Annotated in this window: 49 protein-coding genes, 3 pseudogenes and 1 riboswitch (2 of these 53 only partly in view); of the genes and pseudogenes, 29 read left to right on the top strand and 23 right to left on the bottom strand. The window is 63.0% G+C overall.

From position 1 onward, the window contains the following. The 4 genes from CKW22_RS16725 to CKW22_RS16710 all read left to right on the top strand — a co-directional run. Positions 1 to 1112, top strand: partial view of a curlin gene (locus CKW22_RS16725; RefSeq protein ID WP_033697987.1) — the 3' portion only. It extends 334 nt beyond the left edge of the window; the window shows 1112 of its 1446 coding nt (coding positions 335-1446); its start codon lies beyond the left edge, outside the window; it ends in the stop codon at positions 1110 to 1112. A 134-nt stretch (positions 1113 to 1246) separates the two neighbouring features. Continuing rightward, positions 1247 to 1891 carry a DNA oxidative demethylase AlkB gene (gene alkB, locus CKW22_RS16720; protein WP_095064485.1) on the top strand — a complete coding sequence of 215 codons (645 nt, stop codon included), beginning with the start codon at positions 1247 to 1249 and terminating at the stop codon, positions 1889 to 1891. Positions 1892 to 2002: 111 nt separating this feature from the next. Continuing rightward, positions 2003 to 2290, top strand: coding sequence for a hypothetical protein (locus tag CKW22_RS16715; protein ID WP_033697988.1), 288 nt, complete (start codon positions 2003 to 2005; stop codon positions 2288 to 2290). An 86-nt stretch (positions 2291 to 2376) separates the two neighbouring features. Further along, on the top strand, positions 2377 to 2991 hold the full coding sequence (locus CKW22_RS16710) for a Yip1 family protein (protein WP_095064440.1): 615 nt from the start codon (positions 2377 to 2379) through the stop codon (positions 2989 to 2991). Between the two features lie 19 nt (positions 2992 to 3010). On the opposite strand, the gene CKW22_RS16705 is transcribed toward CKW22_RS16710, so the two are convergent. From CKW22_RS16705 to CKW22_RS16690, 4 genes are all read right to left on the bottom strand, one after another. Further along, entirely contained in the window at positions 3011 to 3271 is a 261-nt protein-coding gene (locus CKW22_RS16705; RefSeq protein WP_095064439.1) for a DUF1652 domain-containing protein, read from the bottom strand. A gap of 186 nt (positions 3272 to 3457) precedes the next feature. Then, complete coding sequence (locus CKW22_RS16700) at positions 3458 to 4339, bottom strand: pirin family protein (protein ID WP_047583216.1); 882 nt, start codon at positions 4337 to 4339, stop codon at positions 3458 to 3460. A gap of 99 nt (positions 4340 to 4438) precedes the next feature. Continuing rightward, entirely contained in the window at positions 4439 to 5308 is an 870-nt protein-coding gene (locus CKW22_RS16695; RefSeq protein WP_033697992.1) for an alpha/beta fold hydrolase, read from the bottom strand. 21 nt (positions 5309 to 5329) lie between these two features. Next, positions 5330 to 5959, bottom strand: coding sequence for a LysE family translocator (locus tag CKW22_RS16690; protein WP_177447950.1), 630 nt, complete (start codon positions 5957 to 5959; stop codon positions 5330 to 5332). Between the two features lie 125 nt (positions 5960 to 6084). On the opposite strand from CKW22_RS16690, the gene CKW22_RS16685 reads away from it, so the two are divergent. Beyond that, positions 6085 to 6564 carry a GNAT family N-acetyltransferase gene (locus CKW22_RS16685; RefSeq protein ID WP_033697993.1) on the top strand — a complete coding sequence of 160 codons (480 nt, stop codon included), beginning with the start codon at positions 6085 to 6087 and terminating at the stop codon, positions 6562 to 6564. Between the two features lie 77 nt (positions 6565 to 6641). Here CKW22_RS16685 and CKW22_RS16680 read toward each other — a convergent pair whose 3' ends face one another. The 4 genes from CKW22_RS16680 to CKW22_RS16665 all read right to left on the bottom strand — a co-directional run bounded on the left by CKW22_RS16680 (position 6642) and on the right by CKW22_RS16665 (position 12296). Continuing rightward, positions 6642 to 7616, bottom strand: a complete 975-nt coding sequence (locus CKW22_RS16680) for an aliphatic sulfonate ABC transporter substrate-binding protein (RefSeq protein WP_050506060.1) — start codon at positions 7614 to 7616, stop codon at positions 6642 to 6644. 3 nt (positions 7617 to 7619) lie between these two features. Next, on the bottom strand, positions 7620 to 8663 hold the full coding sequence (gene mgrA / locus CKW22_RS16675; RefSeq protein ID WP_033697994.1) for an L-glyceraldehyde 3-phosphate reductase: 1044 nt from the start codon (positions 8661 to 8663) through the stop codon (positions 7620 to 7622). Next, entirely contained in the window at positions 8660 to 9994 is a 1335-nt protein-coding gene (locus CKW22_RS16670) for an LLM class flavin-dependent oxidoreductase (protein WP_033697995.1), read from the bottom strand. The genes mgrA and CKW22_RS16670 overlap by 4 nt, the downstream gene beginning before the upstream one ends. A gap of 97 nt (positions 9995 to 10091) precedes the next feature. Beyond that, positions 10092 to 12296 (bottom strand): TonB-dependent receptor, encoded by a 2205-nt coding sequence (locus tag CKW22_RS16665; RefSeq protein WP_047583217.1) that lies wholly within the window; start codon positions 12294 to 12296, stop codon positions 10092 to 10094. A gap of 260 nt (positions 12297 to 12556) precedes the next feature. On the opposite strand from CKW22_RS16665, the gene CKW22_RS16660 reads away from it, so the two are divergent. From CKW22_RS16660 to CKW22_RS16620, 9 genes and pseudogenes are all read left to right on the top strand, one after another. After that, a complete protein-coding gene (locus CKW22_RS16660) occupies positions 12557 to 13603 on the top strand; it encodes a LacI family DNA-binding transcriptional regulator (protein WP_047583218.1) in 1047 nt (348 codons plus the stop codon). 6 nt (positions 13604 to 13609) lie between these two features. Next, positions 13610 to 14422, top strand: a pseudogene (locus CKW22_RS16655) (LysR family transcriptional regulator); the annotation flags it as partial. A gap of 265 nt (positions 14423 to 14687) precedes the next feature. After that, a riboswitch (cobalamin riboswitch) is annotated at positions 14688 to 14910 on the top strand. 97 nt (positions 14911 to 15007) lie between these two features. Then, the gene (locus CKW22_RS16650; RefSeq protein WP_027593390.1) at positions 15008 to 15193 is read left to right on the top strand and encodes a CbtB-domain containing protein; all 186 of its coding nucleotides are present in this window, start codon (positions 15008 to 15010) and stop codon (positions 15191 to 15193) included. A gap of 9 nt (positions 15194 to 15202) precedes the next feature. Then, positions 15203 to 15895, top strand: coding sequence for a CbtA family protein (locus CKW22_RS16645; protein WP_095064438.1), 693 nt, complete (start codon positions 15203 to 15205; stop codon positions 15893 to 15895). Positions 15896 to 15912: 17 nt separating this feature from the next. Next, a complete protein-coding gene (locus CKW22_RS16640) occupies positions 15913 to 16305 on the top strand; it encodes a cobalamin biosynthesis protein (protein WP_033700058.1) in 393 nt (130 codons plus the stop codon). A gap of 31 nt (positions 16306 to 16336) precedes the next feature. Then, positions 16337 to 17089, top strand: a complete 753-nt coding sequence (gene cobM, locus CKW22_RS16635; RefSeq protein WP_095064437.1) for a precorrin-4 C(11)-methyltransferase — start codon at positions 16337 to 16339, stop codon at positions 17087 to 17089. A 66-nt stretch (positions 17090 to 17155) separates the two neighbouring features. Beyond that, positions 17156 to 17398 carry a DUF1272 domain-containing protein gene (locus tag CKW22_RS16630; RefSeq protein WP_033698001.1) on the top strand — a complete coding sequence of 81 codons (243 nt, stop codon included), beginning with the start codon at positions 17156 to 17158 and terminating at the stop codon, positions 17396 to 17398. Positions 17399 to 17620: 222 nt separating this feature from the next. Next, the gene (locus CKW22_RS16625; protein ID WP_033698002.1) at positions 17621 to 18235 is read left to right on the top strand and encodes a response regulator transcription factor; all 615 of its coding nucleotides are present in this window, start codon (positions 17621 to 17623) and stop codon (positions 18233 to 18235) included. Between the two features lie 11 nt (positions 18236 to 18246). Next, a complete protein-coding gene (locus tag CKW22_RS16620; protein WP_095064436.1) occupies positions 18247 to 21519 on the top strand; it encodes a transporter substrate-binding domain-containing protein in 3273 nt (1090 codons plus the stop codon). Here CKW22_RS16620 and CKW22_RS28170 read toward each other — a convergent pair. From CKW22_RS28170 to CKW22_RS16610, 3 genes and pseudogenes are all read right to left on the bottom strand, one after another. Further along, positions 21494 to 21919, bottom strand: a pseudogene (locus CKW22_RS28170) (methyl-accepting chemotaxis protein); the annotation flags it as partial. The gene CKW22_RS16620 and the pseudogene CKW22_RS28170 overlap by 26 nt on opposite strands. Positions 21920 to 22030: 111 nt before the next feature. Then, positions 22031 to 22813, bottom strand: a pseudogene (locus CKW22_RS28165) (PAS domain-containing protein); the annotation flags it as partial. Positions 22814 to 22949: 136 nt separating this feature from the next. After that, positions 22950 to 23969, bottom strand: coding sequence for a LacI family DNA-binding transcriptional regulator (locus CKW22_RS16610; protein ID WP_095064435.1), 1020 nt, complete (start codon positions 23967 to 23969; stop codon positions 22950 to 22952). 207 nt (positions 23970 to 24176) lie between these two features. On the opposite strand from CKW22_RS16610, the gene CKW22_RS16605 reads away from it, so the two are divergent. The 3 genes from CKW22_RS16605 to CKW22_RS16595 all read left to right on the top strand — a co-directional run bounded on the left by CKW22_RS16605 (position 24177) and on the right by CKW22_RS16595 (position 26552). Then, positions 24177 to 24716: a gluconokinase gene (locus CKW22_RS16605; RefSeq protein ID WP_033698006.1), complete on the top strand. Its 540-nt coding sequence runs from the start codon at positions 24177 to 24179 to the stop codon at positions 24714 to 24716. Positions 24717 to 24827: 111 nt separating this feature from the next. Next, on the top strand, positions 24828 to 26180 hold the full coding sequence (locus CKW22_RS16600; RefSeq protein WP_033698007.1) for a GntP family permease: 1353 nt from the start codon (positions 24828 to 24830) through the stop codon (positions 26178 to 26180). Positions 26181 to 26267: 87 nt separating this feature from the next. Further along, complete coding sequence (locus CKW22_RS16595) at positions 26268 to 26552, top strand: hypothetical protein (protein ID WP_033698008.1); 285 nt, start codon at positions 26268 to 26270, stop codon at positions 26550 to 26552. A gap of 20 nt (positions 26553 to 26572) precedes the next feature. Here CKW22_RS16595 and CKW22_RS16590 read toward each other — a convergent pair whose 3' ends face one another. The 4 genes from CKW22_RS16590 to CKW22_RS16575 all read right to left on the bottom strand — a co-directional run bounded on the left by CKW22_RS16590 (position 26573) and on the right by CKW22_RS16575 (position 31897). Further along, positions 26573 to 28000: a sigma-54 dependent transcriptional regulator gene (locus tag CKW22_RS16590; protein ID WP_033698009.1), complete on the bottom strand. Its 1428-nt coding sequence runs from the start codon at positions 27998 to 28000 to the stop codon at positions 26573 to 26575. Further along, positions 27969 to 29462 (bottom strand): sensor histidine kinase, encoded by a 1494-nt coding sequence (locus CKW22_RS16585; protein WP_033698010.1) that lies wholly within the window; start codon positions 29460 to 29462, stop codon positions 27969 to 27971. Before CKW22_RS16585 ends, CKW22_RS16590 begins: the two co-directional genes overlap by 32 nt. A gap of 284 nt (positions 29463 to 29746) precedes the next feature. After that, a complete protein-coding gene (locus CKW22_RS16580; RefSeq protein ID WP_047583220.1) occupies positions 29747 to 31207 on the bottom strand; it encodes a HAMP domain-containing sensor histidine kinase in 1461 nt (486 codons plus the stop codon). Between the two features lie 96 nt (positions 31208 to 31303). Then, complete coding sequence (locus CKW22_RS16575) at positions 31304 to 31897, bottom strand: lytic transglycosylase domain-containing protein (RefSeq protein ID WP_033698014.1); 594 nt, start codon at positions 31895 to 31897, stop codon at positions 31304 to 31306. 185 nt (positions 31898 to 32082) lie between these two features. Between CKW22_RS16575 and gspG the strand changes: the two genes are divergently transcribed. Together gspG and CKW22_RS16565 are read left to right on the top strand one after the other, a co-directional pair. Next, positions 32083 to 32508 (top strand): type II secretion system major pseudopilin GspG, encoded by a 426-nt coding sequence (gene gspG / locus CKW22_RS16570; protein WP_033700061.1) that lies wholly within the window; start codon positions 32083 to 32085, stop codon positions 32506 to 32508. A gap of 11 nt (positions 32509 to 32519) precedes the next feature. Then, complete coding sequence (locus tag CKW22_RS16565) at positions 32520 to 33710, top strand: type II secretion system F family protein (protein ID WP_033698015.1); 1191 nt, start codon at positions 32520 to 32522, stop codon at positions 33708 to 33710. Positions 33711 to 33729: 19 nt separating this feature from the next. Here the strand turns inward: CKW22_RS16565 and CKW22_RS16560 are convergent, their stop codons facing one another. Then, a complete protein-coding gene (locus CKW22_RS16560) occupies positions 33730 to 34413 on the bottom strand; it encodes a tetratricopeptide repeat protein (protein WP_095064434.1) in 684 nt (227 codons plus the stop codon). Positions 34414 to 34652: 239 nt separating this feature from the next. Here CKW22_RS16560 and mexE point away from each other — a divergent pair, with 239 nt between their 5' ends. The 5 genes from mexE (at position 34653) to CKW22_RS16535 (ending at position 43456) form a co-directional block, all read left to right on the top strand. After that, positions 34653 to 35894 carry a multidrug efflux RND transporter periplasmic adaptor subunit MexE gene (gene mexE, locus CKW22_RS16555; RefSeq protein WP_033698016.1) on the top strand — a complete coding sequence of 414 codons (1242 nt, stop codon included), beginning with the start codon at positions 34653 to 34655 and terminating at the stop codon, positions 35892 to 35894. Between the two features lie 12 nt (positions 35895 to 35906). Continuing rightward, entirely contained in the window at positions 35907 to 39086 is a 3180-nt protein-coding gene (locus tag CKW22_RS16550; RefSeq protein WP_095064433.1) for an efflux RND transporter permease subunit, read from the top strand. After that, the gene (locus CKW22_RS16545; RefSeq protein WP_033698018.1) at positions 39083 to 40498 is read left to right on the top strand and encodes an efflux transporter outer membrane subunit; all 1416 of its coding nucleotides are present in this window, start codon (positions 39083 to 39085) and stop codon (positions 40496 to 40498) included. The genes CKW22_RS16550 and CKW22_RS16545 overlap by 4 nt, the downstream gene beginning before the upstream one ends. Positions 40499 to 40687: 189 nt before the next feature. After that, the gene (locus CKW22_RS16540) at positions 40688 to 41740 is read left to right on the top strand and encodes a tetratricopeptide repeat protein (protein ID WP_095064432.1); all 1053 of its coding nucleotides are present in this window, start codon (positions 40688 to 40690) and stop codon (positions 41738 to 41740) included. 111 nt (positions 41741 to 41851) lie between these two features. Then, positions 41852 to 43456 carry a response regulator gene (locus CKW22_RS16535; protein WP_095064431.1) on the top strand — a complete coding sequence of 535 codons (1605 nt, stop codon included), beginning with the start codon at positions 41852 to 41854 and terminating at the stop codon, positions 43454 to 43456. A gap of 6 nt (positions 43457 to 43462) precedes the next feature. On the opposite strand, the gene CKW22_RS16530 is transcribed toward CKW22_RS16535, so the two are convergent. After that, positions 43463 to 45544 carry an ATP-binding protein gene (locus CKW22_RS16530; RefSeq protein ID WP_095064430.1) on the bottom strand — a complete coding sequence of 694 codons (2082 nt, stop codon included), beginning with the start codon at positions 45542 to 45544 and terminating at the stop codon, positions 43463 to 43465. Positions 45545 to 45689: 145 nt separating this feature from the next. Here CKW22_RS16530 and CKW22_RS16525 point away from each other — a divergent pair, with 145 nt between their 5' ends. Both CKW22_RS16525 and CKW22_RS16520 read left to right on the top strand, forming a co-directional pair. Further along, on the top strand, positions 45690 to 46376 hold the full coding sequence (locus CKW22_RS16525) for a type 1 glutamine amidotransferase domain-containing protein (protein WP_033698022.1): 687 nt from the start codon (positions 45690 to 45692) through the stop codon (positions 46374 to 46376). A 132-nt stretch (positions 46377 to 46508) separates the two neighbouring features. After that, positions 46509 to 47315, top strand: coding sequence for a CSS-motif domain-containing protein (locus tag CKW22_RS16520; RefSeq protein ID WP_033698023.1), 807 nt, complete (start codon positions 46509 to 46511; stop codon positions 47313 to 47315). Between the two features lie 18 nt (positions 47316 to 47333). On the opposite strand, the gene hppD is transcribed toward CKW22_RS16520, so the two are convergent. After that, the gene (gene hppD, locus CKW22_RS16515) at positions 47334 to 48410 is read right to left on the bottom strand and encodes a 4-hydroxyphenylpyruvate dioxygenase (RefSeq protein WP_033698024.1); all 1077 of its coding nucleotides are present in this window, start codon (positions 48408 to 48410) and stop codon (positions 47334 to 47336) included. Positions 48411 to 48711: 301 nt separating this feature from the next. Here hppD and CKW22_RS16510 point away from each other — a divergent pair, with 301 nt between their 5' ends. Both CKW22_RS16510 and rarD read left to right on the top strand, forming a co-directional pair. Next, a complete protein-coding gene (locus tag CKW22_RS16510; RefSeq protein ID WP_095064429.1) occupies positions 48712 to 50298 on the top strand; it encodes a cyclic diguanylate phosphodiesterase in 1587 nt (528 codons plus the stop codon). 33 nt (positions 50299 to 50331) lie between these two features. After that, positions 50332 to 51219 carry an EamA family transporter RarD gene (gene rarD / locus CKW22_RS16505; RefSeq protein ID WP_033698026.1) on the top strand — a complete coding sequence of 296 codons (888 nt, stop codon included), beginning with the start codon at positions 50332 to 50334 and terminating at the stop codon, positions 51217 to 51219. On the opposite strand, the gene CKW22_RS16500 is transcribed toward rarD, so the two are convergent. Next, complete coding sequence (locus tag CKW22_RS16500; RefSeq protein WP_033698027.1) at positions 51182 to 52753, bottom strand: TerC family protein; 1572 nt, start codon at positions 52751 to 52753, stop codon at positions 51182 to 51184. The two genes, rarD and CKW22_RS16500, sit on opposite strands and share 38 nt — an antisense overlap. Positions 52754 to 53009: 256 nt before the next feature. Here CKW22_RS16500 and CKW22_RS16495 point away from each other — a divergent pair, with 256 nt between their 5' ends. Further along, complete coding sequence (locus CKW22_RS16495) at positions 53010 to 53591, top strand: LysE family translocator (protein ID WP_033698028.1); 582 nt, start codon at positions 53010 to 53012, stop codon at positions 53589 to 53591. Here CKW22_RS16495 and CKW22_RS16490 read toward each other — a convergent pair. The 4 genes from CKW22_RS16490 to CKW22_RS16475 form a co-directional block, all read right to left on the bottom strand. Then, complete coding sequence (locus CKW22_RS16490; protein WP_033698030.1) at positions 53584 to 54375, bottom strand: AraC family transcriptional regulator; 792 nt, start codon at positions 54373 to 54375, stop codon at positions 53584 to 53586. The genes CKW22_RS16495 and CKW22_RS16490 overlap by 8 nt on opposite strands. A 10-nt stretch (positions 54376 to 54385) precedes the next feature. Then, a complete protein-coding gene (locus tag CKW22_RS16485; protein ID WP_033698031.1) occupies positions 54386 to 54928 on the bottom strand; it encodes a helix-turn-helix domain-containing protein in 543 nt (180 codons plus the stop codon). A gap of 87 nt (positions 54929 to 55015) precedes the next feature. Then, the gene (locus CKW22_RS16480; protein ID WP_156310133.1) at positions 55016 to 56440 is read right to left on the bottom strand and encodes a short-chain fatty acid transporter; all 1425 of its coding nucleotides are present in this window, start codon (positions 56438 to 56440) and stop codon (positions 55016 to 55018) included. Positions 56441 to 56532: 92 nt separating this feature from the next. Continuing rightward, positions 56533 to 56739: the 3' end of a CoA transferase subunit B gene (locus CKW22_RS16475; protein WP_033698033.1), read on the bottom strand. 450 nt of this gene lie beyond the right edge of the window; 207 of the gene's 657 nt are visible here — the last part of the coding sequence; the start codon falls outside the window, past its right edge; its stop codon occupies positions 56533 to 56535.

Here is a 56739-nt window from a genome sequence, read left to right as displayed (position 1 = left end):
GCGAAAACAACCAGGTCCTGCAGACCCAGCAAGGCAGCGAGAACCACTCGACCGTGTGGCAGGACACCCAGCTAGGCAGCCAAGTCACCACCCTGCAATCGGGCCAGCGCAACGAAGCCTTCGCCGAGCAGATGTTCGGCGGCAGCAACAACCAGAGCCTGATCATGCAGGCCGGCGCCGACAACTATGCCGCTGCCGAGCACCTGACCCACAACGACGGCAACATCCAGATCTACCAGGACGGCAAGGAGAACTGGGCCTACGGTGACCAGCGCGACGGCCAAGGCGGCACCATCGGCCTCAACCAGACCGGCACTGGCAACTCGGTAGAGGTATGGCAGGACACCCAGGTGGGCAGCCAGGCCAACGTCACTCAGACCGGCCAGCTCAACGAAGGCTACATCGACCAAAGTTTCGGCGAAGCCAACAAGGCCAGCCTGACGCAAAATGGCAAGGCCAACGCCAGCTGGTCGGATCAGTTCGAGAGCAACAACTCGACCACTACCATTTCGCAGAAGGGTAGCAACAACCTGCACTACACCTACCAGAACGGTGAAAACCTCAACCTGACCGTGACCACCCAAGGCAACGGCAACAAAATCACCGCCAGCAACTGGAAAGGCGACAAGATGGGCGGCCAGTTTGGTACCAACCAGACCGCCGTTATCAACCAGTACGGCAACGGCAACGGCGTCAACCTGACGCAGAATGGTGACAACCAGCTGGCCACGCTGAACCAGACCGGCAACAACAACGCGATGCAGACCAAGCAGGCCGACAGCAACAACGAGCTGTTCTTCGAGCAGAACGGCAGCGACAACATCCTCATCGCCGACCAGCGTGGCACTGACAACTATGCCTTCGGCAGCAGCGAAGGTACCGGCAACTCCATCACCTTGGACCAGTCCGGCTACAGCAACCAGAGCCACACCAATCAGCTCTACGGTAGCGGCAACGAGGTCACCATCAAACAGACCGACAGCGTCAACGCCGCCTACGTGACCCAGGGCGGCCAGGGCAACAAGGCATTCGTCGACCAGAGCGGTATCGCGCAAACCGCCACCATCAGCCAGCTGGGCAGCGCGAACACGGCCACTGTGACTCAAAAGTAAGCCCTTCCCCCTTGGACCGCGGTGCTCACTCTCCCGAGTGCCGCGGTTCCTTTTTGTTGCAGCGGGCTTGGCGCGAATAGGCCATGCACGCCAACAGCATTACAATGGTCAGCACCCCATTCGGTGCGCCCGTCATGATCCAGTCCGACCTCGACCTGTTCGGCCCCCAGCCGCAACGCCTGGCCAGCCACACCGTGCTGCTGCCCGGTTTCGCCCTGGCCGAGCTCGAGGCCCTGCTCGACGCCCTGCGCCCAGTGCTGCGCGCCGCGCCGTTCCGGCACATGCAGACGCCAGGCGGCCTGCACATGGCCGTAGCGCTGACCAATTGCGGTGCGCTGGGTTGGGTCAGTGATGCGCACGGCTACCGCTACACCTCCACCGACCCGCAAAGCGGCATGCCCTGGCCTGCGCTACCGCCCGTTCTGCTCAGCCTGGCAGGTCGCGCAGCCGCCATCGCAGGCTTTGACGATTTTGTCGCCGACGCCTGCCTGGTCAACCACTACCTGCCTGGTACCCGCCTGAGCTTGCACCAAGACCGCAACGAACAGGACTACGACCAGCCGATCGTGTCGATTTCACTGGGCTTGCCTGCGGTGTTCCTGTTGGGCGGGTTACAACGCGCGGACAAGACCCAGCATGTACCGCTGAACCATGGCGATGTGCTGGTCTGGGGCGGTGAGGACCGCTTGCGCTTTCATGGGGTGTTGCCAATCAAACCCGGCGTGCATCCGCGCATGGGTGAACGGCGCATCAACCTGACCCTGCGCAAGGCGGGGTAATGGCGTAAAAACTTGAACATCTTCGCCGGTAAGGCTTCTAAAGATGAGCAGCGTCAGTCTTTTCGAGGAGCCCGACATGACCTACACGCCCTGCCATGGAGCTGCGCACCGATGAAAATGCCCGGCCGCTCTCCCAACGCCTCGCTGCAGCTCGATTACGTACGCGATACGTTATTCGGCCCTGTGGCACAGAGCGTTGAATGCCAATGCCAGCTCGCCGCCATCAACCTGCAGGGCCGCCCTGCGCTGCGTTTGCACATCTGCCCGCCACTGCCCGACAAAGTCGACCGTGCCCACAGCGTGGCGTTCGTCTGGGACGGCCGCAGTTACCGCGGCGTGGTGCGCGACCAAGGCAAGTGCGGCGACGGGGGGCTCAACCTGTTGCTGGAGTTGCAATAAGCCGATCAACGGCGGCCAAGTGGGCTGAACCTGCCGGCAACACCACGTCTCCATAGCACAAGAGCCCATGCCTTCTGGAGATCGCCATGAACAGTCCGTTGCTCAAGCTCTTCACCCACCCATCCGATGCCTGGATAGAGATCCGCCGGGCGGAAGAAGACCACCCGCAGCAATACCTGCCGCGCCTGCTGGCGTTGGCGTTGATCCCTGCCGTGTGCCTATTCGCCGGCACTACCACCTTTGGCTGGAGCCTTGCCGGCGAAGAACGCGTGCGCCTGAGCCTCGCCAGCGCGGCGCAGCTGGCGTGTCTGCTGTATGCCGTCACGGTGGTGGGGGTGATGATCATGGGGGTGATGATCCGCTGGATGTCACGCGGCTTTGATGTACAACCCAGCCTGCAGCAATGCATCGGCTTTGCCGCCTACTGCGCGACGCCGTGGTTTTTTGCCGGAGTGGTCGGGTTGCTGCCGATTCGCTGGCTGGCCCTGGTGGCGCTGTTGGCCGCCTCGGCGTATGCCAGCGTGCTGCTGTTCGGCGGTTTGCAGACGTTTTTACGCTTGCGCAAAGAACAGGCCATGCTGTTCGCCGCCTGTGTGTGGGGGGTGGGCCTATTGGTGCTGGTGACCATCCTGGTGTCGATGATCCTGTTCTGGTTCAACGGCCTGATGCCGGAGTATGTGCGCCCGGCCAGCCTGGGCTGACCGGGCTCTACGGGCAGGCTCAGGCAATCGCCCTGAGCGGCGTGGTGGGTTTGTCACGCAGCGCGTGCAATTGCGTAAGCAGGTTCACCACGTCGCGGCAACTGTTGAGGCCCTGCAGGTCTACCCCGGTCAGGGTCACCCCCTCTTCCAAGCTTTTCCCCTGGCCCAGGCGAATGGTCAGGTGAGCGCCATCCGCGCAACTGACTTCGCAGCGATCAGGCAGGCAGGCTTGCTCAATCATCTGCCGCATTTCCAGCATTGAAACGCCTATCAACGACATTGTACGACCCTCTCTGTACTGGATGGCCTATTGGTTAGGTACGCCTTTGCCAGGCAAGGTGCCAATTGATATTGCGCATCCTCCGGCGGCCGTCCATGCGCCGGAGCAATGATCGTGCGGGGAATCATCTAGCACCTTAGTGGAAGATCGCTGGTGGGCCTGTACTGTTCGATCGGCTGCTGGCAGTTAACGACGAGCGGTCTCGGCCGGCATCTGCCCGAACCGTCCGGCATGGAAATCATCGAACGATTCTGCGATTTCTGCCTCGCTGTTCATCACGAACGGCCCGTAGCCAACGATCGGCTCATCGATCGGTTCACCGCTGAGCAACAGCACGCTGGCGTCTTCCAGCGCCTCGATGGCAATGCCCTCACCGCTACGCTCGAACAGCACCAGGCTGGCCGGCCCGGCTTCGCGTTCACCGTTGACCCGCACGCTGCCGCGCAACACCACCAGGGCTGCATTACGCCCCGTCGCGACGGGCAGTTGCACGCTCGACTGGGCGTTCAAACGCATGTCCCAGACATCCATGGCGGTAAAGGTTCGCGCAGGGCCTGGCTGCCCTTGGTACTCACCCGCGATCACCCGCAGGCTGCCACCGTTGCCGTCCAGCGCCACCACAGGGATGTCCGTGGCCAGCAGCGTCTGGTACCCCGCCGCAGCGCGCTTGTCACGCGCAGGCAGGTTGACCCACAGCTGCACCATCTCCAGCGTACCGCCACTGCGGGCAAACGCCGGGGCGTGGAACTCTTCATGGAGGATGCCATTGGCAGCTGTCATCCATTGCACGTCGCCTGGGCCGATCAGGCCACCCGCCCCCGTCGAGTCACGGTGCTCCAGTTCGCCCTGGTAGACGAGGGTCACGGTCTCGAAACCACGGTGCGGATGTTGCCCGACGCCGCGCCGGGCGCTGGTCGGGGTAAAGGTGTGCGGGCCGGCATAGTCCAGCAACAGGAACGGGCTGATCTGGCTGGCCAGGTTGTCATAGGTGAACAGGCTGCGCACCGGGAAGCCATCGCCTACCCAGTGGGGGTGAGGGCTGCGGTGAATACCCAGAATCTTTTTCATGAGAAGTCTCCTCTCTTGGCTGGGATCACCTTACCAATGATACCAATCAGGCGGTAGACAGCTGAAATGGCATGCATCGTTCCATCAATAGGACAAACTTCAGTTTAGAAAGCTGAGCACGGACGCTGCTGTCATCGCTGGGTCCTCCTGCATGAAACAGTGCCCACCCGCGACCTGCTGGGCAGTCACGTTCGGGTTCAGCGCCACCAGGCGCTTCACCGAATGTGGCACGAAGGGGTAGGTCTGTTCGCCATACAGCACCCGCGTCGGTGTCTGGATCGCTGCCAGATTCGCCCACATGCGTTTGGGGAACGAACTGAAAATCTCCACCTCGCGGCTGGGCCGACACTTGAGTACCACCGCCTCGCCGCAATCGCCAATGGCATGCTCGACATAGGCTTGCAGCGCCGCATCACTCCAGCCTTTGAAGATACCGCGGCCCTGCAGCGAGGCCAGCGCCGTTTCACGATCGGGCCAATGGCTGCGGCGGCTGGCAGCCTTGCGCGCCAAAGCGTGGCGCTGGTGCAGGCCAACCAGCGCGGCGGCGCCCATCACGCCAATCATGCTGCGGCTGAACAACACCGGGTCGAGCAGCACGGCGCGCTCGAACAACTGCGGCTTACTGGCCAGGATCAGCCCCGAGAGCACGCCACCAAAACTGTGCCCGAGGGCAACACGCGGCACCTCGCCATATTCGCCACGCCCGCGCTCGAACGCCTCCACTGCCAATTCAGCCGTGCGGTTCCAGCCGCGAAACGCACCGCCATGGTCGCTGTCGCCATGGCCTTGCACATCGCACAGCCACAGGTCGAAGTGCTCGCCCAGGCGCATCAGCAACGGCTGGTAGGCCAGGCAGCAGAAGCCGTTGCCATGCAGAAAATGCAGCAAAGGCTTGCCACTGGCCGGCGTACGCCAGCCGCGCAGGGTAAAGCCTTCGGAGCAATGGTGGGACCACGGGATCAACTGCATGGGCTTGCTGTACTCATCGGTCTATGAAAACGCCGATTCTACAAACAGCAGCGGGTATAGCGAAATCACCAGTAGCACGGCCATCAGGACATTGAACAGCATCAGCCAACGCGGGTTCTGCAACAGGTTGCGCAAGGCGCTGCCGAACATGACCCAGACCCCGACGCTGGGCAGGTTGACCAGGGCGAACAGCGCGGCGATGACGACCACGTTCATCACGTACCCCTGGGCCGGTGTGTAGGTGGTGATTGCCCCCACTGCCATTACCCAGGCCTTGGGGTTGACCCACTGAAATGCCGCAGCGCCCCAGAAGCCCAACGGTTTGCGGGCGCTGCCCGAGGCTGTGCCGATCGGCCCCGAGGTGGCGATCTTCCAGGCCAGGTACAGCAGGTAGGCGGCGCCTGTGTAGCGCAGGATGGTGTACAGCGTCGGCCATGCCTTGAACACCTCACCCAGCCCTAAACCGACTGCCAGCACCATGACCATGAAACCGACACTGATGCCAATGGCATGCGGGATCGAACGGCGCACGCCGAAGTTCACGCCCGAGGCCAGCAGCATGGTGTTGTTCGGCCCCGGGGTGATGGAGGATACGAAGGCAAACAGCACAAAAGCTGTCAGCAGGTCGGCAGAGGCAAGCATGGCAGGCATTCCACAATCATTATTGGTGCTGTCACACTAACGGAGTCGCCCTACCTTGCGACCGGTACAATTTCGCTAAATTAAACAGATACAAATACTGTACCGATCTCGTTCAGTTCAAGGAAGCCTGCCCCATGAGCCTCACCATTCGCCCCGCCGTGCGTACCGATGCCGCGCAGATTCTGGCATTCATCACCGAGCTTGCCGACTACGAACGTGCCCGGCACGAGGTCGTTGCGTCTGTCGACGACATCCAGCGCAGCCTGTTTGACGAAGGCAGTACCGTGCACAGCCTGATTTGCGAGCGTGATGGCCTGGCGATTGGTTTTGCCGTGTACTTCTACAGCTACTCGACCTGGCTCGGGCGCAATGGCATCTACCTCGAAGACCTGTACGTGACGCCCGAGCAGCGCGGCGATGGCGCTGGGCGCAAACTGCTGCGCCATATTGCCAGCGAGGCCGTGCAGAACAATTGCGGGCGCCTGGAATGGAGCGTGCTGGACTGGAACGCGCCGGCAATCGGGTTTTACCAGTCGTTGGGCGCCGAGGCGCAGAGTGAGTGGCTTCGGTATCGGCTCGATGGCGAGAAGCTGCTGGCGTTTGCGCGGGGTTGACCCTGGAAACCGCCAGCAGCTCTTTAAAGTCACCTTAAGCAACTTATTAACATATAACTCTAGCTATCTGATTTAGATTAATTTTTTGTGGTGGGGCCAGCCTCCCCCACCACAGTACAGGTGCAATCCCGCTGCCACACCGCTCCGGCGATATCCACTTGCTTGGGCAGCACCTTGTTCTGGAAAAACAGCTCCGCCGTGCGCTGCTGCGCCGCGATGATCTCATTGCTCACCGGTATCACGGGCGAAGCTGGCCGATGGCTGAAGCTGCGCCGTACCACCTCCTCCGGCAACCCCATGAACTTTGCCAGCAACTGAATGCTGCCCGCTTCATCGCTGCGCGTGAGGGCCTCGGCCCGGCTGATCTCATCGAGCAGTTGGCCAACGAACGTTCCATTTGCCTCGACATAACCACGCGCCCCCAGCATGAACGGCCCGATCAACCCCAGCCCTTGGCCGTCGGCCAGCAGCCGCGCCTTGCCCTCCAGGTCGATCGCCGAATAGAACGGGTCCCAGATCGCCCAGGCATCCACGCTGCCGCGCTCGAACGCGGCGCGGGCATCGGCGGGCGCCAGGTACACCGGCTGCACATCGCGGATACTCAAGCCGGCCTTGGCCAGGCTGCGCAGCAACAGGTTATGCGCACTGGAACCTTTCTGCAGGGCAATCCGCTTGCCCTTAAGGTCAACGACGCTGGCGACCGCGCTGCCCTTGGGCACCAGGATCACCTCGGCTTGCGGCTTGGGTGGTTCCGCGCCGATGTACAGCAGGTCGGCACCAGCCGCCTGGGCGAAGATCGGCGGGATGTCGCCGGTGGAGCCGATGTCGAGGCTGCCAATATTCAGAGCCTCGAGCATCTGTGGGCCGGCCGGGAACTCGATCCATTGGACCCGGGTATTGGCAAAACGCTGCTCCAGAAAACCATGCTGCTTGGCCAGGACCAGGCTGATCGAACCCTTCTGATAGCCAATACGTAACGTCGCAGGGTCCGCCGCCTGGGCAGTTCCAACAAAGCTCAGCAGCAGCAAGACGGCAAGGCGTAGCACACGCATCGGTCACTCCTTCCAGTCGGTCGAGGGTTTTTCCCAGAGGTTGATCCCGCCTTCCACGGCGTACTGGTCGATGGCCGCCAGCTCCTCGGGGGTGAACGCCAGGTTGTCGAGCGCGGCAACGTTTTCGATGATCTGCTCGGGCCGGCTCGCGCCAATCAGCGCCGAACTCACGCGCGGGTCGCGCAGCGTCCAGGCCAGGGCCAGCTGGGCCAGGCTCTGGCCACGCTCACGGGCAATGTCGTTGAGCGCACGGGCACGGGCGATGTTGGCCTGCGACAGGTGCTGAGGCAACAACGAGCCACCGCCAGCGCGGTTGACCCGGGCATCGGCGGGAATGCCGTTCAGGTACTTGTCGCTGAGCAGGCCCTGCGCCAGCGCGGTGAACACGATCACCCCGGCGCCGAGCGCGTCGGTGGTGGCCAGCAGGTCGCGCTCGATCCAGCGGTTGAACAGGTTGTACGAAGGCTGGTGTATCAGCAATGGCACTTTCAGTTCAGCCAGCAGTGCGGCAATCTCGGCGGTCTTGCCGGCCGAGTAGGAAGAAATGCCCACATACAGCGCCTTGCCCTGGCGCACGATGTCGGCCAGGGCAATGGCGGTTTCCTCCAGCGGGGTGTCGGCATCGAAGCGGTGCGAATAGAAGATGTCGACGTAATCGAGGCCCAGGCGCTGCAGGCTCTGGTCCAGGCTGCTGATCAGGTATTTGCGCGAGCTGCCGCCCTGCCCGTACGGGCCAGGCCACATGTCCCAACCCGCCTTGCTCGAGATGATCAGCTCGTCGCGGTAGCTGCGCAGGTCCTCACGCAGCAACCGGCCGAAATTGCGCTCGGCGCTGCCATAGGGCGGGCCGTAATTGTTGGCCAGGTCGAAGTGGTTGATGCCGGCATCGAATGCCGTGCGCAGCAAGGCGCGCTGGGTGTCGATAGGCGTCGCGTCGCCAAAATTGTGCCACAGGCCCAGGGACAGGGCCGGTAACACCAGGCCACTGCGGCCGACACGGCGGTAAGGCATGCGCGCGTAGCGCTCGGGGTTGGCGGCGTAGCTCATGGTTGACCTCGTTCGGTAAAGAAGGGATTGGCAGGGCGTTGCAGGCCCAGGTGTTGACGCAAGGTTCGGCCCTGGTACTGTCGGCGGAACAGCCCGCGGCGCTGCAGTTCGGGCACGACCTGGTGGGCGAAATCCTCAAGCCCGAGGGGCAAGTGCGGCACCAGCACGTTGAAGCCATCAGCGCCGCGGCCCTCGAACCAGGCCTGCAGTTCATCGGCGATGTGCGTCGCAGTGCCGATCAGGCTGTAGTGCCCTCGCCCGCCTGCGATGCGCCGGCCCAGCTGCGCCAGTGTCAGTTGTTCGTTGCCGGCCAGTTCGGTAAGCAGTTGCTGGCGGCTGCGCTGGCCATCTTCGGTGGGCGGCAGTTCGGGCAGCGGGCCGTCAAGCGGGTAACCGGACAGGTCGAAGTTGCCGAGCATGCGCCCGAGCAAACCGACGCCTACACGCGGGTCGACCCGTTCCTGAAATTGCTGGAACTTCTCTTCGGCTTCAGCCTGGCTGTGCCCGACCACCACAAACACGCCGGGCATGATCTTCAGCGAATCCTCGTGCCGCCCGTAAGCGGCCAGGCGGTCCTTGAGGTCGGCATAGAAGGCTTGGGCGCGGACCAGGCTCGGTTGCGCGGTAAACACCACTTCGGCAGTTTGCGCGGCCAGCTCGCGACCGGCTTGCGAGGACCCGGCCTGAACCAGCACGGGCCGCCCCTGGGGCGAACGTGCAACGTTCAGCGGGCCTTTGACGCGAAAGTGCTCACCGGCATGGTTCAGTGCGCGCACGCCATCAGGGCGGTGGAACAACCCGCTGGCCTTGTCACGCACGAAGGCATTGTCCGCCCAGCTGTCCCACAGGCCCTGTACCACCTGCTGGAACTCACGGGCCCGGGCATAACGCTCGGCATGCGGGATATGCGCCTGGCGGCCAAAGTTGCCGGCTTCGGCGGCCGCATCGGAGGTGACCAGGTTCCAGCCGGCGCGCCCACCGGACAGATGGTCCAGCGAGGCGAACTTGCGGGCCACGTGGTACGGCTCGTTGTAACTGGTGGTGGCGGTGGCGATCAGGCCGATGTGCTCGGTGACTGCGCTCAGTGCCGAGAGCAAGGTCAGCGGCTCGAAGTAGGTGGAGCGGGCGCTGTGGCTGGCCAAGGCGTCAGTTGGCGCGGCGACGCTGTCAGCGACGAACAACGCGTCGAAGCAGGCAGCCTCGGCGATCTGCGCGGCGCGGCGGTAGCTGCTGAAGTCCATGGGGTCGGCCGGTACGTCCGGGTGGCGCCAGGCGGCCACGTGGTGCCCGGTGGCCATGAGGAAGGCGCCCAGGCTGAGTTGGCGACGCATGTCGATCTCCTTGTGAAGGATTAAGGTCGCAAGCAAGCTGCCTGCACGGTGGGTGCTTCTGCCACCCAACCGTGCGTGCCCGGCATGCTGCGGTTAGTCAGAAGTCCTTGCGCACCTGCACGCCGAAGTAGCGCCCGTCATCGCGCGGCACGGAGCGGTAGATGTAGTCACCGCCGCTGGCCAGCATCTGCGCATACGACTTGTCACCCAGGTTCTTGCCCAACAACGCCACGCGCCAGCCGTCGTTGTAGTCGGCCAAGGCGATGCTGGCGTTCCAGATGCCGTAGGCGCCTTGCATGGTGTCGGGGTTCTGGTCGAGGCTGAACTGCACCGCGTCCTGCCAGCTGTAGTCACTGGAAAGCTCGACATCCAGGCCGTTGTCCAGCGGGATCACGTAGTCCGCGCGCACGTAGGTCTTCCAGTCCGGGGTAAACGGCAAGTGGCCACCGTCGATGTTGCAGTTGGCGGCCGCCCCTGCCGGGCAGTTGAAGTGATCGACACGGGCCTTGGTGTAGGCCACCGCCGTGGTGAGCTTCAACTGCGACGTGGCCTGGAAGCTGGCGTCCAGCTCCACACCCTGGGTCTTGACCTTGCCGGCGTTGACCAGGCGGGTTACCACCTGGTTGGCCACCGTGTCGAAGAAGTTGGCCTGGTAGTTGTCGTAGTCGGTGTGGAATACCGCCAGGTTGGCCGTCAGGCGGTTGTCTAGCGCCGTGCTTTTCAGGCCGATTTCGTAGGCGTCGGAGGTTTCCGGTTTGAGGGCGTCAGTGTCGCGCGGCTGCATGTTGAAGAACACGTTGTAGGCCGGGCCTTTGTAGCCGCGCGAATAGGTGACGTAGCCAGTCAGGTTGTCGCTGAAGTCGTACTGCAGGCCGGTGCGCCCGCTCCAGCCGTCTTCATCCACCGAACCCGAGCTTGCCGTCGAGGGCTGGATGCCGGTGACCGCAGTGGCCGAGGTAGAGACGCGGCGGTGATCGTATTCCAGGTCGTCGTGGGTCCAGCGCAGGCCGAAGATGGCCCGCAAGTCGTCAGTGAAGTTGAAGGTGTTCTCACCGAACAGCGCGACGCTGTCGTTGCTTGTCGAGTATTCCGCCCGCCCGTTGTTGGCCACGCTGTCGTTGACCGACAGGCGCCGGTAGGTTTCGTTGGAGGTGCCGTGCATGTAGAAGGCGCCGAGCACGTACTCGTTGAACTGCCCTTTGGGCGAGGTCAGGCGAAACTCCTGGCTGTACTGGTCATAGTCCACAGTGCCCTTGTCATGGGAGGCGGTCACGGGCAGCAATGCACGGCGGTCGCCGTCCTGGTACTGGGTGTTGTCCCAGCCGCGCCAGGCGCTGATCGAGGTCAGCGTGTAGTCACCCAGCTGCCAGTCGAGCTGGGCCGACAGGCCCTGGTTCTGGTCTTCGACATGGGTCTTGAAGTCGCTGTTGATGTCGCGGTTGTGGGCACTTGGCGTGACGGGGCGCAGTGGGTCGGCAACCCCGGCACTCGCGCGGGTGATCACACCGCTGGGCAGCGTGTCTTCGCCTTTCATGTAGTCGGCGATCAAGGTCAGGCGCAGCTCTTCGCTGGGTTCGAACTCCAGCTTGCCACGGGCTCCCTTGCGTTGGTAACCGTTGACGTCTTGGCCGTTGGCGACGTTTTCGACATTGCCGTCGTAGTCGCCCCACAGGGTGCTCAGCGAACCCTTGAGCTGTTCGCTGAGGCGTCCACCGATGCCGAAGCGCAGGCGGTTCTCGTCGCCACCGCCAAAGTGCGAGTAGTCCACATAACCCTGGGTGTGCTCGGGGATGGCCTTGCTGACCACGTTCAGCACACCGGCCGAGGCGTTCTTGCCGAACAGCGTGCCTTGCGGGCCACGCAGTACCTCGATGCGCTCCAGGTCGAGCAGGTCGAGGGTAGACTGCCCGGGGCGGCCAAACACGACGCCGTCGACCACCGTGGCCACGGTAGGTTCGACGCCGGGGGATGTGGAAATGGTGCCGACACCACGGATGAACAGCGACGTGTCCTTGTTCGAAGCGCCTGCACGGTAATTGAGGGTTGGCACCTGCTGAACGATGCTGGCCACGTTGTTGCGGTTGTCACGCTCGAGCTGCTCACCGTCGATCACCGATACCGCCACGGGTACTTCCTGCAGGGTGGCCTCGCGGCGGGTGGCGGTGACGGTCACCGCGCCCAGCGCCGTGGCTTGCGCTGCTTGGGCAGGTTCAGCGGCTTGGGCGCCCTGGCCGAAGGCGGCCAACAGAATAGCCGCTACCAGCGGCCGGCGTTGCGTGGTTGGAAACGGAGTTGTCTGCATGCTGCTCACTGCCTTATGGGACCAGACCAGGCCCACATTCACGGGCCGACACGGAGGGTGCTGTGGTTGTCTGGTCTCGCTCGAGCGAGTGGCAGGCGCTTGCCAACAGCAGCGCTTGTTAGCGCTAACATGAACAAGTATCAGAGCCTGTTGCTTAGCACGTCAAATACTTAAAAGTCAGATTAATATGCAATAAAGCTATTTGTCAGCAGCCCTCACGTTAGCGCTAACATCGCGCCATTTCCCCAGGAGGCGAGCCCGTGAGCCAGGCCAAGGATCCACCCCGCAAGCGTCGTGGCGCAGGCCGTGCCACGCTGGCCGACGTGGCACGCGCCGCCGAGGTTTCGGCAATCAGCGTGTCGCGCTACTTCAACCAGCCCGAGCAAGTGTCGCCGCCCCTGCGCGAGCGCATTGAGGCTGCCGTGCAGGCGCTGGGCTATGTCCCTAACCTGGTTGCCGGTGGCCTCGCCTCGGCGCGGGGGCGCATTGTTGGCATGGTGATACCGAACATCTCGGGGCCCATTTTCGCCCAGACCATCCAGGCCTTCAGCGACACCCTCAGCCGCCACGGCTATCAGTTGCTGTTGGCGTCCAGCTACTTCAGCGAAGAACAGGAAGAGAGCGCAGTACGCGCCTTCCTCGGCTGGTCGCCCGCAGCGCTGGTGGTCACCAGCCATTTTCATAGCCCGGCGACTGAAAAGATGCTGGCCGAGGCAGACGTGCCGGTGGTGGAAATCTGGGATTACCGCCCCGAGCGGGCGCCCTTGCAGGTCGGCTTTCTGCATCACCAGGTGGGCGTGCAGGCATGCCGCTACCTGCTGGACAAAGGGTATCGACGCATTGCCTTCGTGCAGAACAGCGCGGCCGGTGACCTGAGTGCGCTGGAGCGGCGCGACGGGTACATCGAGGCCTTGCGCGATGCCGGGCTTGAGCCCTGGGTTTTCGTGCCCTCGGCTGATTGCGCGCCGTTCGAGGCGGGCAAGCAGGCGATGCAAGCGCTGATCCGCCGTGCGCCGCGGCCCGAAGCGATCCTCTTCGCCAACGACAACCTGGCCGCAGGCGCCGTGCTCGCCGGCCAACGTGCAGGGCTGCGGCTGCCGCAAGACATGGCGATCGTCGGCTTTGGCGACTACCCGTTCGCCGACATGCTGTTGCCCAGCCTGACCACACTCAGGCCGCCGTCGCGGGAGATTGGCGAGGTGGCGGCCTTGCGCGTGTTGCAGCACCTGGGCGTGGTCGCCCATGAAGGCGAAGTGCAGCGCCTGAACCTGCTGACGTGCGAGTTGGTGGCCCGCGAAAGCGCCTGACGGGCACTGACCCAGCCGGCCATCACCCGCCGGGTGCAGAACTTCGAGGAAGACCTCGGCGCCACCCTCCTCGACCGCAGCACCAAACCGCTCAAGCCCACGCCAATGGGCCTGCGGGTGTATGAGCAATGCAAGGCGATCCTGCGCGAGATCGACTCGCTGCGTGAATTGGTGGCCAATGACGGTGCCCCGTCGGGCACCTTGCGCCTAGGCGTGCCGCAGACCCTGGGCGATGTGGTGCTGCTCGACGCCCTGGCGCAGATACGTGATACCTACCCGGTGCTGCGCAACCAGGTCACCAGCGGCTGGGGCAGCAGCCTGATCGCGCGCATGGAAAACGGCGAACTCGATGCGGCCACCGCGCTGTTTCCGCCCGGCAAAATCTTCCCCGAAGGCATCACCAGCCGCTCGATAGGGCGCATGCCGTTACGGGTAGTGGCGGCCAAGGGCAGCGCCAGCAAGCGCAGTTACAAGTTGAAAGACTGCTACACCCGCGGCTGGGTGCTCAACCCTGACGGCTGCGGTTTTCGCGCGGGGCTGCAGCGTGCCTTGAGCGAACAGGGGCTGAGTTTGTCGATCAACCTGGAGACCATTGGCACCGACCTGCAACTGGGGCTCGTCGCCAGCGGCCAAGGGCTGGGGCTGGTGCCCGAGCCGCTGCTGCAGAGCAGCCGCCATCGGGATGCGTTGGATGTGGTCAACGTGACGGATTTCAAACCGCAGGTGGATGTGTGGCTGTTCCATCCGCGTTATCTGGGCAACCTGCAGGAGCCGGTGGAGCTGTTCGGCGAGATTGCCGGTAATCGCCTGCAGGCGTGACGCTGGCCGCTCCGGCAATGGCAATCACACCGCAATCGCGATGGCCAGCGAACCCGCCGCCTCGGCACTGGGCACGGTGATCGTCACCGGCAACTGCGCCGCTTCCGGCGCATAGGTCACCAACGGCATCTCACCGGCCGAGGCCAGCAGCGCCAGCCGCAACAGCTTACGGTGGCTACTACTTCGGCCGGGTCACCTACAACTTCTGAAATACTTTTCGCGCGCGAACCGCTGTGCAATTGACGCAAAACCTGCCTCGTGGTCTCCTAATGCCTCGCGTTCAGGTGCCCCTTCAGGGGTGAAACGGGAAACCGGTGCGTCACAGGCCCTCAATCAGGGCCGGACAAACCCGGTGCTGCCCCCGCAACGGTAAGCGAGCGAAGCGTCTAGACCACTGTGCCGCATCATCTGGCATGGGAAGGGGCGCTTTTCAGGAGCGCTGCTCCTCCTCGTTAGCCCGGAGACCGGCCTGGCGTTCATGAACAACACCCCCGCGGTGGGCGGGCGCTGTCGCATTCCCCTGGGCGGATCACGTTCGGGGCTGCCGCGCTTGCCCGTTGCCCACAAAAAGCAGAGGAACGCGTCATGCCCGTCACCAGCGCCAAACACAGCATTGCCACCCCCGTTACCCTCAGTCAGCGTGTCGTCATCGCCGTCGGCGCCAGCCTGCTCGGCCTGTGCCTGGTCTACTTTGCCGGCTTCTCGCACATCGAGGCCGTGCACAACGCGGCCCACGACACCCGTCACAGCGCTGCCTTCCCCTGCCACTGAGTACGCCCCATGATCACGCGCATCGCCCGTACCGCGGGCTTCAGCGGGCTGCTTGCAGCCTTGCTGCTGACCCTGCTGCAAAGCTTCTGGGTTGCTCCTTTGATCCTTGAGGCGGAAACCTACGAGTCTGCAGCCCCTGCTGCCGAGCATCACGCACACGGCGCCGAAGGGGCCGCGGCGCATGAACACAGCGACGAAGCCTGGTCGCCCGAAGATGGCTGGCAGCGCATCCTGTCCACCACCGGCGGCAACCTGGTGGTCGCGGTCGGCTTCGCCTTGATACTCGCCGCCTTGTACAGCCTGCGTGAACCCAAGCGCGCGGCGACAGGGGCGCTGTGGGGCCTGGCAGGCTTCGCGGTGTTCTGCCTGGCCCCTACCCTGGGCCTGCCACCGGAGCTGCCGGGCACCGCCGCCGCTGACCTGGGGCAACGTCAGGCCTGGTGGATCGCCACCGCAAGTGCCACCGCGTTGGGCCTGGCACTGCTGGTGTTCGCCCGCCACTGGCTGGTGAAGGCGCTGGGCGCGGTGTTGCTGGTGCTGCCGCATGTCATCGGCGCACCGCAACCTGAGGTTCATCAGAGCCTCGCACCCGAGGCCCTGGAAGCGCAGTTCAAGATCGCCTCCTGGCTAACCAACGCGGCCTTCTGGGTGGCCTTGGGGCTGCTCAGCGCGTGGCTGTTCCGCCGCTCCAGCCAGGCCTGATGGCGGTCGACACCTCGATGCCGGCACTGTACGCCGGCTTCGGCTGCCGCCGGGGCTGCCCGGCGGACACCCTCGAAACCCTGCTGCGCCAGGCCCTGGACCACCACGGCCTGGCACTGCCAGCGCTGCGCGGTATCGCCAGCATCGTCTTGAAGGCCGACGAACCCGGCTTGCAGCTACTCGCCACGCGCCTCGGCGTGCCGTTGCTGCTGTACGATGACAGGCAACTTGCCCCCTACGAACCGCTGCTCAGCCATCGCTCGGTCATTGCCCACGCACACAGCGGTTGCTGGGGTGTGGCAGAGAGCGCGGCGCTGGCCATGGCCAGCCAGCACCTCGGCGCTGCCAGGCTGCTGGTTACCCGCCAGGTGTACGGGCCGGCTACCCTCGCCCTGGCCTGCGGGCGATAATTGCGCCAACCATTCATTGCAAGGATTTTCCATGACGGTCTACTTCATCGGCGCCGGCCCCGGCGACCCGGAACTGATCACGGTCAAGGGCCAGCGCCTGATCCGCCAGTGCCCGGTGATCATCTATGCCGGCTCCCTGGTGCCCGCTGCCGTACTCGATGGCCACCAGGCCGAGACCGTGATCAACAGCGCCGAGCTGCACCTGGAGCAGATCATCAGCGCCATGCGCACGGCACACGCACGAGGCCAGGACGTGGCCCGGGTGCACAGCGGTGACCCGAGCCTGTATGGCGCGATCGGCGAGCAGATCCGCCACCTGCGTGAGCTGGGCATCGACTACCAGATCATTCCGGGTGTCACCGCCACCGCCGCCAGCGCGGCGTTGCTGGGCTGCGAGCTGACCTTGCCGCAGGTCTCGCAAACGGTGATTCTGACCCGCTTCGGCGACAGCTCGCCGATGCCCCCCGGCGAGCAACTGGCCGATCTGGCGCGCCATGCCAGCACCTTGGCCATCCACCTGGGCGTGAAACACCTGCCGCGGATCGTCAGCGAGCTGTTACCCCACTATGGCCAACAGTGCCCGGTTGCCGTGGTCCATCGCGCCACCTGGCCGGACCAGGACTGGGTGCGTGGCACCCTGGAAGACATCGTCGAACGCGTTGCTCTCAAGGATTTTCGCCGTACCGCGCTGATCCTCGTCGGCCATGTGCTGGGCGATACGCCGTTCGCCGAATCGGCCCTGTACCGGGCCGGGCACGCACACCTCTATCGCCCCGGCGACTGAGCATTGCCAGCCTTGGCACTGGCGTAGCAGACTCAAGGCTCCCGCCTGCAAACAGGAGCCATGCCAATGCTGGAACTTCGACCCAACTGCGAGTGTTGCAACGCCGACCTGCCGGGGGATAGCCCGGACGCGTTGATCTGCTCGTTCGAATGCACGTTCTGCCGTACCTGTGCCGACACTCGCCTGCACGGCCGCTGCCCCAACTGCGCCGGCCAGTTGCTGGCACGCCCGACACGGGTCGGCCAAGCGCTGGCCAACAACCCTGCCTCGACCCTGCGCGTAGTCAAACCCCACCCCGCTTGCGCCTGACAGCCCTGCGCAAATAGGCATCGTCACGCCACGCTGGCGGTGCTTATCCCCGTTTTTTGTAGGACTTTTCAACAATTCCTACTAGGTTAATCAACAGTCCTATACTCGGCATTACCAAACTTCGGGAATGGTCGTATCTTGCAGCGCTTCCGATAACCCCACTTGCAGACGTATTCCTGAGTGTTCCAGGAAGCGGACCACACCCCTACAGGAGTTTTCTTGATGACAACCGTCCTGATCGTCGACGACCACCCTATCGTCCGGCTGTCCCTGCGCCTATTGCTCGAACGGGAGCGCTTTAACGTCGTCGGCGAAGTCGCCAATGGCAGCGAAGTCGCCCAGGTGGCGCGTGAACTGCGGCCGGACGTGGTGCTACTGGACATCGGCCTGCCCGGCCTGGACGGCATGGAGGTGATCAAGCGGCTTCAATGCCTCGAGCCGGTGCCCAAGATCATGGTGCTGACCGGCCAGGCCACCGACCTTTATGTACGGCGCTGCCTGGATGCCGGCATCGGCGCCTTCGTCACCAAAGACGAAGACCACGAAGCCTTGCTGTTTGCACTCAAGGCCCTGGTCAAAGGCTATTCGACCTTCCCGCAGATGTCGGTCAACAGCAACTCGCTGGAGAGCGAGTCGATACGCCTGGGCAGCCTGTCCAACCGCGAAATGGAAGTGTTGCGGCGCCTTGCGCGCGGCGAAAACAACAAGAATATCGGCACCTGCATGAACCTCAGTGCCAAGACCATCAGCACCTATCGCGGCCGCATCATGGACAAGCTCAAGACCGAATCGCTGGTGGAAATGGTCGACCTGGCCAAGCGCAACAGCGTTAACTGAGCCCAGCTGCCATGAAGCGCCTGCTGGCGAGCGTTCTACTGGTCATCGGCCTGGCCGGCTCCACCGGCCTGTTTGCCGACAGCGAACCGAGGCAATTGTTGGCGCGCTCGATCAGCGCCGCAGCGCCCTTGCAACTGGGCGACCAGGACCGCCAATGGCTGCAGCAGCGCGGCCGCCTGGTGCTGGGCAGTTCGCGGCCTGATTACCCGCCGTTCGAAATCAACATCAGCCAGCATGATTACGAGGGCCTGAGCGCCGATTATGCAGGCATCATCGCCGAGCAACTGGGCGTCCCGATCGAAGTCCGGCGTTTCGACAACCGCCACCAAGCGATTGCCGCGCTGCGCGACGGCCGCATCGACCTGCTGGGTAGCTCCAACGCATTCGAGGCGGCGGATGCCCAGCTCGGCCTTAGCGAGCCTTACGCCGACGACCTGCCGGTGATCGTTACGCGCGAAGGCCGCACCTTGAAAAACACCCCAGACTTCAATGGCCTGCGCCTTGCGATGGTCGACCACTACCTGCCCGCCAATACCGTGCGCGCGCTCTACCCCAAGGCGCAATTGAGCCTGTACCGCTCAACCCTGGCGGGCCTTGCCGCAGTGGAATTGGGCGAGGCCGATGCCTACCTGGGCGATGCCATCAGCACGGATTTTCTCATCGGCAAGAGTTACCAGGGCACGGTAAAGATCGACCACTTCTGCAAGGTGCCGCCCGGCACCTTCGCGTTTGCCCTGGCCAACGACAACCAACGCCTGCGCAGCCTGATCGACAAGGCCTTGGGCAGAATCACCGAAAGCGAGCGCCTGACCATCCTGCGCCGCTGGACCAGCGGCAATACCAGCCTGCTGCTGGAGCGCCACCTGGCGGCCCTGACCGCTGAAGAAACCGACTGGATCGCCCGCAACCCCACCGTCAAAGTGCTGGTCAACACGTCGCTGGCGCCGCTGACCTTCAACGACGCACAGCACCGTGCCAGCGGCATCACCCTGGAACTGCTCAAGCAGATATCCCTGCGCACCGGGCTGCAGTTCAAGCCGCTGGAAAGCCAGTCGGCGCAGGCGATGCTCGAGCGCCTGGGGCGCGGCGAGGCGCACATGATCGGCGCCCTGGGCTACGGCACGGAGCGCGCCAGGCAATTGCGTTTTACCCGCCCCTACCTGGTCAGCCCACGGGTACTGGTCACCCGCAACGACGCGACATCGCCTGCCCAGGCCAAGGCCCTCGATGGCCAGCGCATAGCCTTGGTACGCGGTTCGCCGCAACGGGCAGAACTCAAGCGTCGCTACCCACGCGCCAAGGTGGTCGAAGTGGACAACCCCCTCGGGCTGATGGAAGCAGTGGCCAACGGCGCCGCCGACGTGGCCTTGAGCAACCACATCAACGCCACCTACTACATCAACCACGTGTTCAAGAACCAGCTGCGCATCGCCAGTGTGCTGGACGACAGCCCGGCCATCGCGGCATTTGCGGTGGCCTCGGACCAACCGCAACTGCAGGCCATTCTCGACAAGGCACTGCTGAGCATCCCGCCAGAAGAGCTGGACCAGCTGATCAACCGCTGGCGCACCAGCACACTGGTCAGTGACAGCCCATGGCGCGATTACCGCACGCTGGCGCTGCAAGTGCTGGTACTGTCGGCGCTATTGCTGGCCGGGGTGGTGTTCTGGAACAGCTACCTGCGCAAACTGATCCACCAGCGCACCGACGCCCAGCATGCCCTGCAGGCCCAGCTGGCATTGAGCCGCGGCCTGCTCGAACAGCTGCGCCAGGCCAAGGACGACGCCGAACAGGCCAGCCAGACCAAGAGCACCTTCCTGGCCACCATGAGCCATGAAATCCGCACACCCATGAACGCGGTGATCGGCCTGCTCGAACTGGCCCTGGAAGACAGTCGCGCCGGCCGCTGCGATACCCAGACCTTGCAGACTGCCCACGATTCGGCCATCGGTCTGCTGGAGCTGATCGGCGACATCCTCGACATTTCGCGTATCGAGTCTGGGCACATGACCTTGCAACCGGTCCCCTGCAACCTGGTCGAACTGGTACGCAACACGCTGCGGGTATTCGAAGGCAATGCGCGGGTCAAAGGCCTGCACCTGCACAGTGCGCTGCCACCTTCAGCGGGTTGGGTCATGGCAGACCCGCTGCGGCTCAAGCAGGTGCTCTCCAACCTGATCAGCAACGGCATCAAGTTCACCGAGCGCGGTGAAGTGCATGCCAGCCTGACCCTGTCGGCCCAAGGCAGCAGCGGCGAGATGCAAGTTGAGCTGTGCGTGCGTGACACCGGCATTGGTATCAGCCCTGAAGACCAGGCACGCCTGTTCAATGCCTTCGCCCAGGCCGACGGCCCGCGGGCACGCCAGGGCGCTGGCCTGGGGCTGGTCATCAGCCGTACCCTGGCCGAACTGATGGGCGGTACGCTCAGCCTGCACAGCGTCGAAGGCGTGGGCACCAAGGTGCAGGTCAGCCTGCAACTGCCGGCCAGCCAGGCGCCCGCGCCTGCCGAAGCGCTTGCCCCTGTCCTTGAAAGCAGCAGCGGCCCGCTGAACGTTCTGGTGGTCGACGACTACCCTGCCAATTTGCTCTTGCTGGAGCGGCAACTGAACACGCTGGGGCATCGCGTGACCCTGGCTGAGAACGGCGAAGCGGCGCTGACGCGCTGGCAGGCGGCCCGGTTCGACCTGGTGATCACCGACTGCAGCATGCCGATCATGGACGGCCACGAACTGACTCGGCGCATCCGCAGCCTCGAAAGCGAAGGCGCGCTGGCGCCTTGCCGGATTCTCGGCGTCACCGCCAACGCACAGGCTGAAGAGCGTGCACGCTGCCTGGCCAGTGGCATGGATGAATGCCTGTTCAAGCCCATTGGCCTGCAAACCCTCAAAACCCACCTGCCGCACGCCAGCGTGCATGCGCAGCCTGTGCCAGCCCAAGGCAGTGGTTTCAACCTGAACGAATTGCGCCACCTGACTCAGGACGATGAACAACTGACGCGGCACCTGCTGGAACAATTGTCGCAGAGCGCCAGCGAAGACCTGGCCGCGCTGCGTGCGCTCGGCCCCGACGCCAGTGGCGATGCGGTGCGTGCCTTGGCCCATCGCATCAAGGGCGGGGCAAAAATGCTCAAGGTACGCACACTGGTCAAGGACTGCGAAGCCATCGAGCATGCGCAAGCCCAAGGGCTGCCTACGGCTGAACTAAGGCAGCAACTGCAGGCCAGCATGCAGAGCTTGCTGCACGAACTGGCCGACGCCCTCAGTGCAATTGCAGCGTCGAACTGATCTGGCTGATCGCATCGACCACGTGGCGTGAGCCCTGCTGGATTTCCATGATCACCGTGCCGGCTTCGTTGGCCAGGGCGACGCCATGGCCGGTGCGGGTCAGGCTCGACTGCATGCTGGCCACCGCCAACAGCGACAGGTCGTGGTTCTGGCGCACCACATCGACGATCTCCAAGGTTGCCTTGCTGGTACGCGCCGCCAGGTTGCGCACTTCATCAGCGACCACGGCAAACCCGCGCCCATGCTCGCCGGCACGTGCCGCTTCGATGGCGGCGTTCAGTGCCAGCAAATTGGTCTGGTCGGCAATACCGCGAATGGTCAGGACAATCTGGCCGATCACATCCGACTGTTTGCTCACCGCGTCGATGCTGCGCGCCGCGTCATTGAGCTCTTGGGAAATCTGCTCGATCACCTGCACCGCCTGTTGCACCACCTCGGTACCCTTGCGCGCGCAGGCATCGGTCTGCATGGAGCTGGCGTGGGCGGCATCGGCGGCACTTTGCTGGGTGCAGACCTGGCTGGTGATATCGCTGGCGAACTTGACCACCTTGTACAGCCGGCCCTTGCTGTCGAAGATCGGGTTGTAAGAGGCTTCAAGAAAGACCGTCTGGCCTTGCTTGTTGACCCGCTCGAAGCGGTGCGAGTGGTATTCCCCACGGTTGAGCGACGCCCAGAACTCCCGGTACGCCGACGACTCCCGCTCCTGCGGCAGGCAGAACAGCCCGTGGTGGCGCCCCACCACCTCTTCCAGGCGATAGCCCATGGTGGTGAGAAAATTCGGGTTGGCCTTGATGACCCGGCCGTCAGGGGTGAACTCGATCACAGCCATGGAGCGGCCGATGGCCTTGAGCAGGCTTTCACTCTCGTGCTCCTGCATGACCCGCTGGCTGATGTCCGACGCCACCTTGATCACGCTGGTGACTTGCCGCTGCTCATCCAGCACCGGCATATAGCTGGCTTCAAGCCAGACCTCACGCCCTGCCTTGTCGACCCGCTCGAAGGTGCCGCTGATAGCCTTGCCCTGCCCCAGTTCGCGCCAGAGCTGCTGGTATTCGGCTGTCTTGACGTAGGCCGAGTCGCAGAACAGCCGATGATGCTTGCCGCGTAATTCTTCGACGCTGTAACCCATGGCCTGGCAGAAGCGCTCGTTGGCGTCGAGAATGGTCCCATCCGGCGCGAACTCGATCATCGCCATCGAACGGCTGATTGCCGCGAGCTTTGCTTGCGCACTGGCCAGTGCCTGGTGACTACGCTGGATCTCGACGAGGTCGGACTTGCGATGGAAATCGAACATGACGCCGGGCTCCTTTATGCGCGGGGTTTCCTGAGCATAGATGGGCAACAGCGCCGTGCAAGCACATTGATATCACTTTGTAATTAGTCCCCGAGGCCTTCAAACACGAGGCGCTGAGCCTGAAGAACTCTAAGCCTCAAGAACTCTCGCGCACCATCAGTTCGAACCCAAGGTCCTGCTGCTCGTTGGTCACCCGCTTGCCGTCAAGCAACGTCAGCAGCGCCAGTGCCGCCCCCCGGCCTACGGCCGCCCTAGGTGTGCGAATCGAGGTCAACCGCGGCACCATGTGCGCCGAGGCGGGCAAATCGTTGAACCCCACCATCGCCACCTGCCGCGGTACCTGAACCCCTTGGCGCAGCGCCTGCAGCACAGCGCCCTGGGCCAGGTCGTCGTTGCAGAAAAAGATGCCGTCGACATCCGGCGCCTGCTGCATCAGCTGGCTGAACAACGCACTGCCCAACGCGATGGAAGAAGGCTCGGGCGCCAGGATTTCCAGCTCAGTCGCTTGCAGCCCCGCTTCGCTCAGGGCCTGGCGGAACCCCTCGGCGCGCTGCATCACCCGCGGGTCGAGCTGCGCGGCAATGAACGCCAAGCGCCGCCGCCCGCGTTCGATCAGGTGCTTGGCAGCCGCACGCCCGGCCTGTTGCTGCGAAAAGCCCACCGACAATGCACCCGCCTCGCCACCCAACTCCATCATGTGCACGCAGGGCACGCCACTGGCCGCCAGCATCTGTCGCGATGCGTCACTGCGCTCGAAACCGGTCAGCAGCATGCCGCAAGGCTGGTAGGCCAGGTAGTTGCGGATCAGGTTCTCTTCTTCGGCAATATCGTAGTGATAGTTGCCGATCAAAACCTCAAGCCCGCGCGGGCGCATCACCTCGTGAATGGCTTCGAGGGTGTCGATGAACAACTGGTTGGACAATGACGGGATCAGCACCACCACCGACTGACTGCGGGCCGAGGCCAGTGCGCGGGCGGCCGGGTTGGCGACATAGCCCAGGCTCGCCGCAGCAGCGGCAACCTTTTCGGCCAGCGCCGGGGCAACCGTGCTGACCCCGCGCAAGGCGCGGGATGCGGTGATCGGGGAAACCCCGGAAAGCCTGGCGACTTCTGCCAGGGTGGGACGACCGGTGGTGCGGGAGCCTGTTCGGGACATGAATGTTGTAATTTTACTACTTGCCAAGGGAGGGGAACGGCCACTAAGGTAGCGCTGTCTCAGGACGCAGGCAATGTAATCTTTGGTAGCCGTTCCGCGTGCTCGCTGCCAAGCGTCCATACTGCGTAAGGACAAGACCAATAACACCGGGGAGGTGGCTGTTCGTCAGCGACGAGACAGCGCTACCTCACCCCGCAGGAGGTACTGATGAATTCTCCCCTGTCCGCCATTGTGGTGATGGGCGTGGCTGGCTGCGGCAAAAGCTGCGTCGGTGCCGCCATTGCCGCCAGAAGCGGCGGCCGCCTGATCGAAGGCGACGCTTTTCACCCTGCCGAAAACATCCGCAAGATGAGCGCTGGCATCCCGCTGGACGACAACGACCGTGCCGGCTGGCTGGTGCACCTGGGCCAGGAGCTGCAGGCCACGGTCAACGCGGGCGAGCGCCCGATCCTCACCTGTTCTGCCCTCAAGCGCCGCTACCGCGATACCTTGCGCGCCTCCATGCCCGGCCTGGTGTTTGTGTTCCTCGAACTCACCCCTGCCGAGGCAGAAAAGCGCGTACTGGCCCGCCCTGGGCATTTCATGCCGGCAAGCCTCATCGACAGCCAGTTTGCAGCCCTCGAAGCCCCGCATGGCGAGCCGCTGACGCTGCCACTGGACGCCACCCAGCCCATCAATGTGCTTGCCGAGACGGTAGACAGCTGGCTAAAGCCCTGCGGTGAGCGGGACCTGGCGCAAACGGCCTGAACCAGGCGGTTTTTCCGGCTCACCAAAGACAGCGCTGTCTCGACCAATGAAAGCGCCTGAAGTTCAATAAAGCAACGCCCAAAACAACGATAAGACCGAGGCATAAAAACCATGTTCGGACTGGCTACTGATACCTTCCTGCTGCTCGACGCCCTGGTAACCATCATCGGGCTGATCCTGCTGATCACCCATTTCAAAGTTCACCCCTTCGTCGCCCTCACCCTCGCGGCCGGCTTCCTCGGCCTTACCTCCGGCATGCCGGTGGCCAAGGTGATGAAATCGTTCCAGGACGGTTTTGGCGGCGTACTGGGCTTCGTCGGCATCGTGCTCGCCCTGGGCACCATGCTTGGCAAGCTGATGGCCGATTCCGGCGGCGCCGACCAGATCGCGCAGACGCTGATCCGCGCCTTCGGCAAGAAGAACGTGCACTGGGCCATGATGTTCGCCGCCTTCCTGGTCGGCATCCCGCTGTTCTTCGAGATCGGCTTCGTGCTGCTGATTCCGCTGGTATTCATCGTCGCCCGGCGTTCCGGGGTCTCGTTGGTGAAAATCGGCATCCCGCTGCTGGCCGGCCTGTCCGTGGTTCACGGCCTGGTGCCGCCGCACCCGGGGCCGCTGTTGGCGATCGGCATCTTCAATGCCGATATCGGCAAGACCATCTTCTATGGCCTGATCGTGGCGCTGCCTACCGCGATCATCGCTGGCCCGCTGTTCGGCAACTTCATCTCGCGTTACATCCCCGGTAACCCGTCCCAGGAGCTGATGGACCAGATCGCCAAGGAGTCCGACCAGGGCAACCTGCCGAGCTTCGCCGTCACCCTGCTCACGGTGCTGCTGCCGGTGGCGCTGATGCTGCTCAAGACCTTTGCCGACGTGGTGCTGCCCGCCGAGCATATCGTGCGGCAGTGGATGGACCTGATCGGCCACCCCATCACCGCCCTGCTCGCCGCCTTGCTGCTGGCCTTCTATACCTTCGGCGCGGCGCGTGGTTTCAACCGCCAGCAGATCATGAAGATGCTCGACCAGAGCCTGGCACCGACCGCTGCCATCGTGCTGATCGTAGGGGCTGGCGGCGGCTTCAAGCAGATGCTGGTGGATACCGGGGTCGGCAACGTGATCGGGCAGATGGCGGTGCAGGCGGAAATCTCGCCGATCATGCTGGCCTGGCTGGTGGCGGCGGTGATCCGCATCGCCACCGGCTCGGCGACGGTCGCCACCATCACCGGCGCAGGGATCGTCGCACCCGTGATCGACATGGTACCGGGGGTCAACCGTGAGCTGCTGGTGCTGGCCACTGGCGCGGGCTCGCTGATCCTGTCGCACGTCAACGATGCTGGGTTCTGGCTGGTGAAACAGTACTTCAACATGACCGTGGCCGAGACCTTCAAGACCTGGAGCATGATGGAGACCATCCTTTCGGTGGTGGGCATCATCTTCATCATGTTGTTGTCGATGGTGGTGTGACCGTTGATCGGGATGGGGGCACCCGGCGTCAGCTCGGCGGCCCAATCGAGGTAGAAGCCCTCATCCCGATGCAAAGGAGCTTGCACCATGATCCGCCCCTTCCTGCTCGCAGCCGTGTTTGTTTCGCCGCTGGCCCTCGCGGTCGGCACCGGGCCGACCTACCCCGACGACCCGCACAACCCAGCGCCCCAGCCGGGTGTCGACAGCACCCTCAACCCGATTGAAAAACCGATGCCACGGGATACCGACCCGCGCTTGCAGGGCAATGACCCCGACAGCCCGCCTGCCACGCAGAATGATGAACATGATTTGCCCGGCATGGAGGGTAGCGGTTCGCAAGACAGCAACAAGACAGGCGCCAGCAAGCCCTGACGTCGCTGCGCGCTGAGGGGTTACCACTGCCGCTTGTCTGGCCTGGTTAACCCCAGCTTCTCGATCCGGTAACGCAGCATATCCCGCGACAACCCCAGCATCCGCGCCGACTTGGTCACGTTCCAGTCGGTCCGGTCCAGGGTCTTGCACACCAGGTCCCGCTCCATGTCCGGCAGGCTGGTGCCGGGTTCGGGCTCATGCCGTGGCATCTCGAACACCATAGGCGCCTGTTGCTGAATCAACGGTTCGTCGATCAAGCTCATGCACAAGTTCAGCTGATGGGTCTGGATCACCTCGTTGGGCGCCAGCAGCACTGTCTGCTCCAGCATGTTGCGCAGCTCCCGCACGTTGCCTGGCCAGCTGTAGCCCAGCATCAAGGCCTCGGCCTCGGCGGAAAAACGCAGGTTAGGCTTGCCATAACGGCGGCCATGGTGCGCCAGGAAATGACGAGCCAATAGCAGAATGTCCTGCCCACGCGCATACAACCGCGGCACCTTGAGCGCGATGATGCGCAGCCGGAAGAACAGGTCGCGGCGGAACTTGCCCTGCTGCACCATCTGTTCGAGGTTGCAGTTGGTGGCACTGATTACCCGCAAGTCGACCTTGCGCTCTTTCACCGCACCAATGCGGCGGATGCTGCGGTCTTCGAGCAGCTTCAGCAGCTTGGCTTGCAACACCAGGTCCATCTCGCCGATTTCATCGAGGAACAGCGTGCCCCCATCAGCGGCCTCGACCAGGCCCACCCTGCGCTCCTTGGCATCGGTGAAAGCACCTTTCTCATGACCGAACAACTCCGCTTCGAGCAAATTGGCCGGGATCGACGCGCAGTTGAACTCGATGAACGGCCCCTTGCTGCGCAACCCATCGAAATGCAGTGCCCGGGCCACCAGCTCCTTGCCTGTGCCGGTCTCGCCTTCGACCAGCACCGGGGGCAGGTCGTCGCTGGCCATGCGCCGCTCGGCATCCAGCACCTGGTGCAACGTGTGCTTGAGGCTGAGCATCACCGGCGAGTCGCCGATCAGTGCCTGCAACCCGGACTTCTGCGCCTCGCGCTCCTGGTAGAACGACAGGGTGCGCTCCATCCGCTCGGCCGCCAGGGCCTTGTCCAGGGTCAGCTTGAGCTCGGCCAGAACCACCGGCTTGGTCAGGTAATGGAACGCGCCCTCCTTCATCGCCTGCACGGCGTCTTCGACGTTGCCGTAGCCGGTCATCATGATGACTTTCAGCGCCGGCACCTGTGCCACCAGGGCGCGCAACAGGTCGTGCCCGCTCATGCCGGGCAACGAGTTGTCGGTCAGCACGGCGTCGGGCTGGGCCTGCTTGACCTGCTCCAGTGCAAGCTCGGCACTGTGGCAGACCGTCACCTCATAGCCCTTGAGGCTCAGGTAGGTGCGAATGTTGTCAGCAAGGATTTCATCATCCTCGACTACCAGGATGCTCTGTTCCATGGTCCACTCCCGCTGCGATATTGAAAGTAAGGCTGACGCGGGTTCCTTCCTCTTCGCGGCTGCTCAGGCTGACCGAGCCGCCAAAACGCTCCATGATGCGTTGAGCCAGGGCCAGGCCTACGCCGAGGCCGCCCTGTTTGGTGGTAAAGAATGGTTTGAACACCATTCGTTCCTGCTGCTGGCTCATGCCCTTGCCGGTGTCGCTGAGCAGCATGACCGCACGCTGGCCGTCCGCCACGCTGACCTGGGCGCGCAACACACCGCCTGCGGGCATGGCCTCGATGGCATTGGAAAACAGGCTGTTGAGAATCTGCGTGAGCTGCAGCGGCTGGCTGGCCACGTATTGCAGCTCGGGCCCTTCGTAGCAGAACTGCACCCCGTTGCGCGCGATCTGTTGGGCGAAGGCCAGGTGGGTGTCCTCGATGGCCGCGACCAGGTCCACCGCCTCGGGCTCGTCACTGGCCGGGCGCAGCGATACCAACAGGTCGCGCACCCAGCGTGACATTCGGTCCACCTGGCCGATGATGTCGTTGATGTTCTTCTGCGCGGTGGGGTTGGCGATTTCCTGGGCCAGCTCGGCGCTGGAGCGGATGTTGGCCAACGGGTTGCGCAGGCTGTGGGCCACCGCCGAGGACATTTCGCCCAGCGCCCCGTAGGTTTCGCTGGCCACCAGCCGGTCTTGCTGCTGGTCGAGCATGAGCGCAGCCCGCCGCACGATCCAGAACAGGCCGAAATAGATCAGCGCCCCGCCCACCAGGGTTGAGGCCCAGATCAGCACATAGCCCCGCTGGATACGCCGGATCAAGTCCTGCGGCTCTTTGTAGATCTCGACCATCGACAGCACCTGTTCACCCTGGCTGTCGAACAGCGGGATGTAGTTCTCGATGAACAGGTACTCGGGTTCACGCAGGAATTTCTGTTCTTCACGGTCTTCCTCAGCCTTGTGGTAGCTGGCAGAAACCGCCTTGCGCGAACGGAAGGCGTGCTCCAGGTCGCCATCCTCCTCGATGCGTTTGCCAATCAACTGAGGGTTGGTGGACCAGACGATGGTCCGGTCACGGGCATAGACGTTGGCCAGCAGGGTGTCGGGCAGGTGTTCGACGTGGTCGAGGAATTCGACGCGGGTCGACTCGGCCAGCGCCGGGGTGACTTGCAGGTGCTGTAGGTCCAGGCGGGGGTCGAGCAGTTCACCCATGGTGGTGCCCGGCGGCAACTGCGAATGGCGGACTTCGGCCTGGGCCATGGCCTGGATGAACTGCGCGGTGAGCATGGCGTCGCGCTCGACGCTGTCACGTACCACAAAGCGCGTCGATACGTAACCCAGGCCACCGGCTACCGAGGCGATGATCAACAGGCTGATCAGTGAAAACCAACGCAGCAGGTTGAACTCGCGCAGCGGTGCCGCGAAACCACTGGAGGCCGCAGAGGCTTTGTCGGGCATTTCGTTGTCCAGCATCTGCATTGAGTGGTTCCCGCGCAGGGAGTCCGTTCTGAAGCGCAGCCTTGCTACGGTTGGTAGCAATTCAATAGCACTCCACCTGGGCCGCCGAAGCTGCCATCTGTTGCTATCGGTCTTTGCAAAAACTCAGCCAGCAAATCTAGAAATCGATAAATTGATATTTTTCAATTACTTAGTTTGGATTTTTAATCCATTTTCAAGATCTAACCCCCACCATTGGGTGAAAATTACCCAAAAAACCATAAATACATATAAATCATATAGTTACTCAATATATTTAAAGCCAATCATGCGGAGCTGACCAACCTGAAGTTCAGCGAAACCCGAGTGCCGTGCCCTTCACTGCTGCTCAACCTCACCGCCCCACCAAAGCGCTCCATGATGCGTTTGACCAGCACCAGGCCAACACCCAGCCCGCCCTGCTTGGTGGTGAAGAACGGCCTGAATGCCATGCGAACCTGCTGCTCGGTCATGCCCTTGCCGGTATCGGACAGGCGCAGGGTGAGGCTGCGCCGGTCCTGGCGCACCACTTCGACACGCAAGGTGCCGCCCTGCTCCATCGACTCCAGCGCGTTGGCGATCAGGCTGCTGAAGATCTGCCTGAGCAATGCCGGGTGCCCCAGTACCTGAACCGCCGGTAACGGCTGCAGGTCAAGCCTCACTGCACAGCGCGTCAGCGGTACGGCAAAGGTCTGCAGGCTTTCCTGCAGTGCCTGCGCCAGGTCCACCGCCACTGCTTCGTCATTGAGCGGGCGCAGTGACTGCAACAGTTGGCGAATCCACTGCGACATGCGATCGACCTGGTTGATGATGTCGTTGATATTCCGCTGTGCCGGGCCGTCATCAAACGCTTGTGCAAGCTCGGCACTGGAGCGGATGCTCGCCAGCGGGTTGCGCAAACTGTGCGCCACCGCCGAAGACACCTCGCCAAGGGCTACGTAGGTTTCGTTGTTGATCAGCCGCTTCTGCTGCACTGCCAGCAGCTTGGCGGCGCGGCGCATGATGCCGTACAGGCCGATATAGACCAGTGCGGCGCCAACGGTGATCGCCGCCCAGATAAGGATCAGGCCGTGCTCGATGCGCACGATCAGGTCATGGGGCTCCTTGTAGATTTCCACCATGGCCGTGACATGCTCGCCATCGGCGTCGAACAGCGGGATGTAGTTCTCGATGAACAGCTGCACGGGCGGAGTCACGAACTTCTGCTCTTCGCGTGCCTGTTCAAAATCATGGTAGCTGGCGGAGACTCGCATCTTGTATTCGAAGGCGCGATCAAGGTCGTCATCGCCCTCGATCAGCTTGCCGATCAATGCGGGGTTGCTGGACCAGATCACGGTGCGGTCCGGCGCATAGATATTGGCCAACAGCATGTCAGGCAGGTGCGCGATATGGTCAAGGAATTCACCGCGCGCCTTGCGCCGGGCTTCGGGATCGACATCCGGCAGCGCCGTGCGATCGGTGCGCGGGTCAAGCAGCTCGCCCATGGTGCGCACATTGGGGATTGACACGTGGCGCACTTCGGCGTCGGCAATCGAGGTAATGAACTGGGCAGAAAGCAGCGCATCGCGCTCGACGCTTTCGTCGATGATAAAGCGGCTGGAAATCAGCCCCAGGCCGACAGCCACCGAAAAGATGATGGCCAGGCTGACCCAGGCGTACCAGCGCAACAGGTTGAACGGCTTGCGTGGGGTTGCCGCCTCGCTGCCGGCAGGCACTTCGAGGGCGTCGGAACGGGGGGCGATGTCCATGGCGGACTCCACGGCTGGGCACCTTTGAAGGTTATAGCCCAGAGTTGGGGGAACCATGGTTGTAAATTGATGGCATCCGCCGAAGGGTGGCCGCGCCTACAACGGCGAATCGTCCGCCAACCCTTGCAGCTTGCGGTACTCGCGCAGCACGTTGGGCACGTAGCGGCGGGTTTCGGCGAACGGCGGCACCGCCCCCCGTCGCAGCACTGCATCGGGGCCTGCGTTGTAGGCGGCCACGGCCAAGGTGATGTCGTTGTCGAACAGGGTCAGCATGCGTTTGAGGTAGCGTGCGCCGCCCTGCACGTTGTCTTCAGGGTCCAGGGCGTTCTCCACGCCCATTTCACGGGCGGTATCGGGCATCAGTTGCATCAGCCCCACCGCGCCCGCTGGCGAGCGGGCCTTGGGGTTATAGCCGGACTCGGCCTTGATCAGCGCATGCAGCAACGCTTGCGGTACGTTGTGGGCGAGCGCCGCGGCCGCCACCAGCTCGGCATAGGGGCGCCCGGTGATCAACTGCGCACCGGCCGGGCCCGCCTGGGCCAGCGGTTCGCTGATCACCCGCTGGTAATGACGCCCGGGTCGATGGACGTTGGTCAGTACGTAGCCGCCCTTGGCATCGATGGAGATGTACACATCGGCCTGGGCGGCACCCGCCGCCAGCCAGATCAAACCCAGGATGAGTCCACGCATGTCGGCTGCCTCTTCGTCGTGGCCCCCGATGTGGGGGAAATGCCCCGGAAAACCCGAGGTCGATGTCGACGACGCAAGCACTGTGCCGCTTCCTGTACCGCATGGTGCAAGGCCCCGAGGCAGACGTGCACGGCTGTTGCATGGTGCCTGACACAGCCTGTTTACATGCAGCGGAGGCCTTCACCATGCAGCGCAGATCCAACCCCCAACGTGGTTTCACCCTGCTCGAACTCCTCGTGGTGCTGGTGGTGCTCGGCCTGCTGGCCGGCATCGTCGCGCCCAAGTACTTCAGCCAGCTAGGCCGCTCGGAGGTCAAGGTGGCACGGGCACAGATCGAGGGCTTGAGCAAGGCCCTTGACCTCTATCGCCTGGAAGTCGGCCATTACCCCAACAGTGAACAGGGCCTGCAGGCGCTGGTCACCGCTCCCAGTGGCGAAGCCCGCTGGACGGGCCCCTACCTGCAGAAGGCGGTACCGCAGGACCCGTGGGGGCACGCCTACATCTACCGGCAACCCGGCGAGAACGGCGGCGAATACGACCTGCTGTCGATGGGCAAGGACGGCCAGCCCGGTGGTGACGGGGAAAACGCCGAAATTACCAGTTGGCAATGAGGAGTTCGGCCATGCGCTACAGCCTCAAGGCCCTGGGCAGACAGGGCGTGGTGCAGTTGCAGATCGACGCCGAAGATGCCGACCAGGCGCGTCGCCAGGTCGAGGCGCAAGGTTTGCGGGTGGTTAGCGTGAAGGGCCAGGGCGGCGCATTGCGTCGCATGGCCTGGCGCCGTGAAGCACACTTTGACCTGGTGCTGTTCAGCCAGGAGCTGTCGACCCTGCTGAATGCCGGGCTGCCGTTGATCGACGCCTTGGAAAGCCTGGCGGAAAAAGCCGCGACCCCGGCCACGCGCAAAACGCTGGGTGACCTGGTGCGCCAGCTGTACGAGGGCCATTCGCTGTCCCAGGCGCTGGCCCGGCAGCCGCGGATCTTCCCGGCGCTGTACGTCGCCTTGGTGCAGTCCAGCGAGCGCACCGGCGCCCTGGGCGACGCCCTGGGCCGCTATATCGCCTACCGCCAACGCCTGGACCTGGTCCGGCAGAAGCTGGTGGGGGCGTCGGTCTACCCGCTGCTGCTGTTGCTGGTGGGCGGTGGCGTGGTGCTGTTTCTGCTCGGCTACGTGGTGCCGCGCTTCAGCCAGGTGTTCGAGGGCATGGGTACCGAGCTGCCCTGGCTGTCACGCATGCTGATGCAGATCGGCTTGTTCCTGCATGCCCAGCAACTGCCGTTGGCACTGGGCAGTGTGGCGGGGATAACCGCCCTGGTACTGCTGCGCCGTCACCCGCGCGTGCGACGCTGGGCATCCCGCCAGCTAAGGCGCATGCCCGCACTGCACCAGCGGTTGATGATGTACGAGCTGGCACGCTTCTACCGCTCGCTGGGCATCCTTTTACAAGGTGGCATTTCCATCCTCACGGCAATGGGCATGGCCCGCGGGCTGCTGGGCAGTGCCGCAGCCCAAGGCCTTGAACAAGCCAGCCAACGCGTGGCCGAAGGGCTGCCGTTGTCCGATGCGCTGGAGGCCGGGCAACTGGTGACGCCGGTGTCTTTGCGGCTGCTGCGGGCGGGTGAACAGTCGGGCAACCTCGGCGAGATGCTGGAGCGTTGCGCCGACTTTCACGACCAGGAGATCGGCCGCTGGGTGGAATGGTTCGTCAAGCTGTTCGAGCCGCTGCTGATGACCTTCATCGGCTTGCTGATCGGCTTCATCGTGATCTTGATGTACATGCCGATCTTCGAACTGGCCTCAAGCATCCACTGAAACGGCTAGGCCCAGGCCATTAATGACGCACAAGGTAGGCGCCGGCAGGAATGTGTTTTTTTAGCTTTTTGCACTTGCCGGGCGGGGGTTGATGCCCGGGTGAGCGATCGCGGAACCAGATTCGGCATTTGCCCGGTGGCGGCCTGTGGCCTGGCGGCACCTCAAAAGCAGCATCGGCCATGCGGTGTTCAGCAAGACCGATTCGCTGCTGACCGGCAATGCCCTGCATCTGTTCGGCAGCAGCAAGCGTGACTGATCGTGCGTGCGCCGAGCTCGTCTGTACTTGTGTTGCTTGAACAGCCGACGCGTTTACAGCACCAGGAGCAGTACCTGAAGTCCGGGCTTTGTTCGCTGCCTGAATCAATTGCAGATTACGATTGCGCAATGCCACGTTGTGCCCGACGCGCAGGTTGGAGCGCGCCGCCAACACTCCCGCCTGATCGTATTGCCCCTGCTGCAAGCGCAGCACACCCAGATAGTGCAGTGTAGCGGGATTGTTCGGCTGAATTTGCAGCGCCCGCTCCAGTGTGGCCGCGGCCTGATCAAGTTTGCCGTCTGCATATTGCCTAGAAGCGGTGTCGATCAACAGGGTCGAGGCCGTATTACTGTGTGCAGTCGCCGTGCGCTCGCCGGCGACGGTGAAATGGCTCGCAGCGACGCTGAACAACAGGGTAAGGGTCGACAGCATACGCTTGCTTGGCATGAGGAAAGCACTCGACTGGTCCAGGTGGGCCTGGCTCGAAAGAAGAGCCTATCGACCTGAGCATGGCATTGAAGTTCCCGATTGATCGCTCAGATGCTCATCTCCCCGCGATGCCGCTTATCGATGAAAGATCTCGACATATCATTCAGCGTGATAATAACCTTCGCCCCGTTCGATTCGTGCGCCGCGCGCAAGGCACTCACACTCCGCCCACTACTAATACTCTGGCGGAGTTCTCCATGGACCACTCACTCAAACCCTTGCGCTTTCCACTCGCTGCCCTGGCAGTCGTAGTGCTCAGCGCTTGCGGTCGAACCCCCGACGCCGTGCAGGCGCCCGCCGCGCCCAAAGTCACCGTTGCCAAGGTGATCGAACAGCCGATCAATGAATGGGACGAGTTCACCGGCCGCCTCGAAGCCCCGGAAACCGTCGAAGTGCGGCCGCGGGTCTCGGGCCAGATCGACCTCGTCGGTTTCACCGAAGGCGCCCAGGTCAAGAAAGGCGACCTGCTGTTCCAGATCGACCCGCGCCCGTTCCAGGCTGAAGTCCGCCGCCTCGAAGCGCAACTGCAACAGGCCAAGGCCACCGCCATCCGCAGCGCCAACGAAGCCCGCCGTGGCGAGCGCCTGCGTGACAGCAACGCCATCTCCGCCGAACTTGCCGAATCGCGCAGCAGTGCCGCCGCCGAAGCCCGCGCCGGGGTCGATGCAATCCAGGCCCAGCTCGACTTGGCCCGTCTGAACCTGAGCTTCACCCGTGTTACCGCGCCCATCAGCGGCCGTGTCAGCCGTGCCCAGTTCACAGCCGGCAACATCGTCACCGCCGATGTCACCCCGCTGACCAGCGTGGTGTCCACCGACAAGGTCTACGCCTACTTCGACGCCGACGAGCGCGTGTACCTCAAGTACACCCAGCTGGCACGTGAAGGCCAGCGCGGCCAGACCACCCCGGTGTACCTGGGCCTGACCAACGAAACCGGCAACCCGCACCTGGGCCAGATGAACTTCGTCGACAACCAGGTCAACCCGCGCACCGGCACCATCCGTGGCCGCGCCGTGTTCGACAACCGCGACGGCCAGTTCACCCCTGGCCTGTATGCACGCCTGAAGCTGGTCGGCAGCGCCCAGTACGACGCCATGCTGATCAACGACGAAGCCGTGGGCACCGACCTTGGCAAGAAGTTCGTGCTGGTCATGGACAAGGACAACAAAGCTACCTACCGCGCTGTAGAGCTGGGGCCCAAGCTCGAAGGCCTGCGCATCGTGCGCAGCGGCCTGGCCAAGGATGACCGCATCGTAGTCAGAGGCCTGCAGCGGGTACGCCCAGGTTCGGCGGTTACCCCAGAAGAAACGCCAATGGCCAGCGAACAGACCCTCGCCGCCCTCGCCCAGCAGCGCCAGGCCCTCGAAGCCAGCAACACCACGCCGAAGGTAGCGGGCACCACTGAGAAAGTCGCCAGCGTCCAGGCGCCACGCGGTTAAGGGATCACACCGATGAACTTTTCAAAATTCTTCATTACCCGGCCGATTTTTGCCGCGGTGCTGTCGCTGGTGCTGCTGATTGCGGGTTCGATCTCGCTGTTCCAGCTGCCGATCAGCGAATACCCGGAAGTGGTGCCGCCCACCGTGGTGGTGCGCGCCAACTTCCCCGGTGCCAACCCCAAAGTGATCGGCGAAACCGTCGCCGCACCGTTGGAGCAGGCCATCACCGGTGTCGAGAACATGCTGTACATGTCCTCGCAATCCACCGCCGATGGCAAGCTGACCCTGACCATCACCTTCGCCCTGGGCACCGACCTCGACAACGCGCAGGTGCAGGTACAGAACCGCGTCACCCGCACCCAGCCCAAGCTGCCGGAAGAAGTGACGCGCATCGGTATTACCGTCGACAAGGCCTCGCCCGACCTGACCATGGTCGTGCACCTGACCTCGCCGGACAACCGCTACGACATGCTCTACCTGTCCAACTACGCCATCCTCAACATCAAGGATGAGCTGGCACGCCTGGGCGGCGTGGGTGACGTGCAACTGTTCGGCATGGGTGACTACTCGCTGCGCGTGTGGCTCGACCCGAACAAGACCGCCTCGCGCAACCTGACAGCCAGTGACGTTGTCGCGGCCATCCGCGAGCAGAACCGCCAGGTCGCTGCCGGCCAGCTGGGCGCCCCGCCCGCCCCTGGGTCCACCAGTTTCCAGCTGTCGATCAACACTCAAGGCCGCCTGGTCAATGAGGAAGAGTTCGAGAACATCATCATCCGTGCCGGTGCCGATGGCGAAATCACTCGCCTGAAAGACATCGCCCGGGTCGAACTCGGCTCCAGCCAATATGCCCTGCGCTCGCTGCTGAACAACCAGCCGGCAGTGGCCATCCCGATCTTCCAGCGCCCAGGCTCCAACGCCATCGAGATCTCCGATGAAGTACGGGCCAAGATGGCCGAGCTGAAGAAGGACTTCCCCGAGGGCATGGACTACAGCATCGTCTATGACCCGACCATCTTCGTGCGCGGCTCCATCGAGGCAGTGGTACACACCCTGTTCGAAGCGCTGATACTGGTGGTGCTGGTAGTGATCCTGTTCCTGCAGACCTGGCGCGCCTCGATCATCCCGTTGCTGGCGGTGCCGGTGTCGCTGATCGGTACCTTCGCGGTGATGCACCTGTTCGGCTTCTCGCTCAATGCCTTGTCGCTGTTCGGGCTGGTGTTGGCCATCGGTATCGTGGTGGACGACGCCATCGTTGTGGTGGAGAACGTCGAACGTAATATCGGGCTGGGCCTGAAACCGCTCGAAGCCACGCAAAAGGCCATGAGCGAAGTGACCGGGCCGATCATTGCCACTGCCCTGGTGCTGTGCGCCGTGTTCGTGCCTGCCGCGTTCATTTCCGGCCTTACCGGGCAGTTCTACAAGCAGTTCGCCCTGACCATCGCCATCTCCACGGTCATCTCGGCGTTCAACTCGCTGACCCTGTCGCCGGCCCTGGCCGCCGTGCTGCTCAAGGACCACCACGCACCCAAGGACCGTTTCTCGCGCTTCCTCGACAAACTGCTGGGCAGCTGGCTGTTCTCGCCGTTCAACCGCTTCTTCGACCGTGCCAGCCACAGTTACGTCGGCGGCGTGCGCCGGGTCATCCGCTCCAGCGGCATCGCCCTGTTCGTGTATGCCGGTTTGATGGGCCTGACTTACCTCGGTTTCTCGTCCACCCCGACCGGTTTCGTGCCAGCCCAGGACAAGCAATACCTGGTGGCTTTTGCCCAACTGCCTGATGCTGCCAGCCTCGACCGCACCGAGGCAGTGATCAAGCGCATGAGCGAGATCGCCCTGAAGCAACCTGGGGTTGCCGATTCGGTAGCCTTCCCGGGCCTGTCGATCAACGGTTTCACCAACAGCCCGAACAGCGGCATCGTGTTCACCCCGCTCAAGCCGTTCGACGAGCGCAAAGACCCGAGCCAGTCGGCAGCGGCCATCGCCGCCGCCCTGAACGCCCAGTTCGCCGACATCCAGGACGCCTACATCGCGATCTTCCCACCGCCGCCGGTACAGGGCCTGGGCACCATTGGCGGCTTCCGCCTGCAGATCGAGGACCGCGGTAACCTGGGTTACGAAGCGCTGTACAAGGAAACCCAGAACATCATCGCCAAGAGCCACAACGTGCCGGAACTGGCGGGCCTGTTCACCAGCTACCAGGTCAACGTGCCGCAGGTCGATGCCGCCATCGACCGGGAAAAGGCCAAGACCCACGGCGTGGCGATCAACGACATCTTCGACACCCTGCAGGTTTACCTGGGCTCGCTGTACACCAACGACTTCAACCGCTTTGGCCGTACCTACCAGGTCAACGTCCAGGCCGAGCAGCAGTTCCGCCTCGATGCCGAACAGATCGGCCAATTGAAGGTGCGCAACAACCTGGGCGAGATGATCCCGCTGGCGACCTTCCTCAAGGTCAGCGACACCTCCGGGCCTGATCGCGTGATGCACTACAACGGCTTCATCACCGCAGAAATCAACGGTGCGGCGGCCCCGGGCTACAGCTCTGGCCAAGCCGAGGCTGCCATCGAGAAACTGCTCAAAGAGGAACTGCCCAACGGCATGACCTTTGAGTGGACTGACCTGACCTATCAGCAGATTCTCTCTGGCAATACCGCGCTGCTGGTGTTCCCGCTCTGCGTACTGCTGGCGTTCCTGGTGCTGGCGGCCCAATACGAAAGCTGGAGCCTGCCGCTGGCGGTGATCCTGATCGTGCCGATGACCCTGCTGTCGGCCATTACCGGGGTGATTGTCTCGGGCGGTGACAACAACATCTTCACCCAGATCGGCTTGATCGTACTGGTGGGCCTTGCGTGCAAGAACGCGATCCTTATCGTCGAATTCGCCAAGGATGAACAGGCCAAGGGCCTCGACCCGCTGGCCGCAGTGCTGGAAGCCTGCCGCTTGCGTCTGCGGCCGATCCTGATGACCTCGATCGCCTTCATCATGGGCGTGGTACCGCTGGTGTTCTCCTCCGGTGCCGGTTCGGAAATGCGCCACGCCATGGGTGTCGCGGTGTTCTCGGGGATGATCGGCGTGACGGTGTTCGGGCTGTTCCTGACCCCAGTGTTCTTCTACCTGATCCGCCGTTTCGTCGAACGCCGCCAAGCCCGCAAGGCCGAACGCGTGCAATCGCTGGAGAACCCCGCATGAACCTGCTCAAACCCCTGACCCCGAGCCTGCTGGCGTTGGCCCTGGCGGCCTGCGCGGTGGGCCCGGACTACAAGACGCCGAACACCGAGCCTGCCCGTTTTGACCCTCAGCTGCAGGCCAAGGCCTACGACCGTAGCCGCTTCGAAAGCATCTGGTGGAAGCAGTTCGACGACCCGGTGCTGAACCAGCTGGTGCAGGCCTCGCTCGACGGTAACCGTGACCTGCGGGTAGCCTTTGCCCGTTTGAAGTCGGCCCGTGCTATCCGTGAGGACGCCGCCAACGACCAACTGCCGGTGGTCACCAGCCGTGCCAGCAGCGAAATCGGCAAGGGCCAGGTCCCCGGCCAGACCGAGCAGCGGGTCAACAGCGAACGCTATGACCTGGGCCTGGACATGGCCTGGGAACTCGACCTGTTCGGCCGTATTCAGCGCCAGATCGAAGCCAGCGAAGCCCAGGAGGCCGCCGCCGCGGCCGACCTGCAGCAGTTGCAAGTCAGCTTGATCGCCGAACTGGTCGACGCCTATGGCCAACTGCGCGGTGCCCAGTTGCGCGAGAACATCGCCCTGGCCAACCTCAAGACCCAGCAGGAATCGCGCACCATCACCGAAACCCTGCGCGATGCTGGCGTGGGCAACGACCTTGATGTGGTGCGTGCCGATGCGCGCCTGGCAGGTGTCGAAGCCACTGTGCCGCAACTGCAGGCCGAACAGGCGCGTGCCCGTCACCGCATCGCCACCCTGCTTGGCCAGCGCCCGGACGCGCTGAGCGTAGACCTGTCGCCCAAGGCCCTGCCAGCCATCGCCAAAGCACTGCCGGTGGGCGACCCCGGCGAGCTGCTGCGTCGTCGCCCGGATATTCGCAGTGCCGAACGCCAACTGGCCGCCGCCACGGCCAACGTCGGTGTGGCCACTGCCGACCTGTTCCCACGGGTCAGCCTCAGTGGCTTCCTCGGCTTTACGGCTGCGCGCGGCTCGCAGATCGGCTCCTCGGCAGCCAACGCCTGGGGCCTGGGCCCGAGCATCACCTGGGCGGCCTTCGACCTGGGCAGCGTGCGCGCCCGTCTGCGCGGTGCCAAGGCAGACGCCGAAGGCGCCCTGGCCAACTATGAGCAGCAAGTGTTGCTGGCCCTTGAAGAGTCGGCCAACGCCTTCAGCGATTACGACAAGACCCAGCAGCGCCTGTTGTCGCTGATGCGTCAGAGCGACGCTAGCCGCAAGGCGGCAGCGCTGGCCTCGATCCGCTATCGCGAAGGCACGGTGGATTACCTGGTGCTGCTCGACGCCGAGCGTGAGCGCCTTAGCGCAGAAGATGCCCAGGCCCAGGGAGAGGTCGAGCTGTACCGCGGCATCGTCTCGATCTACAAGGCCCTGGGTGGCGGCTGGCAACCGGATACGGTGGCCAGCGCGCGCTGATTCAACCCCTTTCAACGACTCCTTTGGTTGGTTACTCCCCCAACCGTTTGCCCCGCGGGCCTTGGCCTGCGGGGCTTTTTTTGCGCCTTGCGGGGCCTCTGACGGCCTTGGCGCCGCCATGCCTTCAGCGGTTGCATTTGACCCGTTGCTGGCCCAAGCTCTGCCCTTCCTGCCGCCACGGACCGTCCGATGCCCAGACGCAACCGCTACCTGATCGCCTTGCTGCTGATTCTGCTGGTCACCATGATCGGCTACCTGCAGCGAGACGACCAGCCGGCACCGCCCACGCTGCCCGCGCACAGTTACGCCAAGGCCCTGCGCCAGGCCCATGAAGGCTTGCCAGGCGCTGCGCGGGTGCTGTACCAGCAATTGCAACGTAACGACCTGGCCCCCATTCGCCGCGCGGCTCTGTACGCCGAGCTGCCCAACTACCCCTCCCCCCAGGCCCTGAAACTTGCACGCCTGGACCTGGAGCACGCAGACCCGCTGGTACGCCAAGCAGCCATTGCCGGCATTCGCCGCTTGCTGCCGGCCGCACAACGCAGCCTGGTACTCGGCCCCTTGCTCGATGACGCCGAGCAAAGTGTACGCTTCGCGGCCGTAGACGCTCTGCTGGGCCTGGACCCGGACGCTATCGGCCTGTACTTCGGCCCCTTGCAGGCAGCCCTGGAGCAGTACCAGCAGGCACTGGAGGAACAACCCGACGACGCCGATGCTCAGGTGCATCTGGCGCGCCTGTACCTGCACGAAAACGACTACACCCAGGCCGCTGCTGCCTTGCAACGGGCCCTGACGGTGGCCCCAGGCAACGTCGACGCGTTGGCAACCCAGGTTCGCCTGCTGGAGCGCCAAGGCCATCACGACGCTTCTCGCCAGGTGCTGGCCAAAGCCTTGCTCCTGAGCCCCGACTCTGCCTTTTTGCAATATGAGCTGGGGCTCTGGCTCAATCGGCACGAACAGCGCGAATATGCCCTGCTTGCCCTGTCCCGTGCGGTGGAGCTGGAGCCGGACAACGCCGAGTACCGCACTACCCTGGCGGTGACCCTGCATGAACTCGAGCAGGTCGATGCTGCCCAGAAACAGTTGGAAACCGTGCTCAGTCGCGAGCCAGCCAATCGCCGGGCGCGGCTGTTGCTTATCCAGTACTGGAAAGAGACCGGCCAACTGCAGAACGTTCAGGTGCTGCTCGCCGAGCTCGAACGGCAAAACCCCGACGACCCGGTGCTACAACAGGGGCTTTAGGCCGCCGAAAAATTCGTTGAACCCCAAGCGACAGCCTGCGGTCCAGTGAGTATCGGACTACTGGCAGCACGGCCAAGCCTTGGCCCTGCCTAATGTTACAGGAGCGTCGCTTTGGCCAGTTCGTTGGCGTTGGACGAACGTGCCTTGATCCTGGCACCCCCACAGCTTGCTGCGGATACCGCTCGCCTGCTTGCGACCGTCGGCATCGAAAGCCTGTGTGCCCATGACATCGCCAACCTGCACGACTGCCTGATCGAAGGTGCGGCCCTGGCGATCATCGCCGAGCAGACGTTCAGCAACGGGCCCAGCCCGCCGTTGCAAGGTTTTATCGACCAGCAGCCCAGCTGGTCAGACCTGCCCATTCTGCTGATCATGGATGTCAGCTCAGCCGCCACAGGCCCCACCCACCTGCCTACAGGTAACCTGATGCAGTTGCTCTTCCCACTCGAGGAGGGGCAAGTGTTGCAACTGATCCGCATCGCGCAGCGTAACCGCCGCCATCAGTACCACGCACGTGATCAGCTCTCAGCCCAGCAACAGCGGCTGGACGCACGTTTCCAGGAACAGCACAGCACAGAGCTCGCCCGCACGCAGATCCGCAAAATGGAAGCCATCGGCCAACTGGCCGGTGGCATCGCTCATGATTTCAACAACCTGTTGACCAGTATCGGTGGCAGTCTCGAACTGATCGAGCGTCGTTTCAAGCAGGGCCGCAGCGACAGCCTGGAGGACATCTTGCGCATGGGCCAGGAGGCCCTGTCGCGCGCAGGTCAGTTGACCCACCGTCTGCTGGCGTTTTCCTGCAGGCAATCCCTGCACACTCAGCGCGTCGAGCTGCACACGCTGCTTGAACCTAAGCGCCTGAATGCTGGGCTCAGCCATTCAGTGACCCTGCAACTGCATGTGCCCGCCGACCTCTGGCCGGTGGAGGCCGACGACGGGCAGCTGCAAGAGGCCGTGGACAATCTGCTGCTCAATGCCTGTGAAGCCATGCCCACCGGCGGGCTGCTACGCATCGAGGCGAGCAACCAGCGGGTCGAGCACGAGCAGTTCGCGGGGGGCGCCCTGAACAGTGGTGAATACCTGCGCCTGAGCATCATCGATGACGGCCAGGGTATGTCGCAGAGCACGCTGGAACACGCCTTCGAACCGTTTTTCAGCACCAAACCCGTTGGCCAGGGCATCGGCCTGGGCCTGTCCATGGTGTACGGCTTCAGCAAGCAGTCCCATGGGCATGTCACCCTGCAGAGCAAGATCGGCCATGGCACCCAAGTCGACCTGTACTTGCCGCGGCACGTTGGCGAGGCAAAGCCCGAGCGCCCGACCCCAAGGCCTGTGCCCGGCAGCAAGGGCCATGACGTGCTGGTGGTCGAAGACGACCCTCATGTGCGTCAGTTGCTCTGTCATGCGCTGTGCGAAGACGGCTTCCCTTGTCAAACCGCCGCCAACGCCAATGAAGCGCTGCACATACTGCGTTCATCGCAAAGGATCGACCTGCTGGTCAGCGATGTCGGCCTGCCCGGCATGAATGGGCGGCAACTGGCGGAAATCGCCCGCACCCTGCGCCCAGACCTGCCGGTGCTGTTCATCACCGGTTACGCAGAAACGGCCATGGCCAGGGAGGGCTTTCTTGGCGCGGGCATGCACCTGATCTGCAAGCCATTCGCACTCGAACAGCTGCAGGCGCAGGTGACGCAGATACTCGGCGAGCCCTGAACCGGCTCAATCGGCAAGCATGTGCTGGGCCTGGTTGGCCAATTGCTCCAGCGGGAACGGCTTGAGCATCAGCGCGGTGCCAGGCTGCTCGAGCAGTTGGGCTTCGATCGGCTGATCGGTATACCCGGTGATGAAGAGGATTTTCTGCGTCGGTTTGAGCATGCGCATGGCCTTGGCCACTTGCCGGCCGCTGAAACCACCCGGCAAGCCGATGTCAGTGATGACCAGGTCGAAAGCCCCGTCATGACGAAAGCGGTCCAGTGCAGAATTGGCGTCGGAAACTTCAATGACGGCGAAACCACGCTCGCAGAGAAACTCACGCATCAGTGCGCGCAGGTTGACCTCGTCATCGATCAGCAGCAGCCGCCCGCCCTGGACCCGCTCGATGACCGGCAGGCATGCCGGTGCCTCTGCCGGAATCGACGCACGGCTGCGCGGAAACAATAAGGAGACTCTCGTCCCCTCGTTCAGGTTCGACTCGATCCAGACATAACCACCCGACTGCCCGACAAAGCCGTAGACCATCGGCAGGCCGAGCCCCGACCCACGCCCCATGGGCTTGGTGGTGAAAAAGGGCTCGAAAGCTCTGGCGACATCGGCCGCCGACATGCCGTGGCCGTTGTCTTCGACATGCAATGCCACGTAGTCGCCTGGCGGCAGCCCCTGCTCATCCGGGAAATGCGCAGTCAACCGTTCATTGACAGTACGGATAGTGACGCTGCCACGCTCAAGGCAGGCTTCACGGGCATTCACGCAGAGGTTGATCAAGGCATTTTCAAACTGGGTAAGGTCAACGCAGACCGTCCATGGTCTCACATCCAGTTGCCAATGCAGGCTCATTTCCGCGCCCAGGGCCTTTAGTAGCATTGGTTCGATCAAGGACAGCTGCCGATTGACATTCAGTGGCTTGGGATCAAGGGGCTGATGGCTGGAAAACGCCAGCAGCCGGTGAGTCAGGTTCATGGCGCGCTGCACCGAGTCGCGCGCCAGCTCCACATAGGTCTCCATGCGTTCCAGGCGCCCCTGCAGCATGCGTCGTTGCAACAGTTCCAGGCTGCCCCCGATACCCGACAGCAGGTTGTTCATTTCATGTGCCATCCCGCCTGCCAATTGGCCAATGACTTCCAGATGTTCACTGTTGCGCAACAGGGCCTCGGACTGGCGGGTGGCCTCTTCGCGGTCGGCGGTGATGTCACGGCCCACGGCGGTCAGCAAGCTGCCATCGAATTTGGCGGCCAAGCGAAACCAGCGATAGTGGCCATCCTGGTGACGCAGGCGGATATCGATCTGCTCGAGCGCCTTGTCCTGCACGAAGCCGGATACCGCCACCTGCACTTCTGCGCGATCCGCCGGGTGGATCAGCTCCAGTATCGGCATGCCCTGCGCCGCGTCCTTACCCCAACCCAGGATACGGTGCCAGGCTGGGTTGGTAGCGTGTAGCGTCAGTTCACGGGTGATGATCATCATGGCATCACGCGACAGTTGCCAGATCTGTTCACGATCGGCCATGTAGCTTCCGAGCTGTTTTTCAAAGGCCTCGGCCTGCTCACGCCAATGGTGATACGCCTCGACATTTGCCGTGGTTTCGATGAGTGTGTGAAGAAAACCCGCAACGCTGCCCTGCTCGTCACGAATCGGTGAGTAGCCGAAGGCACACCACACGGGGTCGCCGTTCTGGCCGCAGGCGATACGCATGGGCGGGTCCTCGACAAAACTCGAGCGCCCTTCGAGTGCCTTGAACACCCAAGGCCCCATGGTCTGCCAGGCATCGCTCCAGACCGCGTCGAACGCTTTGCCCAGTACATCCTGGCCGCCGAGGCGCAGCGCTCGATAGGCGTCGTTATGGATCACGCTGAGGTCAGGCCCCCACACCACCGCGCAGGCAAATGGCGACAACAGCATCATGTCGACGGCAATACGCAGCGAGGCCTGCCAGCGTGGCAATGGCCCGAGGGCGGTGCGCCCCCAATCGAATTGGGCGATGCACTCGCCCATGGGATCGACCGTTGCCGTGTTGGGCGCCAGCAGGATGGCCTGTGACGCAGCTTCGCGGGGGGTGCCATTAGCGACCAAATGTGTGACTCCCATGGTGTTCTGGGTGGCGAATGCTGTTCAAGGTAGCACAGCTCGCGCTGCTTTAATGGCGTACCGGCATGTGGCAGCTATGCTCATTAGGTTTTCCACTGAGCCATGGAATAACGGTCCCTTACAGGCTGCCGACGGGAGTGTGGTCATGAGCAAGAAAGTGCTGGTAGTGCTGACCAATACGGCCAAGTACCCGAACCTCAAGCGGGCAACCGGGCTATGGTTGGGCGAGGCCGTGCATTTTGTCGAGAAAGTCGAGAAGGCCGGTTACGAAGTTGACTATGTCAGCCCTCAGGGTGGCTACGTACCGGTCGACCCGCACAGCCTGCAGATGGCCCCCGACCTGGACTGGCAGTGGTATGACGACAAGCGGTTCATGAGCCGCCTGGGCGCCACCCTGAGCCCAGGTCTGGTCAAGGCTGACGACTACAGCGCCATCTATTACACCGGCGGGCATGGCGTGATGTACGACTTTGTCGAGAGCAAACCGGTTCAAGACCTCGCACGCAAGATCTATGAGAACAAAGGCATCATCGCGGCTGTTTGCCACGGCGTCGTCGGCCTGTTGAACATCAAGCTCAGTGACAACAGCCTGCTGGTGAAGGACCGACAGGTCACGGGCTTTTCCAACATCGAAGAGCAACTGGTTGAACTGGACAAGGTAGTGCCTTTTCTCACCGAAAACGAACTGGTTGCCCGTGGCGGTATTTACAGCAAGCACGATGACCCGTGGAAACCCTTCGTGGTCAGCGATGATCGTCTTATTACCGGGCAAAACCCCGCATCCACGGCTGACTTGGCTGAAAAGGTGCTCGCGAGACTCAAGTCAAAGTGACAACTTACGCCTGATTACCTGATTTCCCGGCGTTCATGCCGCACCCGGACTACATCCGACATACCGTTGAATACATAGGCTTTCAGCTCATCTGTCCAACACGGGCAGCATCAGACTGGAGAGCAATGGCCTATGTCGAAAATCATGCATGCCGGGCGCAGTTTGCTGGAGTTGCTGCTAATCATGGCGATCGGCCTGGTACCGGTGGTTTCCGGGTTGCTGGTGATGGTGTTTCAACTGGAAAAGAAGCTTGAGGAAAACGCACAGATCTCGGTTCAGGAAGCGGTGTTCACCATCGACAAGGTGCTGGAGCGCATGCATAGCACCGCCTTGCTTGCCCAGCCTTTGGCTGGCAAGGCATGCGCGGATGTCATCAGTACATTGCAGGACCAGGTGGCCCGCGATCCCTTGCTACGCTCATTGACGCTGACGCAAGACCAGCAAGCATACTGCAGCACCCACACCGAGTCGCTGGAGCATCTGTCGGCTTTCGCCCAATCCGGGCAGGGGGTTGAGCTGGCGATCGACTCGCCCGTGTTGCCCACCACGCTGGTTACTCACTTTCAAGTGCCGGGGCAAAACCCCAGTGTGATCGTCACAGGCAATGCCTCGGAACTGCGCAACGAATTGCGCGCATTCCAAGATGGCCTGACGCTGCTTCTGGAGTTTGGCGACCAGTACATCTGGAGCCATGGAGACAGCCGCGACCCGAATCGGCCTTCACAGTCCGAGTACACGGTACGGGCAGTTTCTGCCAAGTATGGATATGCCGTCACGGGGGGGTACGCCCAAGGGTACAGCGCCCAGGAAATCCGCCAGTCGATGCTGCAGATTCTTCCTTCTTTGGTGCTGGTAGGCATAGTGACCGGCTCGATCATCTATTGGGGCCTGTTCCGGGCGCGGGGCAACAGGCGTGGTACCGCCGCCGAAAAACCCTGACGGCGGTACCCGGTTGGATCAGTCGGTGCTCAATACGCCCCGACGAACCTGGTCCCGTTCGATGGATTCGAACAGCGCCTTGAAGTTGCCTTCGCCAAAGCCATCATCGCCCTTGCGCTGGATGAACTCGAAGAACACCGGCCCAAGCAACGTTTCCGAGAAGATCTGCAGCAGCAGGCGCTTGTCACCCGACTCTGCGGCGCCATCAAGGAGGATGCCGCGCGCTTGCAGTTGATCCACCGGTTCACCGTGGCCTGGCAGGCGCTCTTCGAGCATTTCGTAATAAGTTTGCGGCGGTGGGGTCATGAAGCGCATGCCAATGCCCTTCAGCGCATCCCAGGTCTTGAGCAGGTCATCGGTGAGGAAGGCCACGTGCTGGATGCCTTCACCGTTGAACTGCATCAGGAACTCTTCGATCTGCCCGGCGCCCTTGGACGACTCTTCGTTGAGCGGGATGCGGATCATGCCGTCGGGTGCGGTCATGGCACGCGAGGTCAGGCCGGTGTACTCGCCCTTGATATCGAAGTAGCGGATCTCGCGGAAGTTGAACAGCTTCTCGTAGAAACCGGCCCAATAGGCCATGCGCCCACGGTAGACGTTATGGGTCAGGTGATCGATGATCTTCAGGCCCGCACCCACAGGGTTGCGATCCACACCTTCGATGAAGTTGAAATCGATGTCGTAGATCGAGCTGCCTTCTTCAAAGCGGTCGATCAGGTACAGCGGCGCACCACCAATACCCTTGATCGCCGGCAGGCGCAGCTCCATCGGGCCGGTTTCGATCTCCACCGGCTGGGCGCCCAGCTCCAAAGCGCGGGCATAGGCTTCATGGGCATTGCGCACGCGGAACGCCATGCCACAGACCGATGGGCCATGTTCGGCGGCAAAGTACGAGGCGATGCTTTTAGGTTCGTTGTTCAGGATCAGGTTGATACCGCCCTGACGGTACAGGTGCACCTCTTTGGAACGGTGCGTAGCAACCTTGGTGAAACCGAGTATCTGCAGAACCGGCTCGAGTACGCCAGGTGTCGGCGATGCCAGCTCGATGAACTCGAAGCCCATCAGGCCCATTGGATTTTCGAAAATATCTGCCATGTTCTTGTCCTCATCTACAGCGAAAAATTAGTGATTTCCGGGGATGTAGAACAGAACAGGCGGTGAGCACGGGATGCCGCGCACGCTGCGAGCGAGGAAGTCACCAATGATCAATTTGAACCCATGGTTTGTCATATGGACCCATTCTCGGCGGGCTTGATTCTCCGGAGGTGGAGAACCTTATTGTTGTATTCGTAACCGGATTCTACAGTGCGTAAATTGCTTTGTCGCGCTTTAGTTAGCCACGCTCCCTGACAAGCGGCTATCCTCTGCACGTTACCTTCCATCACATTAGGCCAGCATGCCCCTTACCACTAGACGCCGCGCCGGCTGGAGCTGGCGCACCCTGCTGCCCTGGGCGATCGGCGTAGTCCCGGTGGCGTGTGGCCTGGCAGTGATGAACTGGCAGATCGATCGCGACCTGCGCGCCAGCAGCCATGCCACCGCCGCCCAAGTGGTCGAGCATGTCGAGCGCATTCTCGACAGCTTGTCCAGCACCGCCCACGCGCTGCTGCCCTTGGCAGGTAGCCCCTGCACACAGGTCAAACTGGCCCTGCGTGGCCAGGTCACCCGTAATGCCTTCGTCCGTTCGACCAACCTTTTTCAGCACAACACGCTGTATTGCTCATCACTGTTCGGGGAGTTCGATGAGGTCGTCGACGCGAGCGAGTATACCAACGGCACGCTCTGGCTGATGGATGGCAACTCGGTGACGCCGGGCCATCCGCTGCTGGTGTACCGGGCCAGCGAGGGCGACCACGGGGCGATCAGCACCGTGGATGGCGACCACCTGCTCACGGCCCTGCGCCTGATCGGCCCGGACGATACGTTGCAGATTCGCGTCGGCAACGACTGGATGGGCAAGGACGGTATCGTCCACAAAGGCGTGCCCCCCACGGCTGCGACCGCCGCCGTGACGCTGAGCTCGACCCGCTACCCGTTCAGCGTGTACGGCGGCTATGGCGCCGAAAAGCAAGGCCAGCTGCTGCGCAGCCACTACCCCGCCCTGCTCAGCTTGCTGATGGTGCTCGGCGTGCTGGCCGGGGCCGCGTGCCACTGGCAAATCCGCCGTGCCACCTCGCCACGTGCCGAGTTGCAGCGCGCCCTTGAGGCTGACGAATTTCTGCCGTACTTCCAACCCGTGGTGCGCAAGGGCGATTACCGCTGGGCGGGCGCCGAAGTGCTGATGCGCTGGAACCACCCACGGGAAGGCCTGGTGCGCCCCGACCTGTTCATCCCCTACGCCGAACACAGCGGCCAGATCGTCGCCATGACCCGCGCGCTGATGCTGCACACCGCGCAGAGCCTGGCACCGTATGCCGCGCTGCTGGAAGATAGCTTTCACATCGGCATCAACATAACCGCCGACCATTGCCGCGACCTGAGCCTGCTCGACGACTGCCGGACTTTCCTTCAGCACTTTCCACCCGGCCGGGTGGCACTGACCCTGGAGCTGACCGAACGCAAGCTGATCGAAGCCACCCCAGTGGCCTTGGAGTTGTTCGAGAAACTGCATGATATGGGCGTGATGATTGCCCTCGATGACTTCGGCACGGGCCAGTCGAGCCTCAACTACCTGCGCCAGTTCAAGGTCGACTACCTGAAGATCGACCAGAGCTTCGTCGCCATGATCGGTGTCGACGCACTGTCCCTGCACATCCTCGACACCATCATCGAGCTGTCGGGCAAATTGGGCTTGGGCATCGTCGCCGAAGGCGTGGAAACCGAGGCCCAGCGTGACTACCTGGCCCAACACGCGGTGGATTTCCAGCAAGGCTACTTGTTCGCCCGGCCCATGCCGGCAGAGGCGTTCCTCGAAGCGCTGGCCGCACGCTCCGGTGTGTCGCGGTTGCCGCAGGACGCGCCCCCTGAGATCATGCGCGGCTGATCCACACGCTCAACTCCCCTATTCGAGGCATTCGTGTCAAAAGGCATCCTTTCATCGGTCATGGCGTCTTGCTTGTTCGCTGTGATGTACTTCTATACCTCCCTGCTCACGCCGCTCGATGGCGAAGAGATCTTTGGCTGGCGCACGCTGTTGACGCTGCCCTGCCTCACCCTGTTCATGCTGGCCTCGAAGGACTGGAAACGGGTCGGCGAGCTGCTGGCGCGGGTGCGGCGCACACCGGTGCTGCTGCTGGGGATGGTCGGTACGTCCTGGCTTATGGGGGTGCAACTGTGGCTGTTCCTGTGGGCACCGCTGCATGGGCGCAGCCTGGAAGTGTCGATGGGCTACTTCCTGCTGCCGCTGACCATGGTCTTGACCGGCCGCCTGGTCTACGGCGAACGCCTGTCGCACCTGCAGAAGGTGGCGGTGTGCTGCGCCGCGCTGGGTGTCGGGCACGAGCTGTACCAGCATGGCAGCTTCGCCTGGGAAACCCTGGTGGTGATGATCGGCTACCCGATCTACTTCGTGCTGCGCCGACGCTGCCGCACCGACCACCTGGGCGGCCTGTGGTGCGACATGTGCCTGCTGTTGCCATGGGCGCTGTACTTCGTGATCCAGGGGCCGTTGTCAGCGGCGGACCTGCTTGCCCACCCTGGCCTTTACGCCTTGATCCCGGTATTGGGAGCGATCAGCGCCTCGGCCCTGATCGCCTATGTGCTGGCCAGCCGTCTGTTGCCGTTCAGCCTGTTTGGCCTGCTTAGCTACGTCGAGCCGGTATTGCTGGTGGGCGTGGCCCTGCTGCTGGGTGAAAGCATCGGCCCGGATCAGTGGCTGACTTACCTGCCGATCTGGGCCGCAGTGCTGGTACTGGTTGTGGAAGGTTTCAAGCACCTGCTGCGTCAGCGTCGCCGTTCGGTATAAGCCGTACCTGGCGCACGCGCCGCTCTTCAACAGCCTCCACAGTCATGATCCAGCCATTCCAGGCCAAGCGATCACCCACCACCGGCAGGCGGTCCAGCAAGCTCATCACCAGGCCCGCGAGGGTCTGGTAATCCTCGGTGGCACGGGCACTGAAGCCGGTACGTGCCTGGACCTGGCTGAGGTTCAGGGCGCCGCTGACGACAAAGCCATCACCCTCTTCAACGATACCCGGGCCTTCCACTTCGCTGGCATCTGGCAACTCACCGGCAATCGACTCAAGGATATCGGTCATGGTCAGCAGGCCGGTGAAATCACCGAATTCGTTGACCACGAAGGCGATATGGGTAGATTGGCCACGCATCTGTTCAAGGGCGTTGAGGATGCTGAAGCTTTCCAGCAGGTTCAAAGGGGCCCGCGCCATGCGCTCCAGGTCTGGCTGGCTTCCCGACAGCAGCTCCTTGAACAACTCCTTCTTGTGCACGAAGCCCAGCGGCTCATCGATGCGACCATCGCGGATCAACGGGAGGCGTGAGTACGGCGAATTCGCCAGGGCTTCGGCTATGGCCGCGGCCGGCTGCGCAAGGTCGATCACATCGACTTCGGTGCGTGCGGTCATCACCGTGCGGATCGGCCGCTCGGCAAGGTTCAGTACACCACTGATCATTACCCGCTCCCGGCGGTCGAACAGCACCTCTTCGCCGCCGCCCCCGACCAGGTCGGCGATATCTTCGCCCACCTCGTCGGCCTCGACCCGACGGCCACCCAGCAGGCGCAGTACCGCATGGGCAGTACGCTCACGCAGCGGCCGATGCTGCTGCAGGCTGCGTTTGCGGCGCGCGCGGGCCAACTGATTGAACACTTCGATCAGGATCGAGAAGCCAATGGCCGCGTACAGGTAGCCTTTCGGTATATGGAAGCCCAGGCCTTCGGCGGTCAGGCTGAAGCCGATCATCATCAAGAAGCCCAGGCACAGCATGATCACTGTCGGGTGGGCGTTGACGAAGCGGGTCAGCGGTTTGCTGGCGACAATCATGATGCCGATCGAGAAGATCACCGCAATCATCATGATCGACAGCTGCTCGACCATGCCCACGGCGGTGATCACGGCGTCCAGCGAGAACACCGCATCGAGCACGACGATTTGCGCAACAATCGGCCAGAACGCCGCATGGCGTACCACGCCACTGGCCTGAGTGACGTGCCCTTCAAGCCGTTCGTGCAGCTCCATGGTGGCCTTGAAAAGCAGGAATACACCACCGAACAGCATGATCAGGTCACGGCCCGAGAAGCTCTTGCCAAACACCTCGATCAGCGGCGCGGTCAGCGTCACCATCCACGAGATACTCGCCAACAAGCCCAGGCGCATGATCAGCGCCAGGCTCAAACCGATGATCCGCGCACGGTCGCGCTGATGGGGCGGCAACTTGTCGGCCAGGATGGCGATGAACACCAGGTTGTCGATACCCAGCACCAGCTCGAGGACGATAAGCGTCAACAGGCCTAGCCAGGCCGTGGGGTCGGCTAGCCATTCCATTACCGGGTACTCACAAGGGAAGCGTCACAGGGACGGTTGAAGGATGGCCGAGAAGGCCGAAGACTGGGGGGCTCCGCGAAGGTGCTCATAGTTACCTGGGTAGAAATTGGGTAAGCGATCGTACAATCACAGCAGGTTTTTCTGACAGTGAGAAACTATTACAAAACCTGTAACAGCCCATTGGGGACTTTTGTTCAATACGCCAGAGCACCGCAGCCCGAAGATGCTCGGCAACTCCCCTCACAGGATTGCCCTCATGAGTCTGTCTTTGTCTATGGCCGCTTTCGCGCTGGCGGCCTCGATCTCCCCTGGCCCGGTCAACATCGTCGCCCTGGGCAGCGGTGCCCGTCATGGCCTGCGCGCTAGCCTGGCCCATGTGGCCGGTGCGACGCTGGGGTTCTGCCTGCTGCTGGTACTGGTCGGGCTGGGCCTGCATGAACTGTTGCTGCGCTGGCCGCTGCTGGGCGTGCTACTGCACTGGGGTGGGGTGGCTTTTTTGCTGTACATGGCCTGGAAACTGGCCAGCGATGATGGCCAGCTAGGTGGCGAGCACGGGCAGAGCGCGCCCTCGGCCTGGCATGGCGCAGCGATGCAGTGGCTCAACCCCAAGGCATGGCTGGCGGCGGTGGCGGGTGTCGGCGCCTACACCGGCGGCGAACAGCAACTGCTGTGGCTGTTTACCTGGATCTATGGGCCGATCTGTTTTGTCTCGGTGGCCAGCTGGGCATGGGCCGGAAGCGTGATTCGCCAGTGCCTGGGCAACCCCCGGCAGATGCGCTTGCTGAACCGCGGGCTGGCCGTGTTGCTGGTGGCCAGTGCTGCGTATCTGGTCATCTGAGCGACGGGGCACTCTTGCAGTAATGCCCCGGCGTTGCCGCCAGGTGTTTCTTGAACGCACGCTGCAAGTGCGCCTGGTCGGCGAAACCTGCCGCCAGTGCCACTTCGGCAATAGCACGGCCCTTGCGCAGGTACGCCCGGGCGAGCTGCACGCGTTGGTCAACCAGGTAGCCATGGGGCGTCAGGCCGAAACGCTGGCGAAAGGCCCGAATCAGGTAAGACCGGGATAAGCCACTGGCCATGCAGATGTCTTCAAGGCTCAGTGGGTCGGTACGGTGTGCGCGAATGAAGGCAGCAGCTGCGTCCAGCCGAGAGTGTTCCGGCACGTTCAAAGCTGGCGTGGCACCTAGCAGGCTTGGCAGTGTGCCAAAAAATGTTGCTACGCGGCCTTCACGATCAGGCAGGCCGTCGTCGAACAGGTCTGCAAATACCTGTAAAACGCGGCTATAGAGGCGCGGCGAGGTGCTGCAGGTCTGTTGAGGCAGCTGAAAACCCAGCGCCTGCAGCCATGGCAGATCCACGAACAGCATCAGGTAAGACCAGGCCTGGCCCTCGATGGGGTTGCAGGTATGCACAACCCCGGGGTTCATCAGCACCGTAGCACCGGCGCTCACTTCGATCTGGCTATCGCCGGTCAGGTAAGTACTGCGCCCACCGGTGATGACGCCGATGGAAAAACTCTCATGGGAGTGGGCGGCGTAGCACACCTGGCGCCCGTCCCCTACGCGCCGGGCTTCGACGAAGGGCAATGCCGGATCCCGCCAGAACCGCGACACCTCGATCATCACCCTGCCCTCATTCGCCGTCGTCGTGTACCACAACCAGCAACTGCGCCGGCTGCGGCCCCACAGAGCGCAGCCGGTGCGGCGTCTGGGCATTGAAATGCAAGGCATCGCCCTGCTCCAGCAGCACCCGTTCGTTCATGAAATCCACCTCTACCTGGCCTGCATGAACGAACAGAAACTCCTCGCCCTGGTGCTCCTTGAACGTCGGGTCACTGAACTGGGTCGGTGGCTGGATCAGGAACGGCAACAGGCTGCGCTGCCCCACCTGGCTGGTGAGTGCCGCGTACCCCGGCCCTGTGCCGTCGCCCACCAGGGCCTGGCGCTCAGCATGACGCACCAGGCTGTAACGGTGCTGCGCGGTTTGCTCTTCAGCGAACAATTCTTCGACATTGACGTTCAACGCCCGCGCCAGCTTCAGCGCCGCAGCGATCGACGGCGTGTTCAGGCCACGCTCGACCTTGGACAGGTAGCTCTTGGTCATGCCGGTTTTATCGGCCAGCAATTCCAGGGTCAGGCCCAGTTTCTTTCTCAGCAATTTCAATCGGATAGACATGTGACGCAGTTTTCCCAGGCGAAGGCAGATGCAAGGCTCGCGCGCACCGATGATACGTGGACTGCGCGCGAAATGCTGGCCCTGATCTCAAGGCATCACGGGCGGCACATACTGCAATGTCGTACCCAACGCCCACAGCAGCACCAGTACCAAGGGTGCATGCACCAGCAATTGCACGAACGAGAAGCCGATCAGGTCGCGCGCCTTGAGGCCCAGCACGCCCAGCAGCGGCAGCATGTAGAACGGGTTGATCAGGTTTGGCAGGGCTTCGGCAGCGTTGTAGATCTGCACGGCCCAACCCAGGTGATATTGCAGGTCATTGGCCACCAGCATCACATAGGGCGCCTCGATGATCCATTTGCCCCCGCCCGAGGGGATGAAGAAGCCCAGCACTGCCGAGTACACGCCCATCAGCACGGCGTAGGTATCGTGGGAGGCGATCTGTACGAAGAAGGTGGAAATGTGGTGGGCCAGGGTCTGTTCGTCCACGCCCTTGACCTGGGTGAGGATCGCCGCGATCGAGCCATACAACGGGAACTGGATTAGCACCCCCGTGGTGGTGGGCACGGCACGGGTCACCGCATCGAGGAAGCTGCGCGGGCGCCAGTGCAGCAAGGCACCCAGCATGATGAACAGGAAGTTGTAGGTGTTAAGCCCTGAGATGGCGGTGATTGCAGGCTTGGTGGCGAACTCCTGGTACAGCCAACCACCGGCCAGGGCCACCAGCAGCAAGGTCAGGATCGGGCTGTACTCCAGCCACTCGCCGGGCCGGCTGCGCTGGGCCGGTGGCGGCGCGGTGAAGCTTGGGTCGACGCCGCATTGTTCCGCCGTACGCGCGCTGGTCGCGCCTGGGGCGGTGGCATAGGCCACCACCAGCGATACGATCACCAGCGCCGCCAGCATGACCCCCGACTGCCAGAGGAAGATGGTTTCGGTGAACGGAATCACCCCGGTGATCGACAGAATCGACGGCGGCAAGCTGGCCGGGTTGGCCTGCAGTTGCGCCGCCGAAGACGAAAGGCCCAGCGCCCATACCGCGCCAAGGCCCAGGTAGGCAGCGGCGCCAGCGGCGCGGTAATCCATTTTCAGGTCAGTGCGGCGCGCCAGGGCGCGCACCAGCAGGCCTCCGAAGACCAGCGACAGGCCCCAATTGAGCAACGAGGCCAGCATCGAGACCAGCGCAACCCAGCACACCGCCGAACGGCCGTTGCTGGGGATACGCGCCAAGCGGTCGATCAGCCGAGCGGCAGGCGGCGAGCTGGCCACCACATAGCCGCCAATGACCACGAACGCCATCTGCATGGTGAACGGGATCAAGCTCCAGAAGCCATCGCCGAAGGCCTTGGCGGTGTCGGTCGGTTTGGCACCCATCACCAGGGCACCCAGGCACACCAGCACTACCGCAAGGGCGGCGAATACCCAGGAATCAGGGAACCAGCGTTCAGCCCAGTTGGAACAGCGCAAGGCAAAGCGGGCGGAACGGCTGTCTTGGATTTCAGCGGCCACAGTCATGTCCTTTTATTGGTTTTGTCGAACTGATCTTGAATCAACAGCAAAAACCCTGTGCAAGCTCGCTCGCACAGGGTTGATGATCACAGCAGAGGTTAGAACGTCATCTCTTTCACATCATCCGGCACGATCAGCTTGCCGGCGGTCTTCTCGATGATTTCTTCGACGCTTACCCCCGGCGCCGTCTCGCGCAGGATGAAGGTGCCATTGTCGATCTCCAGGTACGCAAGGTCGGTCAGTACCTTGCGAATGCAACCGGCACCGGTCAACGGCAGGCTGCAACGCTCCAGCAACTTGGACTC

The organism is Pseudomonas sp. Irchel s3f19 (genome assembly GCF_900187555.1).
Lineage (GTDB): Bacteria > Pseudomonadota > Gammaproteobacteria > Pseudomonadales > Pseudomonadaceae > Aquipseudomonas > Aquipseudomonas capeferrum.
Note: the sequence above shows the minus strand (reverse complement) of the source record. Positions and strands in the feature narration are given on the sequence as shown.

What these genes read in the sequence shown, in the direction of transcription:
- alkB (WP_095064485.1), top strand. Translation starts at nt 1,247, where the DNA reads ATGATCCAGTCCGACCTCGACCTGTTCGGCCCCCAGCCGCAACGCCTG.
- CKW22_RS16715 (WP_033697988.1), top strand. Translation starts at nt 2,003, where the DNA reads ATGAAAATGCCCGGCCGCTCTCCCAACGCCTCGCTGCAGCTCGATTAC.
- CKW22_RS16710 (WP_095064440.1), top strand. Translation starts at nt 2,377, where the DNA reads ATGAACAGTCCGTTGCTCAAGCTCTTCACCCACCCATCCGATGCCTGG.
- CKW22_RS16705 (WP_095064439.1), bottom strand. Translation starts at nt 3,271, where the DNA reads ATGTCGTTGATAGGCGTTTCAATGCTGGAAATGCGGCAGATGATTGAG.
- CKW22_RS16700 (WP_047583216.1), bottom strand. Translation starts at nt 4,339, where the DNA reads ATGAAAAAGATTCTGGGTATTCACCGCAGCCCTCACCCCCACTGGGTA.
- CKW22_RS16695 (WP_033697992.1), bottom strand. Translation starts at nt 5,308, where the DNA reads ATGCAGTTGATCCCGTGGTCCCACCATTGCTCCGAAGGCTTTACCCTG.
- CKW22_RS16690 (WP_177447950.1), bottom strand. Translation starts at nt 5,959, where the DNA reads ATGCCTGCCATGCTTGCCTCTGCCGACCTGCTGACAGCTTTTGTGCTG.
- CKW22_RS16685 (WP_033697993.1), top strand. Translation starts at nt 6,085, where the DNA reads ATGAGCCTCACCATTCGCCCCGCCGTGCGTACCGATGCCGCGCAGATT.
- CKW22_RS16680 (WP_050506060.1), bottom strand. Translation starts at nt 7,616, where the DNA reads ATGCGTGTGCTACGCCTTGCCGTCTTGCTGCTGCTGAGCTTTGTTGGA.
- mgrA (WP_033697994.1), bottom strand. Translation starts at nt 8,663, where the DNA reads ATGAGCTACGCCGCCAACCCCGAGCGCTACGCGCGCATGCCTTACCGC.
- CKW22_RS16670 (WP_033697995.1), bottom strand. Translation starts at nt 9,994, where the DNA reads ATGCGTCGCCAACTCAGCCTGGGCGCCTTCCTCATGGCCACCGGGCAC.
- CKW22_RS16665 (WP_047583217.1), bottom strand. Translation starts at nt 12,296, where the DNA reads ATGCAGACAACTCCGTTTCCAACCACGCAACGCCGGCCGCTGGTAGCG.
- CKW22_RS16650 (WP_027593390.1), top strand. Translation starts at nt 15,008, where the DNA reads ATGCCCGTCACCAGCGCCAAACACAGCATTGCCACCCCCGTTACCCTC.
- CKW22_RS16645 (WP_095064438.1), top strand. Translation starts at nt 15,203, where the DNA reads ATGATCACGCGCATCGCCCGTACCGCGGGCTTCAGCGGGCTGCTTGCA.
- CKW22_RS16640 (WP_033700058.1), top strand. Translation starts at nt 15,913, where the DNA reads ATGCCGGCACTGTACGCCGGCTTCGGCTGCCGCCGGGGCTGCCCGGCG.
- cobM (WP_095064437.1), top strand. Translation starts at nt 16,337, where the DNA reads ATGACGGTCTACTTCATCGGCGCCGGCCCCGGCGACCCGGAACTGATC.
- CKW22_RS16630 (WP_033698001.1), top strand. Translation starts at nt 17,156, where the DNA reads ATGCTGGAACTTCGACCCAACTGCGAGTGTTGCAACGCCGACCTGCCG.
- CKW22_RS16625 (WP_033698002.1), top strand. Translation starts at nt 17,621, where the DNA reads ATGACAACCGTCCTGATCGTCGACGACCACCCTATCGTCCGGCTGTCC.
- CKW22_RS16620 (WP_095064436.1), top strand. Translation starts at nt 18,247, where the DNA reads ATGAAGCGCCTGCTGGCGAGCGTTCTACTGGTCATCGGCCTGGCCGGC.
- CKW22_RS16610 (WP_095064435.1), bottom strand. Translation starts at nt 23,969, where the DNA reads ATGTCCCGAACAGGCTCCCGCACCACCGGTCGTCCCACCCTGGCAGAA.
- CKW22_RS16605 (WP_033698006.1), top strand. Translation starts at nt 24,177, where the DNA reads ATGAATTCTCCCCTGTCCGCCATTGTGGTGATGGGCGTGGCTGGCTGC.
- CKW22_RS16600 (WP_033698007.1), top strand. Translation starts at nt 24,828, where the DNA reads ATGTTCGGACTGGCTACTGATACCTTCCTGCTGCTCGACGCCCTGGTA.
- CKW22_RS16595 (WP_033698008.1), top strand. Translation starts at nt 26,268, where the DNA reads ATGATCCGCCCCTTCCTGCTCGCAGCCGTGTTTGTTTCGCCGCTGGCC.
- CKW22_RS16590 (WP_033698009.1), bottom strand. Translation starts at nt 28,000, where the DNA reads ATGGAACAGAGCATCCTGGTAGTCGAGGATGATGAAATCCTTGCTGAC.
- CKW22_RS16585 (WP_033698010.1), bottom strand. Translation starts at nt 29,462, where the DNA reads ATGCAGATGCTGGACAACGAAATGCCCGACAAAGCCTCTGCGGCCTCC.
- CKW22_RS16580 (WP_047583220.1), bottom strand. Translation starts at nt 31,207, where the DNA reads ATGGACATCGCCCCCCGTTCCGACGCCCTCGAAGTGCCTGCCGGCAGC.
- CKW22_RS16575 (WP_033698014.1), bottom strand. Translation starts at nt 31,897, where the DNA reads ATGCGTGGACTCATCCTGGGTTTGATCTGGCTGGCGGCGGGTGCCGCC.
- gspG (WP_033700061.1), top strand. Translation starts at nt 32,083, where the DNA reads ATGCAGCGCAGATCCAACCCCCAACGTGGTTTCACCCTGCTCGAACTC.
- CKW22_RS16565 (WP_033698015.1), top strand. Translation starts at nt 32,520, where the DNA reads ATGCGCTACAGCCTCAAGGCCCTGGGCAGACAGGGCGTGGTGCAGTTG.
- CKW22_RS16560 (WP_095064434.1), bottom strand. Translation starts at nt 34,413, where the DNA reads ATGCCAAGCAAGCGTATGCTGTCGACCCTTACCCTGTTGTTCAGCGTC.
- mexE (WP_033698016.1), top strand. Translation starts at nt 34,653, where the DNA reads ATGGACCACTCACTCAAACCCTTGCGCTTTCCACTCGCTGCCCTGGCA.
- CKW22_RS16550 (WP_095064433.1), top strand. Translation starts at nt 35,907, where the DNA reads ATGAACTTTTCAAAATTCTTCATTACCCGGCCGATTTTTGCCGCGGTG.
- CKW22_RS16545 (WP_033698018.1), top strand. Translation starts at nt 39,083, where the DNA reads ATGAACCTGCTCAAACCCCTGACCCCGAGCCTGCTGGCGTTGGCCCTG.
- CKW22_RS16540 (WP_095064432.1), top strand. Translation starts at nt 40,688, where the DNA reads ATGCCCAGACGCAACCGCTACCTGATCGCCTTGCTGCTGATTCTGCTG.
- CKW22_RS16530 (WP_095064430.1), bottom strand. Translation starts at nt 45,544, where the DNA reads ATGGGAGTCACACATTTGGTCGCTAATGGCACCCCCCGCGAAGCTGCG.
- CKW22_RS16525 (WP_033698022.1), top strand. Translation starts at nt 45,690, where the DNA reads ATGAGCAAGAAAGTGCTGGTAGTGCTGACCAATACGGCCAAGTACCCG.
- CKW22_RS16520 (WP_033698023.1), top strand. Translation starts at nt 46,509, where the DNA reads ATGTCGAAAATCATGCATGCCGGGCGCAGTTTGCTGGAGTTGCTGCTA.
- hppD (WP_033698024.1), bottom strand. Translation starts at nt 48,410, where the DNA reads ATGGCAGATATTTTCGAAAATCCAATGGGCCTGATGGGCTTCGAGTTC.
- CKW22_RS16510 (WP_095064429.1), top strand. Translation starts at nt 48,712, where the DNA reads ATGCCCCTTACCACTAGACGCCGCGCCGGCTGGAGCTGGCGCACCCTG.
- CKW22_RS16500 (WP_033698027.1), bottom strand. Translation starts at nt 52,753, where the DNA reads ATGGAATGGCTAGCCGACCCCACGGCCTGGCTAGGCCTGTTGACGCTT.
- CKW22_RS16495 (WP_033698028.1), top strand. Translation starts at nt 53,010, where the DNA reads ATGAGTCTGTCTTTGTCTATGGCCGCTTTCGCGCTGGCGGCCTCGATC.
- CKW22_RS16490 (WP_033698030.1), bottom strand. Translation starts at nt 54,375, where the DNA reads ATGATCGAGGTGTCGCGGTTCTGGCGGGATCCGGCATTGCCCTTCGTC.
- CKW22_RS16485 (WP_033698031.1), bottom strand. Translation starts at nt 54,928, where the DNA reads ATGTCTATCCGATTGAAATTGCTGAGAAAGAAACTGGGCCTGACCCTG.
- CKW22_RS16480 (WP_156310133.1), bottom strand. Translation starts at nt 56,440, where the DNA reads ATGACTGTGGCCGCTGAAATCCAAGACAGCCGTTCCGCCCGCTTTGCC.